This window comes from Psychromarinibacter sediminicola (genome assembly GCF_029168335.1).
GTDB classification, from domain to species: domain Bacteria; phylum Pseudomonadota; class Alphaproteobacteria; order Rhodobacterales; family Rhodobacteraceae; genus Psychromarinibacter; species Psychromarinibacter sediminicola.
On the sequence record NZ_JARGYC010000006.1, the window covers coordinates 56,783 to 105,812 of the forward strand.

49 protein-coding genes and 1 other RNA gene (1 of these 50 only partly in view) are annotated in these 49,030 nt (G+C 68.9%); 28 read left to right on the forward strand and 22 right to left on the reverse strand.

Features of this window, described 5'->3' with window-relative positions:
• The 8 genes from tolB to P1J78_RS03795 all read left to right on the forward strand — a co-directional run.
• A protein-coding gene (tolB, locus tag P1J78_RS03760) for a Tol-Pal system beta propeller repeat protein TolB (RefSeq protein ID WP_374213156.1) crosses the window boundary here: on the forward strand, positions 1–150 show its final stretch. 1,185 nt of this gene lie to the left of the window's left edge; the window shows 150 of its 1,335 coding nt (coding positions 1,186–1,335); the start codon falls outside the window, past its left edge; its stop codon occupies positions 148–150.
• 76 nt (positions 151–226) lie between these two features.
• Positions 227–757 (forward strand): peptidoglycan-associated lipoprotein Pal, encoded by a 531-nt coding sequence (pal, locus tag P1J78_RS03765; protein ID WP_275565987.1) that lies wholly within the window; start codon positions 227–229, stop codon positions 755–757.
• 7 nt (positions 758–764) lie between these two features.
• Positions 765–1,622, forward strand: coding sequence for a tol-pal system protein YbgF (ybgF, locus tag P1J78_RS03770; protein WP_275565988.1), 858 nt, complete (start codon positions 765–767; stop codon positions 1,620–1,622).
• Positions 1,619–2,872 carry a tRNA lysidine(34) synthetase TilS gene (gene tilS, locus P1J78_RS03775; protein WP_275565989.1) on the forward strand — a complete coding sequence of 418 codons (1,254 nt, stop codon included), beginning with the start codon at positions 1,619–1,621 and terminating at the stop codon, positions 2,870–2,872. Before ybgF ends, tilS begins: the two co-directional genes overlap by 4 nt.
• Positions 2,873–2,954: 82 nt before the next feature.
• Entirely contained in the window at positions 2,955–4,874 is a 1,920-nt protein-coding gene (ftsH, locus tag P1J78_RS03780; protein WP_275565990.1) for an ATP-dependent zinc metalloprotease FtsH, read from the forward strand.
• 203 nt (positions 4,875–5,077) lie between these two features.
• Positions 5,078–5,662: an MOSC domain-containing protein gene (locus P1J78_RS03785; RefSeq protein ID WP_275565991.1), complete on the forward strand. Its 585-nt coding sequence runs from the start codon at positions 5,078–5,080 to the stop codon at positions 5,660–5,662.
• 71 nt (positions 5,663–5,733) lie between these two features.
• Positions 5,734–6,843, forward strand: coding sequence for a Hint domain-containing protein (locus P1J78_RS03790; protein WP_275565992.1), 1,110 nt, complete (start codon positions 5,734–5,736; stop codon positions 6,841–6,843).
• Between the two features lie 161 nt (positions 6,844–7,004).
• Positions 7,005–9,227 (forward strand): NADP-dependent isocitrate dehydrogenase, encoded by a 2,223-nt coding sequence (locus tag P1J78_RS03795; RefSeq protein ID WP_275565993.1) that lies wholly within the window; start codon positions 7,005–7,007, stop codon positions 9,225–9,227.
• An 88-nt stretch (positions 9,228–9,315) separates the two neighbouring features.
• Here the strand turns inward: P1J78_RS03795 and P1J78_RS03800 are convergent, their stop codons facing one another.
• The 14 genes from P1J78_RS03800 to P1J78_RS03865 form a co-directional block, all read right to left on the reverse strand.
• Positions 9,316–9,486, reverse strand: coding sequence for a hypothetical protein (locus tag P1J78_RS03800; RefSeq protein ID WP_275565994.1), 171 nt, complete (start codon positions 9,484–9,486; stop codon positions 9,316–9,318).
• A gap of 290 nt (positions 9,487–9,776) precedes the next feature.
• The gene (gene ileS / locus P1J78_RS03805; protein WP_275565995.1) at positions 9,777–12,746 is read right to left on the reverse strand and encodes an isoleucine--tRNA ligase; all 2,970 of its coding nucleotides are present in this window, start codon (positions 12,744–12,746) and stop codon (positions 9,777–9,779) included.
• A 186-nt stretch (positions 12,747–12,932) separates the two neighbouring features.
• On the reverse strand, positions 12,933–14,255 hold the full coding sequence (locus P1J78_RS03810; RefSeq protein WP_275565996.1) for a TrkH family potassium uptake protein: 1,323 nt from the start codon (positions 14,253–14,255) through the stop codon (positions 12,933–12,935).
• Between the two features lie 23 nt (positions 14,256–14,278).
• Positions 14,279–14,938: a potassium channel family protein gene (locus P1J78_RS03815; protein ID WP_275565997.1), complete on the reverse strand. Its 660-nt coding sequence runs from the start codon at positions 14,936–14,938 to the stop codon at positions 14,279–14,281.
• Positions 14,939–15,052: 114 nt separating this feature from the next.
• Positions 15,053–16,054 carry a YcjF family protein gene (locus P1J78_RS03820; protein WP_275565998.1) on the reverse strand — a complete coding sequence of 334 codons (1,002 nt, stop codon included), beginning with the start codon at positions 16,052–16,054 and terminating at the stop codon, positions 15,053–15,055.
• A complete protein-coding gene (locus P1J78_RS03825) occupies positions 16,051–16,497 on the reverse strand; it encodes a GNAT family N-acetyltransferase (RefSeq protein WP_275565999.1) in 447 nt (148 codons plus the stop codon). Before P1J78_RS03825 ends, P1J78_RS03820 begins: the two co-directional genes overlap by 4 nt.
• A complete protein-coding gene (locus P1J78_RS03830) occupies positions 16,494–17,909 on the reverse strand; it encodes a YcjX family GTP-binding protein (RefSeq protein ID WP_275566000.1) in 1,416 nt (471 codons plus the stop codon). Before P1J78_RS03830 ends, P1J78_RS03825 begins: the two co-directional genes overlap by 4 nt.
• A 212-nt stretch (positions 17,910–18,121) precedes the next feature.
• Complete coding sequence (locus P1J78_RS03835) at positions 18,122–19,033, reverse strand: DMT family transporter (protein WP_275566001.1); 912 nt, start codon at positions 19,031–19,033, stop codon at positions 18,122–18,124.
• Positions 19,034–19,097: 64 nt separating this feature from the next.
• Positions 19,098–19,703 carry a LysE/ArgO family amino acid transporter gene (locus P1J78_RS03840; RefSeq protein ID WP_275566002.1) on the reverse strand — a complete coding sequence of 202 codons (606 nt, stop codon included), beginning with the start codon at positions 19,701–19,703 and terminating at the stop codon, positions 19,098–19,100.
• Between the two features lie 7 nt (positions 19,704–19,710).
• Positions 19,711–20,154 carry a hypothetical protein gene (locus tag P1J78_RS03845; RefSeq protein WP_275566003.1) on the reverse strand — a complete coding sequence of 148 codons (444 nt, stop codon included), beginning with the start codon at positions 20,152–20,154 and terminating at the stop codon, positions 19,711–19,713.
• A 92-nt stretch (positions 20,155–20,246) separates the two neighbouring features.
• Entirely contained in the window at positions 20,247–21,356 is a 1,110-nt protein-coding gene (locus P1J78_RS03850; RefSeq protein WP_275566004.1) for a hypothetical protein, read from the reverse strand.
• 263 nt (positions 21,357–21,619) lie between these two features.
• Positions 21,620–22,078, reverse strand: coding sequence for a hypothetical protein (locus tag P1J78_RS03855; RefSeq protein ID WP_275566005.1), 459 nt, complete (start codon positions 22,076–22,078; stop codon positions 21,620–21,622).
• A 679-nt stretch (positions 22,079–22,757) separates the two neighbouring features.
• A complete protein-coding gene (locus tag P1J78_RS03860) occupies positions 22,758–23,507 on the reverse strand; it encodes a YebC/PmpR family DNA-binding transcriptional regulator (protein ID WP_275566006.1) in 750 nt (249 codons plus the stop codon).
• A gap of 154 nt (positions 23,508–23,661) precedes the next feature.
• Positions 23,662–24,354: a metal-dependent hydrolase gene (locus tag P1J78_RS03865; protein WP_275566007.1), complete on the reverse strand. Its 693-nt coding sequence runs from the start codon at positions 24,352–24,354 to the stop codon at positions 23,662–23,664.
• Positions 24,355–24,423: 69 nt separating this feature from the next.
• Between P1J78_RS03865 and P1J78_RS03870 the strand changes: the two genes are divergently transcribed.
• The 8 genes from P1J78_RS03870 to P1J78_RS03905 all read left to right on the forward strand — a co-directional run bounded on the left by P1J78_RS03870 (position 24,424) and on the right by P1J78_RS03905 (position 29,634).
• Positions 24,424–25,077, forward strand: a complete 654-nt coding sequence (locus P1J78_RS03870; RefSeq protein ID WP_309568090.1) for a hypothetical protein — start codon at positions 24,424–24,426, stop codon at positions 25,075–25,077.
• Between the two features lie 82 nt (positions 25,078–25,159).
• Positions 25,160–25,447 (forward strand): Asp-tRNA(Asn)/Glu-tRNA(Gln) amidotransferase subunit GatC, encoded by a 288-nt coding sequence (gatC, locus tag P1J78_RS03875; protein WP_275566009.1) that lies wholly within the window; start codon positions 25,160–25,162, stop codon positions 25,445–25,447.
• Positions 25,404–26,951 (forward strand): Asp-tRNA(Asn)/Glu-tRNA(Gln) amidotransferase subunit GatA, encoded by a 1,548-nt coding sequence (gatA, locus tag P1J78_RS03880; RefSeq protein WP_275566010.1) that lies wholly within the window; start codon positions 25,404–25,406, stop codon positions 26,949–26,951. Before gatC ends, gatA begins: the two co-directional genes overlap by 44 nt.
• Positions 26,952–26,989: 38 nt before the next feature.
• Complete coding sequence (locus P1J78_RS03885) at positions 26,990–27,622, forward strand: hypothetical protein (RefSeq protein WP_275566011.1); 633 nt, start codon at positions 26,990–26,992, stop codon at positions 27,620–27,622.
• 53 nt (positions 27,623–27,675) lie between these two features.
• Positions 27,676–28,323 carry an N-acetylmuramoyl-L-alanine amidase gene (locus P1J78_RS03890; protein WP_275566038.1) on the forward strand — a complete coding sequence of 216 codons (648 nt, stop codon included), beginning with the start codon at positions 27,676–27,678 and terminating at the stop codon, positions 28,321–28,323.
• 12 nt (positions 28,324–28,335) lie between these two features.
• Positions 28,336–28,729: RNase P RNA component class A (gene rnpB / locus P1J78_RS03895), an RNA gene on the forward strand.
• A gap of 176 nt (positions 28,730–28,905) precedes the next feature.
• Complete coding sequence (gene rpmG, locus P1J78_RS03900; protein WP_057816833.1) at positions 28,906–29,073, forward strand: 50S ribosomal protein L33; 168 nt, start codon at positions 28,906–28,908, stop codon at positions 29,071–29,073.
• A 72-nt stretch (positions 29,074–29,145) separates the two neighbouring features.
• Positions 29,146–29,634: a GNAT family N-acetyltransferase gene (locus P1J78_RS03905; protein WP_275566012.1), complete on the forward strand. Its 489-nt coding sequence runs from the start codon at positions 29,146–29,148 to the stop codon at positions 29,632–29,634.
• Between the two features lie 75 nt (positions 29,635–29,709).
• Here the strand turns inward: P1J78_RS03905 and P1J78_RS03910 are convergent, their stop codons facing one another.
• Both P1J78_RS03910 and P1J78_RS03915 read right to left on the reverse strand, forming a co-directional pair.
• The gene (locus tag P1J78_RS03910; RefSeq protein ID WP_275566013.1) at positions 29,710–30,447 is read right to left on the reverse strand and encodes a Bax inhibitor-1/YccA family protein; all 738 of its coding nucleotides are present in this window, start codon (positions 30,445–30,447) and stop codon (positions 29,710–29,712) included.
• A gap of 121 nt (positions 30,448–30,568) precedes the next feature.
• A complete protein-coding gene (locus P1J78_RS03915; RefSeq protein ID WP_275566014.1) occupies positions 30,569–30,793 on the reverse strand; it encodes a DUF1127 domain-containing protein in 225 nt (74 codons plus the stop codon).
• A 123-nt stretch (positions 30,794–30,916) separates the two neighbouring features.
• Between P1J78_RS03915 and P1J78_RS03920 the strand changes: the two genes are divergently transcribed.
• Complete coding sequence (locus P1J78_RS03920) at positions 30,917–31,768, forward strand: LysR family transcriptional regulator (protein WP_275566015.1); 852 nt, start codon at positions 30,917–30,919, stop codon at positions 31,766–31,768.
• A gap of 132 nt (positions 31,769–31,900) precedes the next feature.
• Here the strand turns inward: P1J78_RS03920 and P1J78_RS03925 are convergent, their stop codons facing one another.
• Positions 31,901–32,863, reverse strand: coding sequence for an NADPH:quinone oxidoreductase family protein (locus P1J78_RS03925; protein WP_275566016.1), 963 nt, complete (start codon positions 32,861–32,863; stop codon positions 31,901–31,903).
• A gap of 314 nt (positions 32,864–33,177) precedes the next feature.
• Here P1J78_RS03925 and P1J78_RS03930 point away from each other — a divergent pair, with 314 nt between their 5' ends.
• From P1J78_RS03930 to P1J78_RS03940, 3 genes are all read left to right on the forward strand, one after another.
• Positions 33,178–33,552, forward strand: coding sequence for a helix-turn-helix domain-containing protein (locus P1J78_RS03930; protein WP_275566017.1), 375 nt, complete (start codon positions 33,178–33,180; stop codon positions 33,550–33,552).
• Positions 33,553–33,643: 91 nt separating this feature from the next.
• On the forward strand, positions 33,644–34,444 hold the full coding sequence (locus P1J78_RS03935; RefSeq protein ID WP_275566018.1) for an inositol monophosphatase family protein: 801 nt from the start codon (positions 33,644–33,646) through the stop codon (positions 34,442–34,444).
• A 52-nt stretch (positions 34,445–34,496) separates the two neighbouring features.
• Complete coding sequence (locus tag P1J78_RS03940; protein ID WP_275566019.1) at positions 34,497–35,831, forward strand: 8-oxoguanine deaminase; 1,335 nt, start codon at positions 34,497–34,499, stop codon at positions 35,829–35,831.
• Between the two features lie 63 nt (positions 35,832–35,894).
• Here the strand turns inward: P1J78_RS03940 and guaD are convergent, their stop codons facing one another.
• Complete coding sequence (gene guaD / locus P1J78_RS03945) at positions 35,895–37,193, reverse strand: guanine deaminase (RefSeq protein ID WP_275566020.1); 1,299 nt, start codon at positions 37,191–37,193, stop codon at positions 35,895–35,897.
• 125 nt (positions 37,194–37,318) lie between these two features.
• On the opposite strand from guaD, the gene mgtE reads away from it, so the two are divergent.
• The 5 genes from mgtE to prpE all read left to right on the forward strand — a co-directional run bounded on the left by mgtE (position 37,319) and on the right by prpE (position 44,700).
• Positions 37,319–38,704 (forward strand): magnesium transporter, encoded by a 1,386-nt coding sequence (gene mgtE, locus P1J78_RS03950; RefSeq protein WP_275566021.1) that lies wholly within the window; start codon positions 37,319–37,321, stop codon positions 38,702–38,704.
• Positions 38,701–39,273 carry a 5-formyltetrahydrofolate cyclo-ligase gene (locus P1J78_RS03955; RefSeq protein WP_275566022.1) on the forward strand — a complete coding sequence of 191 codons (573 nt, stop codon included), beginning with the start codon at positions 38,701–38,703 and terminating at the stop codon, positions 39,271–39,273. Before mgtE ends, P1J78_RS03955 begins: the two co-directional genes overlap by 4 nt.
• Before the next feature lie 87 nt (positions 39,274–39,360).
• The gene (locus P1J78_RS03960; protein WP_275566023.1) at positions 39,361–40,173 is read left to right on the forward strand and encodes a TIGR00282 family metallophosphoesterase; all 813 of its coding nucleotides are present in this window, start codon (positions 39,361–39,363) and stop codon (positions 40,171–40,173) included.
• 294 nt (positions 40,174–40,467) lie between these two features.
• Positions 40,468–42,249 (forward strand): SLC13 family permease, encoded by a 1,782-nt coding sequence (locus P1J78_RS03965; RefSeq protein ID WP_275566024.1) that lies wholly within the window; start codon positions 40,468–40,470, stop codon positions 42,247–42,249.
• A gap of 549 nt (positions 42,250–42,798) precedes the next feature.
• Positions 42,799–44,700 (forward strand): propionate-CoA ligase PrpE, encoded by a 1,902-nt coding sequence (gene prpE, locus P1J78_RS03970; protein ID WP_275566025.1) that lies wholly within the window; start codon positions 42,799–42,801, stop codon positions 44,698–44,700.
• Positions 44,701–45,190: 490 nt separating this feature from the next.
• Here prpE and P1J78_RS03975 read toward each other — a convergent pair whose 3' ends face one another.
• Entirely contained in the window at positions 45,191–45,754 is a 564-nt protein-coding gene (locus tag P1J78_RS03975; protein WP_275566026.1) for a lysozyme inhibitor LprI family protein, read from the reverse strand.
• An 89-nt stretch (positions 45,755–45,843) separates the two neighbouring features.
• Positions 45,844–46,536 carry a DUF4396 domain-containing protein gene (locus P1J78_RS03980; protein ID WP_275566027.1) on the reverse strand — a complete coding sequence of 231 codons (693 nt, stop codon included), beginning with the start codon at positions 46,534–46,536 and terminating at the stop codon, positions 45,844–45,846.
• Between the two features lie 116 nt (positions 46,537–46,652).
• On the opposite strand from P1J78_RS03980, the gene P1J78_RS03985 reads away from it, so the two are divergent.
• Positions 46,653–46,973 (forward strand): DUF4342 domain-containing protein, encoded by a 321-nt coding sequence (locus tag P1J78_RS03985; RefSeq protein WP_275566028.1) that lies wholly within the window; start codon positions 46,653–46,655, stop codon positions 46,971–46,973.
• A 118-nt stretch (positions 46,974–47,091) separates the two neighbouring features.
• On the opposite strand, the gene P1J78_RS03990 is transcribed toward P1J78_RS03985, so the two are convergent.
• Positions 47,092–47,292: a hypothetical protein gene (locus tag P1J78_RS03990; protein ID WP_275566029.1), complete on the reverse strand. Its 201-nt coding sequence runs from the start codon at positions 47,290–47,292 to the stop codon at positions 47,092–47,094.
• A gap of 185 nt (positions 47,293–47,477) precedes the next feature.
• On the opposite strand from P1J78_RS03990, the gene P1J78_RS03995 reads away from it, so the two are divergent.
• Together P1J78_RS03995 and P1J78_RS04000 are read left to right on the forward strand one after the other, a co-directional pair.
• Entirely contained in the window at positions 47,478–47,858 is a 381-nt protein-coding gene (locus P1J78_RS03995; RefSeq protein ID WP_275566030.1) for a hypothetical protein, read from the forward strand.
• A 2-nt stretch (positions 47,859–47,860) separates the two neighbouring features.
• Positions 47,861–48,685 carry a M15 family metallopeptidase gene (locus tag P1J78_RS04000; RefSeq protein WP_275566031.1) on the forward strand — a complete coding sequence of 275 codons (825 nt, stop codon included), beginning with the start codon at positions 47,861–47,863 and terminating at the stop codon, positions 48,683–48,685.
• A gap of 33 nt (positions 48,686–48,718) precedes the next feature.
• Here the strand turns inward: P1J78_RS04000 and P1J78_RS04005 are convergent, their stop codons facing one another.
• A complete protein-coding gene (locus P1J78_RS04005) occupies positions 48,719–48,895 on the reverse strand; it encodes a hypothetical protein (protein WP_275566032.1) in 177 nt (58 codons plus the stop codon).
• Positions 48,896–49,030: the final 135 nt, after the last annotated feature.

The following is a 49,030-nucleotide window of genomic DNA, read 5'->3' on the forward strand; positions in this document are numbered from 1 at the left end:
AACGGCCGCGTGATCATGTTCACCCGCGAGAGCCAGGGCGCCTCGGGGCAGCCGTCGCTCTATTCCGTCGACATCACCGGGCGCAACCTGCGCCGCGTCCCGCTGGAGACGGCGGCCTCCGATCCGACGTGGTCGCCGCTGCTGCAATGACGCTTCGTTCCCAAACCGCCGCGATGGTGCTAGACTGCCGGCATCGAGCGACAATGACCCAAAGAGGCATGACCAGATGACCCCCTTCCGCATTGCCATCGGCGCGCTGGCCCTGATCGCGCTCGGCGCCTGTTCCAACCCCGACCGCTTCGGCGGCGACGGGGCCGGCCCGAACGGCGGGATCACCGACCCCGACGCCTATGACAGCACCGGCGGGCTGAACGACCCGTCGAACCCCGCCTCGCCCGCCTATTTCAGCGAGGCGATCGGCGACCGCGTTCTGTTCGAGGTGGACCAGAGCAGCCTGACCCCCGCGGCGCAGGGCGTGCTGGACCGCCAGGCGACCTGGCTGATCGACAACCCCGAATACAACGCCAAGATCGAGGGCCACGCCGACGAGCAGGGCACGCGGGTCTACAACTTCAACCTCGGCGAGCGGCGGGCGAACGCGGTGCGGGAATACCTGATCTCGCGCGGGGTGTCGGCGAACCGGATCACCACGATCAGCTACGGCAAGGAGCGGCCCATCGAGATCTGTTCCGAGGAAGCGTGCTATCAGAAGAACCGGCGCGCGGTGACGGTGGTCACCGCCGGCGGCGTGAGCTGAGGCGGCGATGCGCGGTGGTGTGAAGGCCCTGGTCCTGGCCGTGGCGCTGGCGGCGCCGGCGGGGCCCGTCGCGGCGCAGTCGGGGCAGGAGCAGACCCTGGCCGACATCCGCCAGGAGCTGTCGGTGCTGTATGTGGAATTGCAGCGGCTGAAGCGGCAGCTGTCGACCACCGGTGCGCCAGAGGTGGCCGTCGGCGGTGCGACCGCGCTGGAGCGGATGGACCGGATCGAGGCCGAGCTGCAACGCCTGACCGCCGAGGCCGAGGCGATGGAGCTGCGGGTCAACCGCATCGTCGAGGACGGCACCAACCGCGTCGGCGACCTGGAGTTCCGGCTGTGCGAGCTGGAGGCCGACTGCGACATCGCCGATCTGGGCGAGACGCCGACGCTGGGCGGCGACGTGGCCGAGGAAGAGATCGCGCCGATCGAGGTTCTGCCGCCGGCCGGGGACGACACCGGCACGGGCGACGGGGCCGAGATGGCGATGGGCGAGCAGGCGGATTTCGACCGCGCCAAGGCCGCCTACGACGCCGGCGAGTACGGCCAGGCCGCGCAGATGTTCCGCGCCTTCACCGAGACCTATCCCGGCGGCCCGCTGAACGCCGAGGCGCATTTCCTGCGCGGCGAGGCGCTGTCGCAGTCCGGCCAGACCGCGCCGGCGGCCCGCGCCTATCTCGACGCCTTTTCCGGCCGCCCCGAGGGGCCGCGGGCGCCGCAGGCCCTGCTGAAGCTGGGGCTGGCGCTGAATTCGCTGGGCCAGGCGGAGGAGGGCTGCGTGATGCTGCGCCAGGTCGGCGCGCGTTTCCCCGGCACACCGCAGGCGGCAGAGGCGGCGACCCAGGCGCAGACGCTGGGCTGTCAGTGAGCCACGAGCCGCCGCTCGCCGAGCGGCTGCGGGGTCGGGTCGCCGGCCGCATCGCCCCGAACGCTCCGTCGCGGCTGGGCGTCGCCGTCTCCGGCGGCGGCGACTCGCTGGCGCTTCTGGATCTGCTGATGACTGTGACGGGGCCGGGCGTGCCGCTGGAGGCGGTGACGGTGGACCACGGTCTGCGGCCCGAGGCGCGCGACGAGGCCGCGCATGTGGCCGCGCTCTGTGCCCGCTGGGGCGTGCCGCACGAGACCCTGCGCTGGGACGGCGGCGGCGAGCGCGGCAACCTGATGGCCAACGCGCGGGCGGCGCGATACCGGCTGATCGCGGATTGGGCCGGGCGCCGGGGGATCGGCGCGGTCGCGCTGGGCCATACCGCCGACGACGTGGCGGAGACCTTCCTGATGCGGCTGGCGCGGGCGTCGGGCATCGACGGGCTGGCCACGATGCGGGCGCGCTTCGAGCTGCACGGCCTGTCCTGGCTGCGCCCGCTTCTGGACATCCGCCGCACCGACCTGCGCGCCTATCTGAAAAGTCGGGGCATCGCGTGGTGCGACGACCCGACGAATGCGGACCTTCGCTATGACCGGGCGCGGACCCGGCAGATCGTCGAGGTTCTGACTCCGCTGGGGATCGACGCCGGCACGCTGGGCCGGGTGGCCGACAACATGGCGGCGGCGCGCGACGCGCTGCAGCACTATGCCCGGATCGAGGCGCCGCGATGCGTCCGGGTCGACCGCGGCGACGTGCTGCTCGACCGCGCGCCGGACCCGCCGGTGCCGGCCGAGATCGACCGGCGCCTGCTGGTCGCGGCTTTGATCTTCGTGTCGGGCGCGGACTATCCCCCGCGCGAATCGAGCCTGACGAACCTGCGCGCGGCGCTGGCGCGGCAGGAGAGCCATACGATCTGCGGCTGCCATGTCTCGCACGCGCCCGACGGCCGCTTGCGGATCACCCGGGAATGGAACGCCGTGAAGGATCTCGCCGGCCCCGCCGACGCGCTGTGGGACGGGCGCTGGCGGCTGACCGGGCCGCACGCGCCGGAGCTGGAGGTCCGCGCCCTGGGCGAGGCCGTGTCACAATGTCCCAACCGCCGTACGACCGGCCTGCCGCGGCCGACGCTTCTCGCCTCGCCCTCCGTGTGGCGCGGAAACGCGCTGATTTCCGCCCCATTGGCGGGCATGCCGGCCGGCTGGACGGCGGAACTGGACGAAACCCGCTGCGAATTCGTCGCATCGGTGTTATAGCGTTGAAGATCCCGCCCCGTTCCCTATTTTAAGCAGGCAGGCCCGCGGGGCGCCGCGAGAGCCAGACTTGGAGGAGTTTTCCTTGGGCAACGCCAGAAATATCGCGTTTTGGGTCGTACTATTCCTGCTGATCCTTGCGCTGTTCAACCTGTTCTCGGGCGGTCAGTCGACCATGACCACCCGGTCGATCAGCTATTCCGACTTCGTGCAGCGGGTCGAGAACGACAATGTCGCCTCGGTCACCATCGACGGCGAACGCATCCTGTTCCGCGGCGCCGACGGCCAGGACTACAGCACGATCCGGCCCGATGACGCCGATGTGACCGGCATGCTGATCGAGAACGACGTGACCGTCACCGCGAAGCCGCAGGAGCAGTCGGGCTTCCAGACGATCCTGATGACCTTCCTGCCCTTCCTGCTGCTGATCGGCGTCTGGATCTATTTCATGAACCGGATGCAGGGCGGCGGCCGCGGCGGCGCGATGGGCTTCGGCAAGTCCAAGGCCAAGCTGCTGACCGAAAAGCAGGGCCGCGTGACCTTCGACGACGTCGCCGGCATCGACGAGGCGAAGGACGACCTCGAAGAGATCGTGGAATTCCTGCGCAACCCGCAGAAATTCTCGCGTCTGGGCGGCAAGATCCCGAAAGGCGCGCTGCTGGTCGGCCCGCCGGGTACCGGTAAGACCCTGCTGGCCCGCGCCGTGGCCGGCGAGGCGGGCGTGCCGTTCTTCACCATCTCGGGCTCCGACTTTGTCGAGATGTTCGTGGGCGTGGGTGCGTCCCGCGTGCGCGACATGTTCGAGCAGGCGAAGAAGAACGCCCCCTGCATCGTGTTCATCGACGAGATCGACGCCGTCGGCCGCTCGCGCGGCGTGGGCTATGGCGGCGGCAACGACGAGCGCGAGCAGACGCTGAACCAGCTTCTGGTCGAGATGGACGGCTTCGAGTCGAACGAAGGCATCATCATCGTCGCGGCGACGAACCGCCCCGACGTGCTGGACCCCGCGCTGCTGCGCCCCGGCCGGTTCGACCGGCAGGTGCAGGTGCCCAACCCCGACGTGCGCGGCCGCGACAAGATCCTGGGCGTCCATGCCCGCAAGGTGCCGCTGGGCCCCGATGTGGATCTGCGCATCATCGCGCGCGGCACGCCGGGCTTCTCGGGCGCGGATCTGGCGAACCTGGTGAACGAGGCGGCGCTGATGGCCGCCCGCGTGGGCCGGCGGTTCGTCACGATGGAGGACTTCGAGAACGCCAAGGACAAGGTCATGATGGGCTCGGAGCGCCGCTCCATGGTCATGACCGACGACGAGAAGAAGCTGACCGCCTATCACGAGGCGGGCCACGCCATCGTCGGCCTGAACGTGCCGCAGCACGACCCGATCCACAAGGCGACGATCATCCCGCGCGGCCGGGCACTGGGCCTGGTCCTGGCGCTGCCCGAGCGCGACCAGCTGTCGGTGACGCTGACCAAGTACAAGTCCAAGATCGCCATGGCGATGGGCGGGCGCGTCGCCGAGGAGCTGATCTTCGGCAAGGAGAACGTGACCTCCGGCGCGGCCTCGGACATCCAGCAGGTGTCGAAGATCGCGCGCGCGATGGTGACGCAGTTCGGCTTCGCCGAAGAGCTGGGCTACGTGGATTATGCCAACGAGCAGCAATCCTACCTGGGCCCCTACGGCGCCGGCACCAATCACTCCGACGACATGCAGCAGCGCATCGACGCCAAGGTGAAGGAATTCATCGACGAGGGCTACGACACGGCCAAGCGCATCCTCACCGAGAAGAACGAGGATCTGCACCGGCTGGCCCAGGGGCTGCTGGAATACGAGACGCTGACCGGCGACGAGATCACCAAGGTGATCGCGGGCGAGCCGCTGAACCGCGGCGACGACGAGGACGACCACACGACCGGCGGCACCGCCTCGGTCACGGCGATCCCCAAGACCAAGCCCAAGCCGCGGCCCTCGGGCGACAGCGGCGGGATGGAGCCGGAACCCACCTGACAGGAAGAGCCCCCGCGCCCCGGCGCGGGGGTTTTTCCTTGACCGGCACCGTTTTCTTGGAAAGAAAACGGATCGGATTGTTTGCAACAATCCGGGCCGGAGTTTTACAAAAACTCCGATAACGGGCGCCCCGTCCGATTGATTGCCTTCCCCCGAAACGGTCGCCATTCTGCACGCGCAATCCGACCCGGAGGTTTTCGCCCATGCCCGCGCTCGTCCGCACCGACCATTCCGCCCGCATCACCTGGCTCGGCCGGGTGAAGGACCGCGACGACAGCCTCTTGGCCGACCCGGTGGAACGCATCGAGGCCATGTTCGACGGGTTCGCGGGCGAATGCCACGGCGGCGCGACGCGGCCCGCCTGTTCGCGTTTCACCATGCTGCACCCGAAGGGCACCGAGATCCGCAACACGCGGCAGATCTCGATCCTCTCGGCGGAGGAACTGGCCGAGATCGCCGCCGCCATCGGGCTGGAGACGCTGGACCCGGCGCTTCTCGGCGCCTCGATGGTCGTCGAGGGCATTCCCGATTTCAGCCACGTGCCGCCGGGCGCGCGGCTGCAGGCGCCCTCCGGCGCGACGCTGACCGTCGACCTGGAGAACGGCCCCTGCCAGTTCCCCGCGAAGGAGATCGAGCGCGTGCATCCCGGCCACGGCAAGGGGTTCAAGCCCGCCGCCGAGAGCCGCCGCGGCGTCACCGCCTGGGTGGAACGGCCCGGCGCGCTGGCCGTGGGCGACACGCTGGGGCTGTTCGTGCCGACGCAGCCGGCCTGGCGTGGCGGGTCCTGACGGCGAAGCGCGCCGCCCGCCCGCCGGCGTAAGCCGTTTCTTAACCCGGGTCGCCTAGACCGGCCCGGGCCATGACCCTGATACCCGACCTCATCGAGCTGTCCTCGATCGGCAGCGACCGGACCTACACCCCCGGCCCGGACGGGGGCGGGGAGATCCTGGGCGTCGTGGACGACGCCGTCTATTCCGGCGACGGCGACAACCCGCCGGGCGAGATCGTCGAGCTGAACGAGACCGCCTCGGGTGGCGGCGTTCTGACGATCGGCGACACGGCCTACAGCATCGAACTCGTGGTACCCGGCACCGGCGGAGTCGACCTGGCCTTCGCCGACGGAACTTCGCTCACCCTCACCGGCGACGGCGGAGCCACGGAGGTGGTGTTCATCGTCGCCACGCCGACGAACGGCGGCGCGGTGCGATATTTCATGGCCGTCGACGACACCGCGGCCGGGGGCGACCTTCCGCCGATCACCTCGATCACCACCCATGCGCTCGACTGGGACCCGGCCGGCGACGATGTCAGGATCAACCTCGATGTGGACAACGCCATCTCGGCGGTCTGCTTCGCCGCCGGCACGCGGATAGCAGTCCCGGGCGGGACGCGGCCGGTGGAGCGGCTGCCGCCCGGGCAGGTCGTGCAGACGATGGATCGCGGCGCGCAGCCGGTGCGCTGGACCGGGCGGGCGGTGCTGACGGCGCGGGATCTTCGGGCGCATCCGCATCTGGCGCCGGTCCGCTTTGCGCCCGGCGCGCTGGCCGCCGGCCGCCCGCACCGCGCCCTGACTGTCTCGCCGCAGCACCGGATCCTTCTGTCCTCGCCCATCGCGGCGCGAATGTTCGGCTGCCGCGAGGTGCTCGTGCCCGCCGTCAAGCTCACGGGGCTTGCAGGGGTCGAGCAGCTGACAGGGGCCGGCGGCGTGACCTACCACCACCTTCTGCTCGACCGGCACGAGATCATACTGGCCGAGGGCGCGGCCACCGAATCCATGCTGCGCGGACGAGAGGCGCTGCGCGCGCTGCCGCCGGAGGCCCGCGACGAGATCGCCCGGCTTTTCCCCGACGCCCCGGTCGAGCGCCCGTCCGAGGCCGCCCGTCCGATCCAGGCGGGGCGCGGCCGGCTTGCCCGGCTGATCCTGCGCCACCGCAAGAACGGCAAGCCGCTGTTTCCTGCCCCGCCCTGACGGGCCTCCGACCAGCGGACGCTGCGGCAATTCACGCCGCTTTGTCCGGTTGATTACCGCCCCCGCATCGTCTAGGCGAAACTCGACCCGCGCTGCGGGCACGCCGGGCCGTTTCCGCGCCCGCCCGAGGATTCAACCGGACAGAGAGGGGCACCGACAAGATGGCCGACGCAAAGCAACCCGACATTGTGTATACCACGGTAGACGAAGCGCCGGAGCTGGCCAGCGCCTCCTTCCTGCCGATCATCCGGTTCTTTGCCGAGGCCGCCGAAGTCGACGTTCAGACCCGCGACATCTCGCTGGCCGGGCGCATCCTGGCGGCCTTCCCCGACCACCTGACCGAGGATCAGAAGCAGTCCGACGACCTCGCCTGGCTGGGCGAATGGGTGAAGACGCCCGAGGCGAACGTCATCAAGCTGCCGAACATCTCGGCCTCGGAGCCGCAGCTGACCGCCGCGATCAAGGAACTGCAGGGCCAGGGATACGCCCTGCCCGACTACCCCTACGAGCCGTCCACCGACGAGGAAAAGCAGATCCGCGCGCGCTATGACGCGATCAAGGGCTCGGCCGTGAACCCGGTGCTGCGCGAGGGCAACTCCGACCGCCGCGCCGCGCAGGCGGTGAAGAACTACGCCCAGGCGAACCCGCATTCGATGGGCGAATGGAGCGCGGACAGCAAGACGCACGTCTCCTCGATGTCGGCCAACGACTTCTACTCCAACGAGAAGTCCGTGACGCTGGACGAGGCGCAGGCCGGCAAGGCCAGGATCGTCCACACCGCCGCCGACGGCACCCAGACCGTGCTGAAGGAGGGCGTCGACCTGCCCGCCGGCACCGTGGTGGACGCGACCTTCATGTCGGCCACCGCGCTCGACGGCTTCCTGGCCGAGCAGATCGCGCTGACCAAGCAGGCGGGCATCCTGTTTTCGCTGCACATGAAGGCGACGATGATGAAGGTCTCCGACCCGATCATCTTCGGCCACGCGGTGAAGGAGTTCCTCAAGCCCGTCTTCGAAAAGTACGGCGACAAGCTGAAGGCCGCGGGCGTCAGCCCCAATGCCGGCATCGGCGACATGATGGCCCGCGTCGCCGAGATGCCCGAGCGGGCGGAGATCGAAAAGGCGGTCGAAGCGTGCATGGCCGAGCGGCCGCCGATGTACATGGTGAATTCCGACAAGGGGATCACCAACCTGCACGTCCCCTCGGACGTGATCATCGACGCCTCGATGCCTGCGGTCATCCGCGCCGGCGGCAAGGGCTGGGGCCCGGACAACAAGCAGCACGACGTGAACTGCGTGATCCCCGACAGCTCTTACGCGCCGGTCTATGACGAGACGATCAAGTACTTCAAGGAAACCGGCGCACTGGACCCGGCCACCTGCGGCACGGTGCAGAACGTCGGTCTGATGGCGCAGAAGGCCGAGGAATACGGCAGCCACCCCACCACCTTCGAGATCCCCGCGGCGGGCACGGTGCGGATGATCGCGGCCAACGGCGATGTCCTGCACGAGCATCACGTGGAAGAGCGCGACATCTGGCGGTCGTCCTCGGCCCGCAAGGCGCCGATCGAGGACTGGGTGAAGCTGGCGATCGAGCGGCAGAAGGCGATGGGCTGCGAGGCGATCTTCTGGCTGGACGCGAACCGCGCGCACGACGCGCGGCTGATCGAGTACGTGAAGCCGATCCTGGAGCGGGAAGGCGTGGCCGACAAGTTCAAGATCATGGCCCCGCGCGAGGCGACGCGGGCGTCGCTGGAGACGATCCGCAAGGGCGAGAACTCCATCGCGATCACCGGCAACGTGCTGCGCGACTACCTGACCGACCTGTTCCCGATCCTGGAGCTGGGGACCTCGGCCAAGATGCTGTCGATCGTCAAGCTGATGAATGGCGGCGGGCTGTTCGAGACTGGCGCCGGCGGCTCGGCGCCCAAGCACGTGCAGCAGCTGGTGGAGGAAAACCACCTGCGCTGGGACTCGCTGGGCGAGTTCTGCGCGCTGGCCGAGAGCTTGGCGTTCCTGGGCGAGACCAAGGACAACCGCACCGCGCGCATCCTGGGCAAGGCCGCCGACGCGGCGACGCAGGGCATCCTGGACAACGACCGCTCGCCCAGCCGCAAGGTGGGCGAGCCGGACAACCGCGACAGCCACTTCTGGTTCGCGCTTTACTGGGCGAAGGCGCTGGCCGGACAGACCGACGACCCCGACCTCGCCGGCCGGTTCAAGCCCTATGCCGAGCAGCTGGAGGCGAACGCCGACACGATCGTGTCCGAGCTTGCGGCGGCGCAGGGCAAGGCGGTTGACCTGGGCGGCTACTATCACCCGGACGACGCGAAGACCTCGGCCGTGATGCGGCCGTCTGAGACGCTGAACAAGATCATCGGCTGAGCCGGGTCGTCGACGAGAAAAGGGCCGTCCCGCAGCGGGCGGCCCTTTTTCTTTGGCGTCGATGGTTTTGCGCGGGTGGAAGGCCCGCTCAGACGGCCCGGCGGTCCACGATCACCTCGGGCAGCGTCATCAGCTCGATCAGCGTCTGGCAGAGGCCGCGGCAATCGGTACAGCCGACGCAGGGCTGAGTCAGGGCGGCGACTCCGCGGCCCAGATCCTGGGTGCGCGGGGCGTGCGCGATATGGCGCTGAATATCCATCGGCGGCTCCTGGGGCCATTGCATTTGCATCGACAAGGAAGGATAGCACATTCCGGGGCGTCGTGCAGCTTTTCGGCGCCGCGAATGCGGGACAAATTGTCCGCGTCCCCGCGGCAATGCGGTCGGCCGCCCTCCGCGGAGGTGGATCGACGTGCGTTCGATGCGGTGTTTCGGGCAATGCGGCACGGCACAGGATAACGGCCGTGCGCTTCGGCCAACCGTACGGCGAAAAAGGGGCGGGCAACTGTGCCCGCCCCGCCCGTTTTCTGAAGACGTGCCCGGCCCGCGGCTCAGCCCAGCGCGTCGTCGCAGCGGCTGCAGACGCCGGGATGCGACTGGCTGCCCACCTCCGGCAGGATCTTCCAGCAGCGCTGGCACTTCTCGCCCTCGGCCGTCTCGAAGACGACGCCGACGCCTTCCACCTCGGGCAGGCGGAACGCCTCGGACGGCATCGGATCGCCGGTCAGCCAGATGGCCGAGGTGATGCAGATATCCTCGAAATGCACCGATCTCGCGGCCTTCAGCACCTCGGCGTCGCGGATATGGACCACCGGCGCCGCCTCCAGCGAGGCGCCGATCACCTTGTCGCGCCGCTGGATTTCCAGCGCCGCCGTCACCACCCGGCGCACCCGCCGGATACCGGCCCATTTCGCCGCCAGCGCGTCGTCCAGCCACTCCGCCGGCGTCTCGGGGATATCCACCAGATGCACCGAGGACTCGTCGCCGGGGAACCGCTCCAGCCATACCTCTTCCATGGTGAAGACCAGGATCGGCGCCAGCCAGGTGGTCAGCCGGTGGAACAGCAGGTCCAGCACCGTCCGCGCCGCCCGCCGCCGCAGGGAATCGTCGGCGTCGCAGTAGAACGCGTCCTTGCGGATGTCGAAATAGAAGGACGACAGGTCGCCGGTCGCGAAGTCGAACAGCGCCCGGAACACGCCCTGGAAGTCGTAGGCGTCATATCCCGCGCGCACCCGCGCATCCAGCTCCGCCATCCGGTGCAGCACCCAGCGCTCCAGCTCCGGCATGTCCTGGGCGGCGACGCGCTCGCCCTCGGAGAACCCGGCGAGGTTGCCCAGCAGGAAGCGCATCGTGTTGCGCAGGCGGCGGTAGCTGTCCGCCACGCCCTTCAGGATTTCCGGCCCGATCCGCTGGTCGCCGGTATAGTCCGTCTGCGCCACCCAGAGCCGCAGGATGTCGGCGCCGTACTGCTTCACCACCTCCTCGGGGACGATGGTGTTGCCCAGCGACTTGGACATCTTGTTGCCCTTCTCGTCCAGCGTGAACCCGTGGGTCAGCACGCCGCGATAGGGCGCCCGGCCCTTGGTGCCGCAGGCCTGCAGCATGGACGAGTGGAACCAGCCCCGGTGCTGGTCGGTGCCTTCGAGGTAGAGGTCGGCGATGCCGTCCTCCGCCCCGTCCGCGCGGTCGCGCAGCACGAAGGCATGGGTCGAGCCGCTGTCGAACCAGACATCGAGAATGTCGAAAACCTGCTCGTACTCGTCGGGGTTCACGACGCCGTCCAGGAACCGCTCCTTGGCGCCCGGCTTGTACCAGGCGTCGGCGCCCTCTTGTTCGAAAGCATCAAGGATCCGCTGGTTGACCGTAAAATCGCGCAGCAGAAAGTCCGGATCGTCCGGTTTTGCGCCCGTCTTCACGAAGCAGGTCAGCGGCACGCCCCAGGCCCGCTGGCGCGACAGCACCCAGTCCGGCCGCGCCTCGATCATCGAATGAATGCGATTGCGCCCGGTCCGCGGCGTCCATGTCACCAGCTCGTCGATCGAGGTCAGCGCCCGCTGCCGGATCGTCTTGCCATAGGTGTCCTGCCCGTCGCCGACCTCGCGGTCGATGGCGGCGAACCATTGCGGCGTGTTGCGGAAGATCACCGGCGCCTTCGACCGCCAGGAATGCGGATAGGAATGCTTCAGCCGCCCGCGCGCCAGCAGCGCGCCGACCTCCACGAGCTTGTCGATCACCCGCTTGTTGGCGTCCTTCTCCTTGCCCTTGTGATCGAAGATCAGCGCCCCGCCGAAGAACGGCAGGTCGGCGCGGAAGCTCGAATCCTCCAACACGTTGTAGGTCATCGGCAGGCCGTACTTGCGCCCGATCTCGTAGTCGTCCGCCCCGTGGCTGGGCGCGGTGTGGACAAAGCCGGTGCCCGCCTCCTCGGTCACGTGATCGCCCGGCAGCAGCGGCACGTCGTAGTCCCACTCGCCCTCCGCGCCTTCGGCGCCCTGCAGCGGATGCGCGCAGGTCAGCCGCGACAGTTCCTCGGCCGAGACATCGCGCAGCCGGCGGTACATGCTGTCGTCCAGCCGCGCCTGGCTCATCGTCTGCTCGGCCAGCGAATCCGCCATGATGTAGCGCTCGCCGATCCGCGCCCAGCATTCCTCGGGCCGGCCGGTCACCTCGTAGAGGCCATAGGAGATCTCCGGCCCGAAGCAGATCGCGCGGTTCTGCGGGATGGTCCAGGGCGTGGTCGTCCAGATCACGACATAGGCGCCCTGCAACTGCGAGGCCAGCAGCGCCTGGTTCGGCCCGTCATAGTCGCCGCCCTCGTCGCCCAGGTCGAAATCGGCGTCGCCGCCCTTCACGGCGCGGAACTTCACCCAGATCGTGTGGCTCTGGTGGTCGTGGTATTCCACCTCGGCCTCGGCCAGCGCGGTCTTTTCCACCGGCGACCACATCACCGGCTTGGACCCCTGGTAGAGCGTGCCGTTCATCAGGAAGGTCTGGAACTCCTCGGCGATCACCCGCTCGGCGTGGAAGTCCATCGTCAGGTACGGCGCGTCCCACTTGCCGGTCACGCCCAGCCGCTTGAACTCGTCGCGCTGGACGTCGATCCAGCCCTCGGCGAACTCGCGGCATTCCCGGCGGAACTCGACGACGTCGACCTTGTCCTTGTCGAGCCCCTTCTCGCGGTAGCTCTGCTCGATCTTCCACTCGATCGGCAGGCCGTGGCAGTCCCAGCCGGGCACGTAGCGGCTGTCGCGGCCCATCATCTGCTGCGACCGGACCACCATGTCTTTCAGGATCTTGTTCAGCGCGTGGCCGATATGCAGGTGGCCGTTCGCATAGGGCGGGCCATCGTGCAGGATGAAGGGCGGGCGGTTGCCCGCGCCCGCGCGCAGGCGGTCGTAGACGCCGATCTTTTCCCACCGCTCCAGCCAGCCGGGCTCGCGCTTGGGCAGGCCGGCGCGCATCGGAAAGTCGGTTTCGGGCAGGTTCAGCGTGTCTTTGTAGTCAGGCGTGTCGGCACACATGATCTGTGTCCTCGGGTCGGTCCGTGAATTCGGGTGAGGGTCGGCGCGCGGGCGCATACGCCTTGTCCCGGCGTCTCATGGATCAGAGCGCCGGGCCGGTAATTCGCAGGATGATCGCCAGCCGGTCCGTCATGGGGCGGCTTATAGGGAAGCGAAAAGGCGGGGACAAGCGGGATGGGGCCAGGCTCACCCCAGATAGACCTGCCCGGCCGGATAGGCGACCCGCGGCCGCGTCTTGGTCGCCAGGAAGAAGCCCAGCGACAGCGGCCCGATCCGCCCGAAGAACATCATCGCCATGATCACGCAGCGCCCCAGCGTGTCCAGCTCGCCCGTCGCCCCGCGCGACAGGCCGACGGTGCCGAAGGCCGAGGCGACCTCGAACGCCAGGTCCAGGAAAGCGCCGTCATGCGACAGCGAACACAGGAAGATCCCCAGCATCACCAGCGCCACCGACACGGTGGTCAGCGCCATGACCTTCATCACCTCCTCCATCCCCAGCGACCGGCCGAAGGCGTGAAGCGAAGAGCGCCGGCGGAAATAGGCGATGGTGGCCAGCACCAGCACGATGGCCGTCGTCACCTTCACCCCGCCGGCGGTGGAGGCGGAGCCGCCCCCGATCATCATCAGCAGGATCAGCATCAGCGTCGTGGAATCGTGCGTGGCCCCGATTTCCACCGTGTTGAACCCGGCCGTGCGCGGCGTCAGCCCCTGGAAGACCGAGGCCGCCACCTTGCCCCAGCCCGACAGCGGCCCCAGCGTGCCCGGGTTGCTCCATTCCAGCGCCGCGAAGGTGACGATGCCCCAGGCGGACAGGATCAGCGTGCCTGCCAGCATCAGCTTGGAATGCAGCGACAGCTTGCGGAACGCCCGCCTCCGCGCGATGTCGTCCAGCACGACGAAGCCCAGCCCGCCCAGCAGGAACATCGCCGGGACGCCCAGCGCGATCACTGGATGCCCGGCCCAGCGGCTCAGCGAGTCGGGCCACAGCGCGAAGCCCGCGTTGTTGAATGCCGAGACCGAGTGGAACACGGCCGCCCACAGCCCCGGCCCCCAGCCGAGGTCCGGCACGAAGACCACCGTCAGCAGCACCGCGCCCGCCGCCTCCGCCGCCAGCGCCACGCCGAAGACCATCTTCACCATCCGCGCCAGCCCGACCATCGAGGTCTGGTTCAGGTCCTCGCGCAGCACCGCGTTGCCGCCCGGCCCGATGGCGATGCCCAGCGCCTCCATCACCAGCGCTGCGAAGGCCACCAGCCCGAGCCCGCCAAGCTGGATCAGCACCGCGATCACGATCTGCCCGAACAGCGTGAAGTCCTGCCCGGTCTGCAACAGCACCAACCCCGTGACGGTCACCGCGCTGGTGGAGGTGAACAGCGCCTCCATCGCCGTCACCGGCCCCGTGGCAGCCATGGGCAGCTTCAGCAGCCCCGCGCCCGCCAGGATGAACCCCAGATAGGCCAGCCCCAGCACCGCCGGCGGCGGCAGCCGCACCGGTCGCGACAGCCGCATCCGCCACGCCCGCCGCGTTCGGCTCAAAGCGTCGCCCCGAACGCCTGCAGGTTCTCCCGCGTGCCCAGAAGCAGCAGGCGGTCGTCCTCCGCCAGCTCGCAGTCCATGTGCCGATCGCCGACGAACTTCGACCCGCGCATGACCCCGACGCAGCGCAGCTCGTGGCCCTCCAGCAACTCCAGCTCCGCCAGCCGCTTGCCCTGCAGCGCCTCGGGGACGAAGAAATTCACCACGTGATAGCCATTGCCGACGCTCACGTAGTCCCGGACCAGCGGGTTGTGCATGACCTGCGCGATGTGCAGGCCCATCTCCTCCTCGGGATGCACCACGCGGTCGGCGCCCAGCTTGGACAGGATGCGGTGGTGCATCTTGCTGTCCGCCTTGGCCAGGATGCGCGGCACGCCCAGGAGCTTGGCGTTCATCAGCGCCAGCACGCTGGCCTCCATCGGCTCGCCCACCGCGACGATCACCACGTCGCATTCGCCGATCCCCGCCTCGCGCAGCGCCTCCGCGTCGCGCCCGTCGCCGATCAGCGCGCGGGTCAGCGTCTCCACCATCGCGTCGACCGCCTTGCCGTCGACGTCGACGCCGATCACGTCATCGCCGAACCGCGCCAGCTCGCCCGCCACGGCGCGGCCGAAATTGCCCAGCCCGATGATCCCGAAGGTCCGCCGCTTCGCCATCCGCGCATCCTTTCAGAAGGTGTCACGCATTCGAACTACGCGCCGCGCGCGGAATCAAGACCACCGGCGTGAAGAGGGTCCGGAACGGGACCGATGAACGCCCGCTGGTCCGGCCTACCCCGACAACCCCGAAAACAGCCCCGTCAGCGCCCGCTGCACCAGCCGCGCGACCGACGGTTTCCGCGCCGCGCGGAACGGCATCGGCCGGCAGACCTCCATCGCCGCCACGCCGACCCGCGCCGTCAGCGCGCCGTTCACGATCCCCTCGCCGAACCGCCGCGAGATCTTCGACAGCACGTGCCCCCCGGTCACCGAGCCGATCAGGTCGTCGCCCACCGCGACGGCGCCGGTCGCCACCAGATGCGTCATCACCGACCGCGTCAGCCGCCAGCTGCCCAGCGTCCCCGCGCGGCCGCCATAGACTTCCGCCACCCGCCGGATCATCCGCAGGTTCGCCGTCAGCGCCGTGATCACGTCCGCCAGCGCCAGCGGCACGATGGCCGTCACCGTCGCCACCTGCCGCGCCGCCGCCTCGACCTCCTGCCGGGCCATGTCATCCAGCGGCTGCAGCAGCTCCATCTCCGCCAGCGCCAACAGCCCGTCGGCATCGAACACGTCGCCCTTGCGCTCGGCCAGCCGCGTGCGGCCCCACTCCAGTTCCGGCCGCTGCGCATAAAGGTCCGACAGCCGCGCCGTCACGTCCCGCGCCTTGGCCAGATCCGCCTCGACGATCGCCGCGTCGGAGGCGCGGTGCAGCGCGTCCAGCCGCCCCAGCCGCGCATAGGCGGCCCATTCCTTCACCGCGATGGCCAGCAGCACCAGCACGAACAGCACCACCAGCACCACCGCGATCAGCCCCAGCACCGGATTGCGGTCCAGAAGCCCCATCACGAAGTCCCAGGCCGCCACCGACACCACGAAGCCCACCAGCGCCAGCAGCAGCCGCCAGAACCAGCGCGCCAGCGGCGAGGGCCGCCGCGCCGCCAGCGCCGCCACCTTCTGCATCGCCGCCGCGTCGGGCAGTTCGGGCGCGTCCACCACCGGCGGCGCCTCCGCCGGAGAGACGCCCGAGGGCTCGTCCATCTCGATCAGCACCGGTCCGCGCTTGTCGTTCATCTTCCGCCCTCCGGCCGCTCCCACACCAGCCGCACGTCCGGCAGCTTCTCGTCGTTCTCGGCGCCGTCGGTGAATTCTACCTCGGCAAAGCCGTGCCGCGCATAAAACCGCCGCGCGTCCAGGTTCGCCTGAAAGCACCAAAGCTCCAGCCGTCCCGTCCGCGCCTTGGCCGCCTCCAGCAGCCGCGCGCCGACGCCCTGCCCCCGCGCCCGCGGCGCGACATAGAGCGAATGCACCCAGCCCCCGTCGCGCGCCAGAAAGCCCTGCGCGCCGCGCCAGTCCCGCGCCGCCGTCACCTCGAACCGGTCGATCAGCATCGCCACATGCGCCCGGTCCTCCTCGGCGTCGTGCAGTTTCGGCATCCACACCGTCTCCTGCACCCAGCCGCCCAGGATGCCCGCCAGCCGCGGCACGTCGCGGCGTCGTGCCGGCCGCAGCCTCACAGCCGGTCCCCGATCAGGAACTGCGCCGCCTTGTCGAGCCGGATATGCGGCGGCCCCTCGCCCGGCTTCAGCCGCAGCCTGGCCGGCGCGAAGCGCATCACCTGATAATCGTCGTCGAGCCATGCCTCGGCCCCCTGCCGCGCCGGGCCCAAAAGGCGCTGCGGATCCTCCGGCAGCTCGCCCGGGTAGAACGCCGCCTGCCGGCCGCCGTCCAGCAGCGTGCCCCGCACGCAGTCCAGCTCGCGCCCGCCATGGCTCAGCGTCTCCTCCACCGTCGCCCGCAGCGCCGCGACCGCCATCGCCTCGGTGCGCGCGCCCGCGAAATCCGCCCGGTTCCGCGCCTCGCGCAGCATCGCCTCCATGATCGCCGTCAGCCGCCCGTGCTGGCGGTGGTGCAGGTGGTCGGCCTTGGTCGCCGCGAACAGGATCTTCTCCACCCGCCGCCCGAGGAACAGCCGAGACAGGAAGGCATTCCGCCCCGGCCGGAAGGCGCCCAGGATATCCGCCATCGCCCGCCGCAGATCCTCCATCGCCGGCGGCCCGGAATGGATCGCCCCCAGCGCATCGACCAGCACGATCTGCCGGTCGATCCGGCTGAAATGGTCGCGGAAGAACGGCTTGACCACGCGGGCCTTGTACGCCTCGTAGCGCCGCTCCATCTCGCGCCACAGGCTGCCGCGCCCGGTCCGCTCCGGCTCGGGGATCGGCGCGAAGGTCAGCACCGGGCTGCCCTCCATCTCGCCGGGCAGCAGGAAGCGACCCGGCGTGCAGTCCGAATACCCCGCCTCCCGCGCGTCCCGCAGATAGGCCGCGAACTCCCGCGACAGCCCCCGTGCGGTGCCCTCGTCGAACCTGGCCGCCCCGTCCACCGCCTCCAGCGCCGCGCGGTAGCCGTCCGCCTCCGCGCGCCCCTCCAGCCGCGCGAAGACCTTCGCGACCCATTCGGCATAGGACAGGTCCAGAAGCTCCAGATCCAGAAGCCACTCGCCCGGGTAATCCACGATATCCAGATGCACCGTCCGGGGCCCCTGCAGCCCGGCCAGCAGCCCCGCCGGCCGCACCCGCAAGGACAGCCGCAGCTGGCTCACCGCCCGCGTCGATTCCGGCCAGTGCGGCGCGTCCGAGGTCAGCGCCGCCAGATGCGTCTCGTAATCGAAGCGCGGCACCGTGTCGTCCGGCTGCGGCTGAAGGTACGCGGTCAGGATGCGCCCCTCGGCGGCGGCGGCCAGCTGCGGCATCCGCCCCCGGTCCAACAGGTTCGCGACGAGCGACGTGATGAACACGGTCTTGCCCGCCCGGCTCAGCCCGGTCACGCCCAGCCGGATCACCGGCTCGAAGAACGCCCCGCTGACCGCGCCGCCGACATTCTCCACGCTGCGGCTCAGCCCGTCTGCGATGTCACCCAGTCCCAATGGCTGCTCCCTGCCTCGCCCGGGCCCAAGATAGGCTGCGCCGCCGCGCCCCGCCAGTGGGCCCCGTCACGCCGCGGCCCGAACCGGTCCGCCCACAGGCACGACGTCCAACAAAAGCGACGCGCCGACACAAGCGGACTCCCCCGCAGGCGAAGCCGAGGAGGAGAGGAAAACAGTGCCGAGGCGCAGCCGAGGCCCCGCTTGCCGGCGTCTCAGACCTTCGTCGCCACCGAGGGCGGCGTCACCGCCCGCCGCTTCAGAACGGCCTCGCGCCAGGTGATGAAGCTCACCGCCCCCACCACCAGCGTGCCGCCCAGCAAGACCCAGCCGTCCACCGGCTCGGAAAACACCAGCGCGCCGAGCAGCACCGACCACACCAGCTGCAGGAAGGTCACCGGCTGGGTCACCGCCAGCGGCGCGGCGCGGAAGGCCAGCGTCATCGTAAAATGCCCGCCCGTCGCGAAGGCCGCCACCAGGAACAGCCAGCCCAGCTGTGACCAGGTGGGCCAGACCCAGACGGCGATGGCGAAGGGCGCCAGCACGATGGTCACCACCAGCGACAGCCAGGCCACCACCACCCCCGGCGCCACCCGGTCCGCCATGATCTTCGCGATCAGGTAGGAGCCCGAGAAGACCACCGCGTTCGCCAGCATCGCGACATGCCCCGGCGACAGCTCGCGCACCCCCGGCCGCAGGATGATCAGCGCCCCGATCAGCGCCACGACCACCGCCGCGATCCGCCGCGCCGCCAGCCGCTCGCCCAGGAAGACCACCGCGCCGATGGTCACGAAGACCGGGTTGATGTAGCCCAGCGAGGTGACCTCGGCGATCGGGATCTGCGTCATCGCGTAGAACCACAGCATCACCCCGAAGGCGTGCAGCGTGCCCCGCAGCCCGAACAGGCCCAGCGCCTTGCGGTCCAGCCCGGCCCGCATCATCGCCGGGAAAATCGGGATCAGAAAGACCAGCCCCATCGCATAGCGCAGGAATGCCGTCTCCGGCGCCGGCAGCGCCGCGCCCACGTATTTCACCAGCGCCGTGACGGCGATGAACTGCGCGCCGGTCAGCAGCATCCAGAGGACGCCGGCCAGCGGCCGGGCGGTGGGGGTCAGGGGCGAATCCATGCTGCGGGCATGTATTTCGGAAACGCGGCCGGACCACAAGGGACCACAAGGAACCGCATTGGGATCAGGGGAAGACCACGAGCTTTGCCGCGATGGCCCACATCGTCGCGCCGACCACGGCCTCCAGCACCCGCCAGGCGGCCGGCCGGGCGAAGAGCGGCCGCAACAGCCGCGCGCCGTAGCCCAGCGCGAAGAAGAACACGAAGGACGCCGTCACGGCCCCAAGCCCGAAGACCGGCCGCGCCTCGGCATACTGGGTCGAGACCGAGCCCAGCAGCACCACGGTGTCCAGGTAGACATGCGGGTTCAGCCAGGTCAGCGCCAGGCAGGTCGCCAGCGCCGCCGCCAGCGACGCCGCGCCCGCGCGCGCCGGCTCCAGCGCCTCGGCCGGCCCCGCCGCGCGGCGGAACGACAACGCCCCGTAGGCCAAGAGGAACGCCGCCCCGCCCCAGCGCATCGCCGGCGCGATCCCCGGCAGCGCCGCCTCGACCGCCGCGAAGGCGGCCACGCCGAGGGTGATCAGCACCGCATCCGACAGCGCGCAGGCCAGGCAGACCGCGAAGACATGCGCCCCGCGCAGCCCCTGCCGCAGGACAAAGGCGTTCTGCGCCCCGATCGCCAGGATCAGCGAAAAGCCGAGCGCGAAGCCGTCGAGAAAGGCCGCGACCACCGCGCGCTCAGGACAGTTCGATCACGTCGGTGCCATAGCTCATCTCCACGACGACGCGATCGTCGTACCACTGCCAGTCCGCCGGCTCGCAATCCTCCGAATAGACCGGCATGCCCAGCGTCTCGCCCGTCCGCAGGTCGACGACGGCGTTGCGCACGATGGTCACGAGGTAGGAGGTCCCCGGATCGCCCGAGAAATACTGCAGCACCCCCACGCGCCCGCCGTAGCGGGGCGGAGTCGCGAAATCCAGCACCCGCGGCGTCACCGGCGCGTCCAGGTCCAGCCGCACGCGCAGCCCGGGATATTCGGGGCTCGACGCATAGTAGTCGTAGTCCGGGGTCTGGAAGACCTCCCAGTTGCCCGCCTCCCAGCTCGGTGCGGGCAGGTCGCACTGCGCCCACGCGGCGCCGGCCGCCGCCACCAGCCCGGCCATCACCGGAAGGACCGTCATCCTCATCGAAAAGCCTTTCCCTGAAAAAGAACGCCCCGGCCACTGCCGGGACGTCCACCCTAGGCCGGCGCGCTCGGCCGGGGCAAGAGGCGCTACTTCGCGTTGAACGGGATCGACCAGATGAAATCCATCGAGGCGTAGCCGTCCAGCATATGCGGCACCAGCTTGCCCGTGCCGATCTGCGCCTGGAAGCCGAAGAACTCCTTGTCCTCGGGCTGGAACGCGGCCGTGGCATGGCAGCTGTGGCAGGACGAGTTCCACCCGGTCCAGTCCGACGCCGGCAGCGGCGACAGCTTGCCCGGTTGCAGCGGCAGGCCCGCGAAATCCTCCATCTTGGTGTTGCCCAGCACGATATGCGGGTTATCGGCATCCGAGAACCGGATCTGCGTGCCGACCGAGCGGTAATTGCCCCAGACCGAGCCGCCCAGACCGGCCTGTTGCAGCAGCGCGTCGATCTCCGCCGCGCTCAGCGCATCCGGGTAGGTGACGAAGCCGATCGCGTTGTCCAGCCCCTCGTTGCCCTGGAACTCGAAGGTGGTCCAGAACCAGCTCGGCTCCTCCGAGGTGAACGGGTCCTCCGGCGTCGGCGCCATCTTGGCCATGATGTGCAGGCCCAGCAGGCTGAAGGTCTGGCCCGAGGACCCGTCGGTCCACTGATACGCGCCGTCGGTCGCGCCCGCGCCCCAGTCCGCCTTGATCTCGACCGACCCGATGGGCACGTCCACGCTGTTGCCCGCCGACAGATAGGCCGCGATCCCGTCCTTGGTGATCAGCCCGTTGTCGCGGATATAGTCGTAGGACAGCATGTTGCGCGTGCGCTCCTCGCCGGCCTTCTCCGGGAAGGTGTCGAACGGGTCCGCCGCCTGCTCGGCCTTGGTCACGTCCAGGTCCGGGATCGCCCGCACCTTGTCCTCCGTCCGGAACGCCGGCGCATTCGGGTCGAACGTGTCGTCGTTCGACGGCCAGAGTTCCCAGGTCGAGGCGGTCTTGTCCGCGTAGGGCACCGGCTGGTTGACGCGGGCAAAGAGCATCCAGGCGACTTCGGATTGGCCGGGGATGTCGTCGGCAAAGGCCATCGCCTCGTATTCCGCTGCGAAATCGGCGTCGGACAGGGTCCACCAGTCCTGCGCGGCGGCGGAAAGCGGCAGCGCGGTCAGGCAGGCGGCGAGACTCAGCTCAAAGAGCGGCAATCGGGTGGACATCGGGCGAACTCCTTTCACGAATAGCGCGAATCATCCCATCGGCTTCAACCGATAGTTGAATGCTAGAAGCGCCGAAGACCACCCGTCAACGACAGCCGCGACGGCAGCGACGCAGCCGGGTGGGCGGCCCGGGCCGGCCCGCGCGCTTGTGTCGTGTCGTGCGGAGACCACGCGACGGAGCCAGAATATCTTCGTGAAATCAGATTTTTAGACGATTCTCCGGCTCACACCGTCAGTGACGTGTCGCACGGAACAGACGCAAGTCATTGGGAAGGAACGGGACTCCCGGCATCGCGTCGATCCCCGTCGCGCGGCGACGGGCCGGGATCGCATGGACGATCAAACCAGCTGCGGTTTCCGAGGGCTTCGTTGTCGAGGTTGCGCGAGGCGCAACGGGGCAGAAACGGCGCGGCCTTGGCTTCATACAAGAGACCGGGCCCGATCCAGTCGGTGTAGTAGCCGTTGCATCCATTTCCGTCGCTCAGCCCGCTGATCGCCATGGCGTGCGCGTAGTCCATCCGAACTCGGCTGTCGGTCTCGGCATCATAGAGCCCCGTTAATTCACGGTCTTTCGAGTGAACGAACACATAGCGGTCGTTGAAGCAGACGAACGCGACATCGCGCGACAGCGGGGTCCGGCCGGTCGTCGCGAACAGATCCCAGCGGGCGTAGCGGGTCCAGTCGAACTGTCGGCCCAACTGCATCCCGCTCGGCAAGGTCACGGAGTCTTAGAAGCTCATCGCCCACCGAGTACCAGCAATCAACGCCCAGAGGAGGAACAACACGGTCAGACCCAGCAGAGTGTATCGGGCAAGCGACCCCGCAAGAGATCGCGCGCTCGATGTCATCGCCCATTCCGGGTGCGCCAGACATACTGATCCGTGATCCCTGCCTGTTTCAGCGACAGGCGGATCGGTGTTCCCCCTGCGGAGATATTCGACGACGGCCGTCCGATAGCCTCGGTACAGGTGACGGTCATGAAAGATGGCCTCTGCGGTTGGCCGCAAGATCATCGACGATCAAACTAAAGATCACGTCAACCGACCTCCCGGCCCGCTCACGCCGAGGCGATCTGCGCCGCCCCCGCCCGCTCCGTCGCAACGGGGCTGGGATTGACGGTCCACGCGCCGATCATCCCGACGACGAGCAGGCACAGCGTCTCTAGCCGGCTCCCGCCGAGCGCCACATGCGGCGATAGCTGTTGCCGGAGGCCAGTGAGTGCGGCCTGAGACATCCGACGGACCCTGTTTGCAGACAGGAATCCGCCATCAGATCACCCTTCGCCGCCCTCAGCCTGGGTTTGCGTCGTGCCGCATGGACGTCCATGGACGTGTTACCGCTATCTGTAACGATTTCAGAGAGTTGACCCCCCCCCCCCGTCCAACCTCGGACACCCCGAAATCAGGCCGCGCCCAGCTGCTCCATCACATCGTCGGAGACCTCGAAATTCGACGTCACCCGCTGGATGTCGTCGTCATCCTCCAGCGCATCTATCAGCCGCATCAGCTTCTGCGCGCCCTCCAGGTCCAGCTCGGTCGTGGTCGTCGGCTTCCAGATCAGCTTGGTCTCCTCGGACTCGCCCAGCTCCGCCTCCAGCGCCGTCGCCACGTCGTTCAGGTCGGTATCGGCGCAGTAGATGATATGCCCGTCCTCCGAGCTCTCCACGTCCTCCGCGCCGGCCTCGATCGCCGCCATCATCACCGTGTCGGCGTCGCCCGCCTCGGCCGGGTAGCTCACCATGCCCTTGCGCTCGAACATGAACCCGACCGACCCGGTCTCGCCCATGTTTCCGCCGTGCTTGCCGAAGGTCGACCGCACCGTCGAGGCCGTCCGGTTCCGGTTGTCGGTCATCGCCTCCACGATCAGCGCCACGCCGCCCGGGCCGTAGCCCTCGTAGCGGACCTCCTCATAGCCCTCGCCCTCGCCGGACGTGGCCTTCTTGATCGCCCGGTCGATGTTGTCGTTCGGCATCGACTGCGCCTTGGCCTGCTTCACGGCCAGCCGCAACCGCGGGTTCTTGTCGGGGTCGGGGTCGCCCATCTTGGCGGCGACGGTGATCTCCTTCGACAGCTTGGAAAACAGCTTCGACCGCGCGGCGTCCTGACGGCCCTTGCGGTGCTGAATATTCGCCCATTTGGAATGGCCGGCCATGGTTCTTTCTCCGAAGTCACGGGTGCTGGCGCAGGCTTCTATAGGTGCGCGCGGCCCCTTTCAAGCCTGACCGCGCCCGGCGCCAGCCCCTCCCTGGCCCTCCCCCTGGCCAGGGGGCGGGCCAGGGAGGGGAGCGGCCCCGAAGACCCGCCGCTCAGAACGTCACCGACTCCATCACCTCCATCTGCTTCACGTCGACACCCGGCAGCGCCGCCGCCAGCGCCTCGGCCGACTGCTCCAGAAGCGGGAAGGTCCGGTAGTGGCAGGGGATCACGGTCTTGAAGTCGAAATACTTCTTCGCCGCATAAGCCGCCCGCCGCATGTCCATCGTGAAGTGCCCGCCGGCGCAGAGGATGCCGATATCCGGTTTGTGCAGGTCGTGGATCACCTCCATGTCCGCCATCACGTCGGTGTCGCCCGAGAAATAGATCGAATGCCCCTCGCCCTCGATCACGAAGCCCGACTCGTGGCCGGCATAGATCGGCCCGTCCGGCCCCTCGACCGAGGAGGAATGGCTGGCGTTGACCATCGTCACCTTCACGTCGCCCAGCTCCACGGTGCCGCCCTTGTTGAAGCCCACAGTCTGGATGTCGTGCCGCTTCTCCCAGAACGACATCAGGTCGAAGATGCCCACGACGGGGATGCCCATCTCCGAGGCCAGCGGCACCGCGTCGGCGGAATGGTCGCCGTGCCCGTGGCTGAGCAGGATATGCGTGGCCCCCACGGTCGCCTCTTCCTTCTTGTCCTCCGGAAAGACCGGGTTGCCCGAGAACCACGGGTCCACCAGCAGGATCTGGTTGCCGATCTCGATGCGGAATCCGGAATGGCCGAGCCAGGTGATCTTCATGAGACAGCTCCTATCTGTATGGTTTCCCGGCAAGGATAGCAGCGACGGCGGGCCTGTCACGTGAACTGGATGCAACAGATCGACGCCTATTGCGAGCGCACCGACGCCGCGCTGTGGTCCGAGCCGCTGAACGCGCTGACCAACGCGGCCTTCCTGCTGGCGGCGCTGGTCATGGCCTGGCGCCTGCGCGGCCGGCCCCTGCCGCTGGCCTGGGTCATGGTCGTGGTGCTGGCGCTCGTCGGGCTAGCCTCAGGGGCCTGGCACATGTGGGCCGTGGCCTGGACCGGCGCGGCCGACAGCGGGTCCATCGCCGTGTTCATCCTGATCTACCTCTACGCCGCGAACCGGCACTTCCTGGACCTGCGCCCGCTGCCCGCGCTGAGCCTTACGGCGCTGATCCTGCCGGCGCTCGCCGCGGCGGGCTGGGTCGCGGGCCGGCTGCCCTTCTTCGAGGTCTCGGCGGTCTACTGGCCCGTGGCGCTGTTGATCGCCGCCTATGCCGCGGGCCTGTGGCGCCGCGCGCCGGCGACGGCGCGGCGGCTGGCGCTCGGCGCTGCGCTTCTCGCGGTGTCGATCACCGCCCGCAGCCTCGACGCCCCGCTCTGCGACACGGTTCCGATTGGCACGCATTTCCTGTGGCACCTGCTGAACGCGCTGATGCTGGGCTGGATGATCGAGACCTACGCCCGCCACCGCGCCGGTCAGCACACGAGGGCGACATAGACCGGGATCGCCCCCACCCCGCTTGCAGCCCCCCGGCAGCGGCGCTAAACGCGGGGCCGGAACGGACCGACCGGAGAGGCCCATGTCGATCGACAAGGCACAAGCGGCCCACGTGGCCAAGCTCGCCCGCATCAAGGTGGAAGACGACGCGCTGCCGGCGCTGGCAGAGGAGTTCAACACGATCCTCGGCTTTATCGAGCAGCTGAACGAGGTGGATATCGAGGGCGTCGAGCCGATGGTCTCGGTCACGCCGATGCGCCTGAAGCGCCGCGAGGACGTGGTGACCGACGGGCAGATGCCCGACAAGGTGCTGTCTAACGCGCCGGATGCCCGCGAGGGCTTTTTCGCCGTGCCGAAGGTGGTCGAGTGAGGAACCCAGAGTGACGAACGACCTGACGAAACTCACCATCGCCGAGGCCCGCGACCGACTGCGCGCCGGCGACGTCACCTCGGTCGAGCTGACCGAGGCGTGCCTGTCCGCCATCGACGCGGCCGACGCGCTGAACGCCTTCGTCCACAAGACGCCCGAGATCGCGCTGGACCGGGCCAGGGCGGCTGACGAACGCCTGCAAGGGCGTGAGGAAGCCCCGGCCATGTGCGGCATCCCCATCGGCATCAAGGATCTGTTCTGCACCGAGGGCGTGCCCAGCCAGGCCGCCAGCCGCATTCTGGACGGCTTCCGGCCGGAATACGAATCCACCGTCAGCCGACAGCTCAAGGACGCCGGCGCGGTCATGCTGGGCAAGCTCAACATGGACGAGTTCGCCATGGGCTCGTCGAACGAGACCAGCGTCTACGGCGATGCCGTGAACCCCTGGCGGCGGGAGGGCGACGCGACCAGGCTGACGCCCGGCGGCTCGTCCGGCGGCTCGGCCAGCGCGGTCGCGGCCGACCTGTGCCTGGGCGCCACCGGCACCGATACCGGCGGCTCGATCCGGCAACCGGCCGCCTTCACCGGCATCACCGGGATCAAGCCCACCTACGGCCGCTGCTCGCGCTGGGGCATCGTCGCCTTCGCCTCCTCGCTCGACCAGGCCGGGCCGATGACCCGCGACGTGCGCGACGCGGCCATCATGCTGCAGGCCATGTGCGGCCACGACATGAAGGACTCGACCTCCGCCGACCTGGCCGTCCCCGATTTCGAGGCGGCGCTGACCGGCGACATTAAGGGCAGAAAGATCGGCCTGCCGCGGGAATACCGCATGGAGGGGATGCCCGCCGAGATTGAGAAGCTCTGGGCCGACGGCGCCGAGATGCTGCGCGACGCCGGTGCCGAGGTGGTCGACATCTCGCTGCCCCACACGAAATACGCGCTGCCGGCCTATTACGTGATCGCGCCGGCCGAGGCGTCGTCGAACCTCGCCCGCTACGACGGCGTGCGCTACGGCCGCCGCGCCAAGCTCGCCCAGGGCGACGGCGTGGTCGAGATGTACGAGAAGACCCGCGCCGAGGGCTTCGGCCACGAGGTGCAGCGCCGCGTCATGGTCGGCACCTACGTGCTGTCGGCGGGCTTCTACGACGCCTATTACAACCGCGCCCGCAAGGTCCGCACGCTGATCAAGCGCGACTTCGAACAGGTCTTCGCCGACGGCGTGGACGCGATCCTGACGCCGGCGACCCCGTCGGCAGCCTTCGGGCTGGGCGAGATGTCGGAAAGCGATCCGGTGCAGATGTATCTCAACGACGTGTTCACCGTCACCGTCAACCTCGCCGGGCTGCCCGGCATCTCGGTGCCGGCCGGGCTCGACACGCAGGGGCTGCCGCTGGGGCTGCAGCTGATCGGCCGGCCCTGGGAAGAGGCCGCGTTGCTGAATGGCGCCTATGCGCTGGAACGTGCCGCCGGCTTTGTTTCCAAACCGGCGAAATGGTGGTAGAAGGCGCGGCAAGAAACGATCCGGGCAGGACACGCAGAATGAACAAGACGGTACTGACGCTGGCCGCGGTCGCGCTCGCCGCCTGCGCACCGGAGATCCCCGATTCGAACCCCGAGTCGCGCGGGGTCGGGTTCGGCGACTACAACGAATACCGGCGCGCGCGGGACGCCGAGCTGACGCGCGAGGAGGCCCCGCCGTCGACCACGCCCGCCCCCACGGCGACGACGCCGCCGGCGACTGCCGCGCCGGAAACCGCCGCCGCGCCGCCGCCCGACTCCACGGCCGGTATCTCGAACGAGCAGGATTTCGCGGCCGTCTCCGAGCGCGAGACGATCGAGAGCGATGCCGCCCGCCTGCACGAGCAGGCGCAGGACTACGAGATGGCCGAGCCGGAGCCGGTGCCCACCCGCACCGGCAACGAGGGCCCGAATATCGTCGAATACGCGCTGTCGACGAACCACGCCGTGGGGACCGAGATCTACAGCCGCAACACCCTGTTCGCCGAGAAGAAGTTCGAGCGGAACTGTGCGCAATACGCCTCTCCCGACCTGGCGCAGCAGGCGTTCCTGAAGGCCGGCGGCCCGGATCGCGACCGGCTGGGGCTCGACCCGGACGGCGACGGCTATGCCTGCGACTGGGATCCGACGCCGTTCCGCTCGATCAGCGGGTGATCCGGCATCCCTCGCCCAATCACGGCCCCCGCCGCGGCGGGGCCCTGCCCGACATGGTGGTGCTGCATTTCACGGCGATGCGCGACTGCGCCGCGGCGCTGGAGCGGCTGTGCGACCGGCAGGCCCAGGTCTCGGCGCATTACCTGATCGCCGGCGACGGCCGCGCCTATCACCTCGTGGACGAGGACGCCCGCGCCTGGCACGCGGGGGCGGGGCAGTGGGGCGAGGTCTCGGACGTGAACTCGCGCTCGATCGGCATCGAGCTGGACAATCCGGGCGACTGCCCGTTCGCGGAGCCGCAGGTCGCGGCGCTGGAGCGGCTTCTGGCCGGCATCTGCGCGCGCTGGCGGATCCCGCCCGAGCGCGTCATCGGCCATTCCGACATGGCGCCGACCCGCAAGACCGACCCCGGGCCGCGCTTCGACTGGCGGCGCCTGGCATTGCAGGGGCTGTCGGTCTGGCCGGCGGCGCCTTTGTCGGGCGCGGCCGCGCCCTTCTCAGGCGCCGCCGATCCGCGCGCCTTCGCCGCGGCCGCCACCCGCTTCGGCTATGCGCCCGAACTCGACCATGACACGATGCTCGCCGCCTTCCGCCTGCGCTTCCGCCCCTGGGCCGAGGGGCCGCTGGCTCCGGTGGATTGCGCCGCCGCCGCCGACCTTGCCCGCCGCTTCCCGGTTGACCGCGCGGCCGCCAATGCCTAACTGCCGTAGCGCGCGGATGGCCGGATGGCCGCGGGAGCGATCCCGAGGAAAGTCCGGACTCCACAAGGCGACGGTGCCGGGTAACCCCCGGCCGGGGTCGGCGGGGCAACCCGCCGTGAACCCGAGGGAAAGCGCCACAGAAAACAGACCGCCCGCGCAAGCGGGTCAGGGTGAAACGGTGGGGTAAGAGCCCACCGCGGGCCGGGCAACCGGGCCGGCACGGCAAGCCCCACCGGGAGCAATGCCGAATAGGGATCCCGCGCCCCCGTGCGGGGACAGGGCGCCTTGCCCCAGGGATCCGGGTAGGCAGCTTGAGGTGCCGGGCAACCGGCATCCGAGAGGAATGGCCATCTCCGGCGGGTCCGCCCACCGACGACAGAATCCGGCTTACAGGCCGTCCGCGCATATTTCCCCCGCCACGCCGGCGTCGAGGCCGGGACGCCTCCGGCGGGCGTATTTGACACGAGAAGAAGTCCGGGGACGGCGCGACGAACCGGTTGACTCGCGCGCGGCAGGCAGTAAAAGGCGGGCTTCAAGGTTTTTCTCGGGCGCCGCGCCGCCCGCGTGACGGAGCAAGACGACATGGCGAAGCCCACCACCATCAAGATCCGGCTGAACTCCACCGCCGGGACCGGCCACTTCTATGTGACCAAGAAGAACGCGCGCACGATGACCGAAAAGATGTCGATCCGGAAATACGACCCGGTGGCGCGCAAGCATGTGGAATACAAGGAAGGCAAGATCAAATAGGTCTCGCCCCCTTTCACGTTTCGAAAGGCCGCGCCCCCGATGCGCGGCTTTTTCGTTTCAGGATCCGGTGACATGCCCGACACACTGACGATCCGCGTGGCCGAGCCGTCCGACCTGTTGGCGCTGGACGCGCTGTTCGGCCGGGCCTACCCGCGGCTTCTGAAGGCGGATTACCCGCCCTCGGTGCTTGTCACCGCGCTGCCGCTGATCTCCAAGGCGCAGCCGCAGCTTTTGCGCAGCGGCACGTTCTATGTCGCCGAGACCGGCACGGGCTGGCTTGTCGGCGCCGGGGGCTGGACGCCGCGGCGCGGCGGCGGCATCGGCGACATCCGCCATGTGGTCACCGACGACCGGCAGACGCGGCGCGGCGTCGGCCGCGCGATCCTGACACGGGTGATTGCCGACGCCACGGCGGCCGGGCTTCGCCTGCTGGACTGCAAGGCGACGCGCACGGCCGTCCCCTTCTACCGCGCCATGGGGTTCGCCGAGGATGGCGAGATCACGGTCTCGCTCCGCCCCGGCATCGACTTTCCGGCCATCCACATGACGCGGCCGCTCTGACCGCGCCGCCGGCCGGTCGCGCAAAAGAAAAGGGCCGGCGCAATGGCCGGCCCCCGGTTCGGAATGTCCCGCAGCTCACTCGCGGCTGCCGAGGAACTGCAGCAGGAACATGAACAGGTTGATGAAGTCGAGATAGAGGTTCAGCGCCCCCATGATCGCCGACTTGCCCAGCCATTCCTTGTCCATCGCCTGGGCGTGCTGGATATAGTCGTTCTTGATCTTCTGCGTGTCATAGGCGGTCAGTCCCGCGAAGATCAGCACGCCGAGGATCGAGACCGCGAAGTGGATCGCCGGCGACTGCAGGAAGATGTTCACGATCGAGGCGACGATCAGGCCGATCACGCCCATGATCAGGAACGACCCCCAGCCCGAGATGTCCTTCTTCGTCGTGTAGCCCCACAGCGACAGGCCGGCGAAGGAGATCGACGTGACCAGGAAGGTCTGCGCGATCGAGATGCCGGTGAAGGCCGCGAAGATCCACGAGATCGACAGGCCCATCGCCGCTGCGAACACGTAGAAGAACAGCTGTGCGCCGGCCGCCGACAGGCGGTTGATCATGGCGCCGAAGGCGAAGACCATGATCAGCGGCAGGAACATGGCGATCCAGCCCAGGATATTCGGCTGCAATGTCGCGGGATCGCGGAAGATCGACAGCAGCGCGTCGCTGGAGCCCACGGCCCAGGCCACGCCGGCGGTGACGAGCAGGCCCACGGACATGGTGCCGTAGACCTTGTTCATATGGGCGCGCAGGCCCTCGTCGATCTGTGCAGTGCGAACGCCCGCCGTATTGCGCGCCGTCCGGATATCAGCCATTCATGCCTCCTCGAAAACTCTGCGACGGCCCGCGGCCGCCTTCGCCTTTGAATATCGGCAAGGTCGCGGGGGATTTCAAGATTTTCCGGCGCCGGGCGTTCACGTTTCGGACAGCGTTGCCTCAGTCCGTCCAATGCGCCGGCGCATCCCAGATCGGCCGCTGCGATTCGCGCAGCGCCGCGTCGCGGGTCACGCCGATATCCTGCAGCAGGTGGTCGTCGAGCTGCGCGAGGGTCCGCCGCTGCCGCCGGAGCGCGGCCAGCGCCATCAGGCGGCCGAAGAGCGTGCCCCGGCGACGCCGCGGGGCGGACCGGACCAGAACGTGCGGGCGGGCGGACAGGGGCATGGCGCATTCCTTTCGTTTTCGTGACACGAACGTCGCGTCTCATTTGCCGGCTTGATATATGCGCGGCGTAACGGCATATTGAAAACGAATGTTCTTGAAGACTGTCATCAGGGAGCGTGATGGATGCGCAACCTCGACATTTCCGTGCTCCGCTCCTTCGTGGCCGTGGCGCAGGCCGGCGGCGTCACCCGGGCCGCGGGCTTTCTGAATCTCACGCAGTCGGCCGTGTCGATGCAGCTGAAGCGGCTGGAAGAGACCATGGGGCTGGACCTGCTGGACCGCTCGAACCGGCGCATCGCGCTGACGGCGGCGGGAGAGCAGCTTCTGGGTTATGCCCGCCGCATGGTCGAGATGAACGACGAGATGTTCTCGCGCCTCACCGACCAGGCCTTCGAGGGCGAGGTCACGCTGGGTGTGCCGCATGACATCGTCTACCCGGTGGTCCCGCAGGTGCTGCAGCGGTTCAACGCGGAGTATCCGCGGGTGAAGGTGCGGCTGACCTCGCTCTACACCTCCGGGCTGAAGCGGATGTTCGACCGCGGCGAATGCGACCTGATCCTGACGACCGAGCCCGAGGTGGGCGAAGGCGGCGAGACGCTGAAGGAACTGCCCCTGCGCTGGATCGGCGCGCCGGGCGGGCAGGCCTGGAAACAGCGCCCGCTGCCGCTGGCGAATTGCCTGGTCTGCTCGTTCCGTATAACCGCGATGGACCGGCTGACCGAGGCGGAGATCGCCTGGGAACAGGCCGTGGAATCGGAATCCGACCGCACGGTGGAGGCGACGGTGGCCGCGGACCTGGCCATCACCGTCATGCTCGAAGGCACCCACGCGGCGCAACTCGAACAGATCTGCCCCGGCCCCGCCCTGCCCGATCTGGGCACGCAGAAGATCAACCTCTACGGCGGCACCTCCGCCAATGGCGGCTTCGTCGGGCATCTGAAGGAGATGATCCGGCAAGGCTACCGCGCGATGTGACGCCCTGGCTTCTTCTCGTTTGAAATACGCAGATCCCGGCCGCGCCACAGGCGCCACGCCCGGCTGACGGCGGCCCCGCTCCTCCGGCGGCGGGGCGGGCGGGTGGGCGCCGGCGGAGGAGCGGGGGCGACGTCAGCCGATCTCGACGACGACCTTGCCCACGGCCTTCCGGTTCCGCAGCAGCTCCAGCCCCTCGGCCGCCTTTTCGAAGGGCAGCCGATGCCCGATCGTCGGGTGCAGCCGTCCCCCGGCATACCAGCCGAACAGCACCTCCAGGCTGCGGCGCAGCGCGTCCGGGTCGAAGGCCAGATAGCCGCCCCAGTTCAGCCCGATGGCGCTGACATTCTTCACCATCAGATGGTTCGCGGGAATCTGCGGCACGTCACCGCTGGCAAAGCCGATCAGCAGCATCCGGGCGCCCGGGTTGACCGCCCGGAACGCCGCGCGGAAGGCATCGCCGCCCACCGGGTCATAGACCACGTCCGCCCGCCCCAGCGCGATCACCGCCTCGCGCAGATCCTCGGTCTCGCTGTCGATCAGGTGATCCGCCCCGGCCGCCCGGGCGACCGCCAGCCGCTCCGCGCCCCGCGCCACGGCGATCACCCGCGCGCCCATGGCCTTGCCGATTTCCACGGCCGTAAGCCCGACGCCGCCCGCCGCTCCCAGGACCAGCAGCGTTTCGCCCGCCCGCAGGCCGGCCCGGTCAGCCAGCGCGACATGGCTGGTGCCATAGGCGATCTGGAACCCCGCGGCCACGTCGAACGGCATCGCGTCCGGCAGCGGCACGCAGCGCGCCGCCTCGAAACAGCCCGCCTCGGCCAGCCCGCCCTGCCCGGTATAGACGGCCACGCGGGTGCCCGGCGCCGGAGCCGCCACGCCGGGGCCCAGCGCCTCGACCGTCCCGGCCAGCTCCTTGCCCAGGGTCAGCGGCAGCTCGGGACGCTCCTGATAGGTCCCCTCGATCGTCAGCAGGTCCGCGAAGTTCAACCCACAGGCCGCGATCCGCACCCGCACCTCGCCCGGCCCGGGATCCGGGCAGGGAACGGTCGCGAAGGCCGGGCTTTCGCCATAGGAGCCCAGTCGGAATGCGCGCATTGCTTTTCCCTCTTCGACCACGCCGGCATAGCCAAATACGCGCCCGCACGCGAGGGCCGTCGCCGGGACTCGCCGGCAGGTTACCCTGGGTCACTCTACCCCCGGTGGCTTAACGGCCGAAGATTCTGACAGGACGAATCAACCGAAAGATGTATCTTGAGGCCGGCAAGAGCCCTTTACCCTAACGTCAATAGAGTCCAGATAACCCTTGTTTCACACGCCCTTTGCCGGAAACTACCTAAAAAGACAGGTTGTCCAATTCCCGCGCGACGTGATCACTGGCCCTACCGTTTTGAGTTGTAAGGAATCCCTCAATGAAGCATCCGGTGGATGTTCACGTTGGCAAGCGCGTCCGGCATCGCCGCTGGATGGTGGGCATGACCCAGCAGCAGTTGGCGAACAAGGTCGGCATTAAGTTCCAACAGATCCAGAAATACGAAACCGGCATGAACCGGATCAGCGCATCGCGGCTGTGGGACATCGCCGAAGCCTTGAATGTCGATGTGCGCTTCTTTTTCGAAGGCATCGACGAAGAGGTCGACGCCGGTGCCGCCGGGGCCGACGGCGTGCCGGGCGACATCCTGGCCGACAAGGAGGCGCTGGAACTGGTCCGCTCCTACTATGCGATGCCGGAAAACCAGCGCCGCCGCCTGTTCGAGCTCGCCCGCGTGATGAGCGACGTCGCCTGAGGCGTCGGCTCCTCATCCGGGCCGGCTTGACGCCCGGCACCTTTTGCGACTACCGCGCCCGGAACGGCACATTCCGGCGCGGGGTTCTTGCATGCGACAGATCGACGACGCCCTGCGCGAGGCATTGATCGCCACGGCGGAAGCGATGGCCGATGCCGCGCGTGCGGCGATCCTGCCGCATTTCCGCGCCGACGGGCTGAGCGCCGACAACAAGGCCGGCCATGGCTTCGACCCGGTCACCGTCGCCGACCGCGACTCCGAGCAGGCGATGCGCGCCGTGCTGGCCGACCGGCGGCCCGAGGACGGCATCCTGGGCGAGGAATACGGCGACGTCGCCGGCACGACCGGCCTCACCTGGGTCATCGACCCGATCGACGGCACCCGGGCGTTCATGTCGGGCACGCCCACCTGGGGCGTCCTGATCGCGGTCTCGGACGCGCGCGGCCCGGTTCTCGGCCTGATCGACCAGCCCTATATCGGCGAACGCTTCCTCGGCGGGCTGGGCGAGGCGCGGCTCGACGGGCCGGCGGGGCGGCGGGTACTGAAGACCCGCGCGCCCCGGCCGCTGCCGGAAGCGATCCTGTTCACCACCTTCCCCGAGGTCGGCACGCCCGAGGACGGCGCCGCCTTTCGCCGAGTGGCCGACCGCGCCCGGCTGACCCGCTACGGCATGGACTGCTACGCCTATGCCCTGCTGGCCGCGGGCCAGATCGACCTGGTGATCGAGGCCGGCCTGCACGCCTACGACATCCAGGGGCCGATGGCGGTGATCGAGGCCGCGGGCGGCCTGGTGACGGACTGGCGCGGCGCACCCTGCCCGATGGGCGGCCGGGTGCTCGCCGCCGCGAACCCCGAGATCCACGCCGAGGCGCTGGCGCTGTTGCAGGCTTGAGCCCCGGGGCCGGCCCGCTACCCTCTACCGGACCGCACCGGAGAGCTTCGCCATGCCCGAGACCCTGATCAGGAACGCCCGCACCGTCGTGACGATGGACGATCACGGCAGCGAGTACGTGGATTGCGACATCCGCCTCCGCGACGGCGAGATCGTGGAGATCGGCGGCGGGCTGACCACAACGGGCGAGACGCAGGACGCGACCGGCTGCATCGTCACCCCCGGCCTGGTGAACACGCATCACCACCTGTTCCAGACGCTGACCCGCGCCGTGCCGGCGGCGCAGGACGCGCTGCTCTTCGGCTGGCTGAAGACGCTCTATCCGATCTGGGCGCGGTTCGGGCCGGAGCACATGCATGTCTCCGCCCTGACCGGCCTGGCGGAGCTGGCGCTGTCGGGCTGCACGCTGACCTCCGACCACCTCTACCTGTTCCCGAACGGCGCGCGGCTGGACGACACGATCGCCGCCGCTGAGGAGATCGGACTGCGCTTTCACCCGACCCGCGGCGCCATGTCCATCGGCGAGCGCCTGGGCGGCCTGCCCCCGGAGTCGCTGGTCGAGATGGAGCCCAATATCCTGGCCGACATGATCCGCGTGGTCGATGCCTTCCACGACCCGGCCCCCGGCGCCATGGTCCGCGTCGGGCTCGCGCCCTGCTCGCCCTTCTCGGTCAGCCGCGAGCTGATGCGGGATACGGCGCTGCTGGCCCGCGACAAGCATGTGATGCTGCACACGCATCTGGCCGAGAACGACGAGGACGTGGCCTACAGCGAGGAGACGTTCGGCTGCCGGCCGGGCCAGTACGCGGAGGAACTGGGCTGGACCGGGCACGACGTGTGGCACGCGCATTGCGTGAAGCTGGACGCCCACGAGATCGACCTCTTCGCCCGCACGAAGACCGGCGTCGCGCATTGCCCCTGTTCCAACTGCCGCCTCGGCTCGGGCATCGCGCCGGTCCGCGCCATGCGCGAGGCGGGGGTGCGGGTCGGGCTGGGCGTGGACGGGTCCGCCTCGAACGACAGCGGCAACCTTGTAGCGGAGGCACGGACGGCGATGCTTCTGCAGCGCGTGGCGAGCGGCGCCGACGCGATGAGCGCGCGGGAGGCGCTGCGCCTGGCCACGCGCGGCGGCGCCGAGGTGCTGGGCCGGGACGACACCGGCCGGATCGAGGAAGGCTACCGCGCCGACCTGGCCGTCTGGGACGTGGGCGGCGTCGAGAGTGCGGGATCGTGGGATCCCGCGGCGCTGCTGCTCGCCGGGCCCACCCGCGTGCGCGACCTGTTCGTCGAGGGACGGCAGATCGTGCGGGGCGGCGAGATCGTCACCATCGACCTGCCGACGGTTCTGGAACGTCAAAACGCCCTGGCATCCGGCCTCGCCGGGTAGCGCCGATTATTCGATCCGTGACTCCTGGCGCGGCAACACGCGCAAAATTCGCCGGCAAATGACTCATCCGTCCGGTATTGCGACAGGCTCTCCGCCCACCCACACCGCCTGCACCGCGCGGTCGTCGCCCATCATGATGGTAGGAAAGATCGCCTCCCAGAGGTCCTCTGCCCGGGCGGCACGCTGGGCGATGGCCGGCGTGGAGGCGAGGTCCAGCACGACGAGGTCCGCCTCCATCCCCGCGGCCAGGTTGCCGATCCGGTCCTCCATCCGCAGCGCCCGCGCAGAGCCCTGCGTGGCCAGCCACAAAAGCTCGGCCGGATGCAGCGCCGCGCCGTTCAGCTGCCCGATCTCGTAGGCCGCCGCCATCGTCCGCAGCATCGAGAAGGACGACCCGCCCCCGGTATCCGTGGCCAGCCCGATGCGCGGCCCGCCGCGGACCAGCCCGGCCATGTCGAACAGCCCCGAGCCGATGAAGGTGTTCGAGGTCGGGCAATGCACCACCGCCGCGCCCACCTCGGTCAGCCGCGCCCGCTCGCGCGCGGTCAGGTGGATCGCGTGGCCGTACATCCCGCCCGGCCGCAGCAGGCCGAAGCGCTCGTAGGTGTCCAGATAGTCGCGGGCGTCCGGGAACAGCTCTGCCACCCAGGCGACCTCGTCCACCTGCTCGCTGAGATGCGTCTGCATCGGGCAATCCGGATGCTCGGCCCAGAGCGCGCCCAGCGCCTCCAGCTGCTCCGGCGTGGACGTCGGCGAGAAGCGCGGCGTGATCGCGTAGCTCAGCCGATCCACCCCGTGCCATTCCTCAAGCAGTGCCCTGCTTTCGTCATAGGCGCGGGTGGCCGTGTCGCGCAGCCCCTCGGGGGCGTTGCGGTCCATACAGGTCTTGCCCGCCACCGCCCGCACGCCCCGCACCTGCGCCTCGGCAAAGAACGCCTCCACGCTCTCGGGATGGATCGTGCAGAAGGAACAGGCGGTCGTCGTCCCGTTCGACAGCGTCAGGTCGAAGTAGCGCGCCGCGATCTCGGCGACATAGGCGGGATCGCCGAATTTCATCTCTTCGGGGAAGGTGTAGCTGTTCAGCCAGTCGATCAGCCGCTTGCCCCAGCTGGCGATCATCGCCGTCTGCGGGTAATGCGCATGCGCATCCACGAAGCCCGCGCAGATCAGCGCCTCGCCGTACTCCACGGCCGCCACGCCGGGATGCGCCGCGCGCAGGTCGTCGGCCGGCCCCACCGCCGCGATCCTCCCGTCGCGCACCAGCACCGCCCCGCGCCGCTCGTGACGGGCCGCGCCCGGCCCCTCGGCAAAGGGATCGCCCGCAAAGCCCAGCACCTGCCCGAAGATCAACCGCTCGCTCATGCCTGTCCCCTGCGCCGCACCCGGCAGACGATAGGCGGGCCTGAGCGCGGCGAAAAGTCCTCTCTCCCCCTGTCATCCGAAACCGCCTTTCCCTAAAAGGGTCGAAACCGGATGAGAGGCAGGCGATGGCGGACGAAACCACCACCGAAGAGCCCCGCGAGGACGGCCGCTACGAGCTGGATCAGGAGCGCGTGCACGAGATCGTCGACGCCGCGCATGCCGGCGAGGCCGAGCTTGTCGCCGAGCTGCTGGAGCCTTTGCACCCGGCCGACATCGCCGACCTCCTGGAGCAGGTCGAATACCAGGACCGCGTGGCGATCCTGAAGGTGTACGAACCGGAAATCGACGGCGAGATCCTCTCCGAGATCGACGATTCGATCCGCGAGGAGGTGATCGGCCTGCTGTCGCCCGGCGTCCTGACCGACGCCATGCGCGCGCTGGAATCGGACGACGTGGTCGACATCCTCGAAGACCTCGAGGAACCGCAGCAGCAGGCGATTCTGAAGACGCTGGAAGACAGCGATCGGCTGGCCGTGCAGCAGGCGCTGAACTGGCCGGAATACTCCGCCGGCCGCCTGATGCAGCGCGAGGTCGTGGCGGGGCCCGAACACTGGACCGTGGGCGAGGCCATCGACTATCTGCGCTCGCGCGACGACCTGCCGGCGGATTTCTACCACATGACGCTGGTGGACCCGCGCCACCGGCCGGTCGCCAACGTGACGCTGGGCAAGATCCTCGGCCACCCGCGCGACGTGAAGCTGCAGGACATCGCCGAGGAGACGTTCCGCACCATCGAGGCGACCGAGGACGAGGGCGACGTCGCCTATGCCTTCAACCAGTACCACCTGATCTCGGCGCCGGTGGTGGACCCGGACGGCCGGCTGGTCGGTGTCATCACCATCGACGACGCGATGATCGTGCTGGACCAGGAGCACGAGGAGGACATCCTGCGCCTCGCCGGCGTCAGCGACGAATCGAGCCTTGCCGACAAGGTGATCGCGACGACCAAGCGGCGGTTCCCGTGGCTTGCGGTGAACCTGGTCACCGCGATCCTCGCCTCGCTGGTCATCGCGATGTTCGAGGATACCATCGCGCAGTTCGTGGCGCTGGCCGTGCTGATGCCCATCGTGGCGTCGATGGGCGGCAACGCCGGCACGCAGTCGCTGACCGTCGCCGTGCGCGCCATCGCGACCAAGGACCTGACCGGGTCAAACGTGCTGCGGGTGATCCGGCGCGAGGTGCTGGTGGGGCTGGTGAACGGGGTGCTCTTCGCCATCATGATGGGGGCGGTGGGCGTCATCTGGTTCGGCACGCCGATGCTTGGCGTGGTGATTGCGCTGGCCATGGTCATCAACCTCGTGGTGGCGGGACTGGCGGGCACAGTCATCCCGATCATCCTGGACAAGCTGAAGATCGACCCGGCGCTCGCCTCCGGCGCCTTCGTGACGACGGTGACCGACGTCGTGGGCTTCTTCGCCTTTCTCGGCCTCGCCGCCGCGATGCTGCTGTGACCGGGGCCGACGAGCTCGCCGCCGCGAAGGCCGCCACCCGCAAGGCCGCCTTCGCCCGCCGGCAGGAGGCGTACGACACCGGCGACCGCGCCGCCGGCGCCGCGCGCCTGCAGGAGGTGCTGCAGGACCACCGGGGCGCCCCGCTGGCCGGCTACATGCCGATGCGGACGGAGATCGACCCGCTGCCGGCCATGGCGGCCCACGCCACCGACGCCCCCGTCGGCGTTCCGGTCATGCAGGGCAAGGGCCGGCCGCTGGTCTTTCACCTGTGGCAGCCGGAGGCGGAGATGCAGGAGGGCCCGTTCGGCGCGCGCATCCCCGTGTCGGCGGCGGAGATGACCCCGGCCGTGCTGATCGTGCCGCTGGTGGCCTTCGACCGGGCCGGCAACCGGCTGGGCTATGGCGGCGGCTTCTACGACCGCACGCTCGAGCGGCTGCGCGCCGCGGCCCCCACCCGCGCCATCGGCTTCGCCTGGGCGGCGCAGGAGGCCGAGGCGCTGCCGCTGGAGCCCACCGACCAGCCGCTCGACGCCATCGTGACCGAGCGCGAGACCCTGCTGTTCGGCTGACCGGCCGCGCGCGCCGCGAAAGCGCATGGCGCGGCAAAACGACTTCCGGCTTGCCGGGCCTGCGCTGCCGCCCTACCCATTCGGGTCATGCGTATTCTGTTTCTCGGCGATGTGATGGGCCGCGCCGGCCGCGAGGCGATCAAAGCCCGCCTGCCCGGTCTGCGCAAGAACTGGCAGCTCGATTTCGTGGTGGTCAACGGCGAGAACGCCACCAACGGTGCCGGTCTCTCGGCCGCGCACGCGCAGCTTCTGCTGGAGGCGGGCGCCGACTGTCTGACGCTGGGCGACCACGCCTTCGACCAGCGCGACATGCTTCAGTTCATCGAGACCGAGCCGCGCATCCTCCGGCCGCTGAACTTCGCCAAGTCCGCCCCCGGCCGCGGCGCCAGGCTGTTCGAGGCGACCCGCGGCCGCAAGGTGCTGGTGACGCAGGTGCTGGGCCAGGTCTTCATGAAGCGGCCCTTCGAGGACCCGTTCTCCCACGCCGAGCGCACGCTCAAGGCGCATCCGCTGGGCGGCCAGGCGCAGGCGGTCCTCGTCGACATGCATTGCGAGGCGACGTCGGAGAAGATGGCGATGGGACACTGGTGCGACGGCCGCGCCTCGATCATGGTGGGCACGCATACGCATGTGCCGACGGCGGACGCGATGATTCTGTCGGGCGGCACGGCCTATCAGACGGATGCAGGCATGTGCGGCGACTACGATTCCGTGATCGGGATGGACAAGGCAGAGCCGCTGCGCCGCTTCATCACCGGAATGCCCGGCGGCCGCTTCACGCCGGCGGAGTCCGAGGCGACGCTGTCCGGCCTTTACGTCGAGACCGACGACAGGACCGGCAAGGCGACCCGGGTCCGGATGATCCGGGAGGGCGGCCGCCTCTCGCCGGCGGCGCCGTGAGCGCGGCGCCATGGGCGCACCGCCCGCCCCGGCAGCCCGCCCCCTGCCACCCGCGCCTCCCCTCCCCCTGACAGGGGGAGGGTCAGGGAGGGGGTCGACCCCGCCTCCGAACCGACCAAGGCATACGGCATGGGCCCGCGCCCGAACCTTGCGGCACGCCGGCGCCTCGACGCCGCTGCCGCAGAATTCGCCCGCACCGGCGGCTCGGGGCTTGCCGCGCGGCAACGCATCGCTTGTGTGCCCCGTCACCTCTGGTAAGGATGCCCCCCGGGGGTTTCACGGGCGCCGCCTTACATGATCGACCCATTCCTGTCGCCCACGGGCGAGGCCATCTTCACGCTCGGCGTGGTCGCGCTGATGTTCGCGCTCTTCGTGCGCGAGGTCTTCCCGACCGAGGTCGTCGCCATCGCCGGCACCGCGATCCTGCTGGTCTCGGGCGTCCTGCCCTACGAAGCCGCGCTGGAGGTGCTGTCGAACTCCGCCCCCTGGACCATCGCCGCGATGTTCATCGTCATGGGCGCGCTGGTCCGGACCGGGGCGCTGGAATGGTTCACCCAGTCGGCCCAGCGCAGCGTCGACGCGCGCCCGACCGCGACCATCGCCACGCTGATGGCCTTCGTCATCGTCGCCTCGGCAGTGGTGAACAACACGCCGGTGGTCGTGGTCATGATCCCGGTCTTCGTGCAGCTCGCCTCCAAGCTCGGCGTGCCGGCCTCCAAGCTGCTGATCCCGCTGTCCTATGTCGCGATCCTGGGCGGCACGCTGACACTGATCGGCACCTCCACCAACCTGCTGGTCGACGGCGTGGCGCGCACCCACGGGCTGGAGCCGTTCACGATCTTCGAGGTCACCCCGCTGGGCATCGTGCTGGTGGCCTGGGGCGCCGTCTATCTGAGGTTCGTCGCCAGTCCGCTGCTGCCCGCCCGCGACAGCATGGCGGACCTTCTCTCCTCCGGTCGCTCGCGGATGAAGTTCTTCACCGAAGCGGTGATCCCGCCCGACAGCAACCTGATCGGCCGCGAGGTGACGGGGGTGCAGCTGTTCAAGCGCGAGGGGGTGCGGCTGGTGGACGTGATCCGCGGTGACGAATCGCTGCGCCGCAACCTCGACGGCGTCACGCTGCAGGTCGGCGACCGCGTGGTGCTGCGCACCCAGATGACCGAACTGCTCTCGCTTCAGCGCAACAAGTCGCTGCGCCGGGTCGACCAGATCTCCTCGGTCGAGACCCAGACGGTCGAGGTGCTGATCTCTCCGGGCTGCCGGATGGTCGGCCGGCGGCTGGGCGATCTGCGCCTGCGCCGCCGCTACGGGGTCTACCCGCTGGCCGTCCACCGGCGGAACCAGAATATCGGCCGCCAGCTCGACGACCTGATCGTGCGCGTCGGCGACACCCTGCTGCTGGAGGGCGCGGCCGAGGACATCCAGCGGCTGGCGCAGGACATGCGGCTGGTCGACGTGGCGCGCCCCTCCGCCCGGGCCTTCCGCCGCAGCCACGCGCCGCTGGCCGTCGGCGCGCTGCTGGGCATCGTCGCGCTGGCCGCGCTCGGCGTGGCGCCGATTTTGCTATTGGCGGTCGTCGCGGTGGCCGTCGTGCTGGTGTCGCGCTGCATCGACGCCGAAGAGGCGTTCAATTTCGTGGAAGGCCGCCTGCTGGCCCTGATCTTCTCGATGCTGGCCGTGGGCGCGGCGCTGGAGCATTCCGGCGCCGTCGAACTGATCGTCCGCCGCATCGCGCCGCTGCTGACCGATCTGTCGCCCTTCTTCATCGTCTGGGCCATCTACCTGCTGACCTCGGTGCTGACCGAACTGGTATCCAACAACGCGGTCGCCGTCGTCGTCACACCGATCGCCATCGGTCTGGCCGGCGCCATGGGGATCGACGCGCGCCCGCTGGTGGTGGCGGTCATGGTGGCCGCGTCGGCCAGCTTCGCCACGCCCATCGGCTATCAGACCAACATGCTGGTCTACGGCCCCGGCGGCTATCGCTTCACCGACTTCCTGAAGGTGGGCATTCCCCTGAACTTCAGCGTGGGCCTGCTCGCCTCGGCGCTGATTCCGTTGATCTGGCCGCTATAGAGCTCGCGGCACGCTCTGACGGAAACGGCCCCGTCGGGGAACGGGGCCTTGAGTGCTGAAATCGTCTCGGCCGGTCCTTCGGCCACTCTCCGGGGACGGGTCCCGAAACGGAAACCGCGTCGCCGCAGGCCATGCGACGACGCGGTCCCGCACCTTCTTCTTACTTGGGTTTCGGCTCCGAACCGGACTTCTTCGGAGCAGGTTTCCGTTCGCCCATGGGCGTTCATCCTGAAAAGCTGGCCGGCGGGATTACCGGGCCATGGCAGAAATCTCAGCGCCGGTTTTGCGAGTCGCGCAATTCACATTCGCACTGTTACAAGCGATGTGATCCGGAGCCTGCAGGACCCCGCGCCGAGGCCGGGCCGCCAGGGAAAGCCGCCCGCCGCCGCGTGAAGAGGGACCGCCGCGCCGGGCGCGCGCGGGACCGATGAACGCACCGGAGGGGCGACGTCGTTACCGCCAACAGTGACCGGATACCGCAGGACGCCCCGCTTGCCCGACTCTCTGCCGCCGGGTAAATGCGGGCCGACGGAGCGAGGAGGGCATACAATGGCATACGCAGACGTCTACACGTCCTGGCAGAACGACCCCGAAGCCTTCTGGCTGAAACAGGCCGAGGCGATCGATTGGGTCGAGCCGCCGAAACAGGCCCTGTTCGAGCGGGGCGATCACATCTACGAATGGTTCGCCGACGCCAGGGTCAACACCTGCTGGAACGCCGTCGACCGCCATTGCGAAAACGGCCGCGGCCACCAGACCGCGATCATCTGGGACAGCCCCGTCACCCACACCAAGCGCGAGATCAGCTATTTCGAGCTGCGCAACCGCGTCGCCAACCTCGCCGGCGCCCTGCGCGCCAAGGGCGTGGAAAAGGGCGACCGCGTCATCATCTACATGCCGATGATCCCCGAGGCGCTGGAGGCGATGCTCGCCTGCGCCCGGCTCGGCGCGATCCACTCGGTCGTCTTCGGCGGCTTCGCGGCGCATGAACTGGCCGTGCGCGTCGACGACGCCAAGCCCAAATGCATCATCGCCGCCTCCTGCGGGATCGAGTCGGGGCGCATCGTCCACTACAAGCCGCTGCTCGACGGCGCGCTGGAACAGTCGACGCATCAGCCGGACTTCTGCGTGATCTTCCAGCGCGAACAGGAGGTCGCGCATCTGGAGGAAGGCCGCGACGTCAACTGGCACGGCTTCCAGTTCGGCACCGAACCGGCCGATTGCGTGCCGGTCGAGGGCAACCACCCCGCCTACATCCTCTACACCTCGGGCACCACCGGCCAGCCCAAGGGCGTCGTGCGGCCCACCGCCGGCCATCTCGTGGCGCTGAACTGGACGATGAAGAACATCTACAACGTCGATCCGGGCGACGTGTTCTGGGCCGCCTCCGACGTCGGCTGGGTCGTGGGGCACAGCTACATCTGCTACGCGCCGCTGATCCACGGCAACACCACCATCGTGTTCGAGGGCAAGCCCGTCGGCACCCCCGACGCCGGCACCTTCTGGCGCGTGATCTCCGAGCACAAGGTGAAGTCCTTCTTCACCGCCCCCACCGCCTTCCGCGCGGTGAAGCGCGAAGACCCCAAGGGCGAGTTCATCGAGAAATACGACCTCTCCAACCTCAACGCCATCTACCTCGCCGGCGAACGCGCCGACCCCGACACCATCGAGTGGACCAAGAAGATGACCGGCAAGCCGGTCTACGACCACTGGTGGCAGACCGAGACGGGATGGACCATCGCCGGCAACCCGGTGGGGATCGAGCCGCTGCCGGTCAAGATCGGCTCGCCCACCGTCGCGATGCCGGGCTACGACATCCGCATCCTCGACGAGGAGGGCCACGAGGTCCCCGCCGGCACGCTGGGGGCCATCGCGGTGAAACTGCCGCTGCCCCCGGGGACGCTGCCGACCCTGTGGAACGCGCCCGAGCGGTTCGAGAAATCCTACCTCGCCCATTTCCCCGGCTATTACGAGACGGGCGACGCGGGCATGAAGGACGAGGACGGCTACCTCTGGATCATGGCCCGCACCGACGACGTCATCAACGTCGCCGGCCACCGCCTGTCCACCGGCGGGATGGAGGAGGTGCTCGCCTCGCACCCCGATGTCGCCGAATGTGCCGTCATCGGCGTCGCGGACGAGCTGAAGGGGCAGCTGCCGATGGGCTTCGTCTGCCTGACCAAGGGCGTGAACCGCCCGCATGACGAGATCGCGACCGAATGCGTCAAGCTGGTGCGCGACCAGATCGGCCCCGTCGCGGCGTTCAAGCTGGTCACCGTTGTCGACCGCCTGCCCAAGACCCGCTCCGGCAAGATCCTTCGCGCGAGCATGGTCAAGATCGCCGACGGGCAGGAGTTCAAGACGCCGGCCACCATCGACGACCCGGCGATTCTCGACGAAATCCGCGAGGCGGTCGGCACGCTGGGCTATCCGCTAAAAAAGGCGGGCTGAGCGCGCGCGGCCCTGCCGAAAAAAATGATGCGCCCGGGCCGGTCCGCGTGACCGCCCGGGCGTTCTTTTGTCCTGTCAGGTGTTCAGAGCCTGAAAATCGCGGCCAGCGCCAGCCCCGTCAGCAGCGCGAGGCCCAGAAAAGGCAACGATATTCCGAGAAAGACACTCATACCTTCAAACTCGTTTCCGCGTCGCCGCACCGTCCCCCCAGGGCACCGGGCGCGCGATGCAAGAGGCTTAAAATCCGATTGCCACCATGAAGATCACTGTGGCCGCAAAAAGCAGATCCACAACGGGAAGGGTGACTCCGTGTCCTTGAACCAGTCGGCGCATCTTGCGCATCTCCGCATGTTGTTATCAGGCCCCCACCTGCGCGGCTTTGTTAACGCCTCAAGCGAAACCGGATAAGATGCCTTTTTAGATAGGTATCGTAGGGTCACCCGCGGCCTCGCCTCGCCGGCGCCGGACTCGCCCGCGGCGAAGCGCCGTGTCAGAGCCCGTATTTCGCCAGTCGCTCGCGCAGGACGGATATCCGGCCCCGATACGCATATTCGATGCAGCTGACCGATCCGCCGCAGGCATCCCGCCCCTGCCTAAGCCAGGTTGCCTGCCCATACGCCTCGCCCCGGGCCGCCGCGAGGTCGTGGACATATTGCAGCTCGGCATCCAGATCCCGCAGCATTGCGTTGCCGCACACCGTCCGCTCGGTCAGGTTCAGCCGCCCGGCATTGCACCAGGGCCGCGGGTTGAACACCTTGGCCGAGTCGGCCAGCCCGCGCAGATGCGAGATTCGCGACAGGTAGGCGCTCTCGATACAGGCATAGCCCGTGCCACAGGCATTCCGAGCCCGCAGCCAGTCGCCCTGACCGGACACATGCGTCACCAGCTTCGCCTCGTCGTACAGCCGCACCATCGTCGCATCCAGGTCGCGCAGGTACTGGCTGCCGCAAATGGTCAGCTCGGTGGGATTCAGCCCGGACTTGCCGCACCAAGGCCGCGCCTCGGCCGTGGCGGAGGCCAGCAGGACCGCACCCAGCATGCCGATGAGTCGCATGGCACCCTCCTCTTGGTGATGCGGAAAGCATCCCCCGCCGCCCCGCACCGGTCAAGCCGGAAGGTCCGGGGAGTACCCGGCGGCATGCCTCAGGTCGCCTGCGCGGGCTCCTCGGCCCGGCCCTCGCCGTGATCGGTCATCCGCGGGTCCATCATGCCCTCCTTCACGCCGTAGTGCAGAAGCGCCACGTTCACCGGATAGGCCGCCACCAGCCCAAGGGTCAGCGACACGATGAGCGAGGACCAGAACCGCACGTCGCCGAGCCCCGCCTCGCCGGCGAGCCACAGGTCGGCGCCGATGGCCACCGCCTCCATCACCGCGATCGACGGCGTCTCGGACAGGATCGCGTCCCACATCGCCCGGCGGAACCCGACGCCGTCCTGCATCAACGGCCCGACGGTCAGCGCGACACCCGCGACATAGGCCAATGCGAAGGTGAGGCTCGCGGTCACCACGTTTCCGGCCTGCAACAGGCCCACCGCGATGATCAGGCCGGTGATCTCGCCCATCCCGCAGCCCGAATAGCAATGCGCCACCGACCGGAAGGCGCGGCGCCACAGGTGGTCGTCGGGAATCTCCTTGCGCCCGCAGCGCCAGTAGACCAGCAGGCCAACCGGCCCGGAATAGAGCACGGTCAGCGCCCAGACGAGCTTCATCAGGCTCATCAGGTGGCTGTTGCGGGTCGCCAGGTCGCGCAGCAGAACAATCAGGCTGGGCACCGTCAGCACCGCCCAGCCGACAAGGAACCCGGGGCTTGAGATCACGGAAATGATGGCGTTCATGGCCTTGAAACGTTGCGCTCCGGGCATGGTTCCCTTGCGATCCCCGTTTGATGCGCGTCATGGCGGCGTCGCGCCGGCGGCGTAGACTTCGCGCATCCCAGAAGGAGAAAGCCGCGATGACCGACGACAGAAAAGACACCGAAGACCGCACCTGGACGGAAGAGATCGAGGTCTCGTCCGACCGGCTGATGGACAAGATCAAGGAACTGGCCAACGAAGCCTCGGTGCGGCGCGTCCGCATCAAGGAACCCGACGGCGACATCGCGGTGGATCTGCCGCTGACCGTCGGCGCCCTGGCCGGGGGCGCTCTGGTGCTCGCCGCGCCGATGCTCGCCCTGATCGGGGCGCTCGTCGCCTTCTTCACCAAGGTGAAGCTGGAGGTCGTGCGGGACGCGACCGAAGAGGCGCAAGAGCCCGAGACGACCGAGGTCGATTGACCCGGTGGCCGGGGCGGCGGGGTTTTCCGGCGCCCCGTAGCTTATCCCAGAAGGCTCACCGCAAGCAGGCCGGCGGTGAAGAAGCCGAAAGCGAAGATCGTCAGATGCTTCATGGCCGTCACTCCGCCCGCGCCGGGCCCTGCGCCAGAAACGGCGGCGCGACGGGGAAGTCGGCGGCCTTGTCGGCCGGCCCCAGGCCGAACGTGTGCGCATCGCCCGGCAGCGGCGCATAGGCGAGCGCCGGGGCGGTGGCGAGGTTCAGGACGGCCAGCGCAACGGCGAGACCGAGGCGAAAGCGGAACGGGCGGGCAGCGGGCATGGCGACTATCCTCTTGCATGAAAACCGATGCCCGGACCCTCGCCGCGCCCCGCCGCGACAGGCAATGTCGGACGGCCGCTATCGGATAACCGCCCGGGTCTTTCCGTCGGGCATTGACCGGGCGCAAGGAACGCGCCTTTGATTGGCTTTAGAGTCCTTTCATCGCATTCGACCCGGAGGTTCCCATGAAACTCGCCGCCCTCGCGCTTGCCGCGCTGCTCGCCCTGCCGGGCGCGGTCCAGGCACAGCAGCTCCTGGAAAGCTACACCGCCTATCTCAGCGCGCATGACCACTACAATTCCCGCGGGGTCCGCCTGACGGCCTACTGGCAGGTGATCCGGCAGGACCGCGCCAATTTCCACCGCTTCGGCACCGGCGATCCGCAGGACGAATGGGACAGGTTCTTCGGCAGCATGCAGAACCGCGCGGTGATGGAGCAGATGATCCTGAACGGCACGGTCGAGCCCGGCGTCGCCAGCTACATCGTCAACAACGAGGTGATGGTGCAAGTCGACGTCTACGGCTACGGCAACCAGATCAGCTATGTCAACGTGACGGCCTATTGAGGATGCGCCGCCTCGCGCTTGCGCTGCTCGTCGCGCTGGCCGCCCCCGCGGCCGGCGCGCAGACCTGCACCGCCACCGACTGGATGGCCGTGCCGCTGCCCGGCGGCGGCGACCTGATGGAAACGGCGCTGGAGACGGCCTATCCCGGCACCGATCTCGACCGGCCGGCCGGCACCTTCGTCACGGACGACGGCCGGACCGTGCCCTATCGCGGCGACCGCGACGTGTCTCCCGCCGACCGGCTGGACGACGCCACGATCGGGGACATGTTCGTCTATCCCTACCCGCTGGCCTTCGACCTGTCCGCGCGGCGCACGCCCTGGTTCGACCCCGGCCGCGTCCGCAACGACGCGCTGATGCGCGCGCTCTGGTTCGACGATGCGGCCGCCGCCCGCGCCTCGCTCGCTGTCGCGCGCTACCAGGGGTATTCCACAAGCGCCGATTTCGCCGTGACCTCGAAACGCTGTGTCCACGCCCAGCTTCAGGCCGCGCTGGACCAGATCGCGACCCACGGCGCCGGGATGGACAAGTTCCTGGTGCCCAACGGCGGCACGTTCAACTGGCGCACCATCTCGGGTACCGACCGCCTATCCGCGCACAGCTTCGGCATCGCGGTGGATTTCAACACCGAGCTCGGCGGCTACTGGCGCTGGTCCGGCGCCCAGCCCGGCAACGCGGCGGCCTACGACAACCGCTACCCGCCGGACCTGGTGCAGGCGATGGAGCGCTACGGCTTCATCTGGGGCGGCAAATGGCACCACTTCGACGGGATGCACTTCGAGTATCGGCCGGAACTGATCCTGTTCGCCCGGCTTCTGCGCGGCTGACCCGGCGCAAAGGACGCACGGGACGACGCCGATTCACTCCTGCCCGGTCGACCTGACCTCCTGCGACAGCGACTCGACATGCGCCCGGGTCTCGTCCAGCCGGTCATGCAAAACGGTGAGCCGTTCCGCCAACTCGCCCCGCATATTGCGCATCTCTTCCTGCAAATCCCGCAGCAAGAGCAGAACACGCGCTTCCGGTGTCTCGAACATCATTCACCCAATATTTACTCAATCACGTCCCACGCGGCGATCTAACAGGCTGCTGAAAAACTCTGCCTCGACAGGGGTTTGAGAACGTGATTCACCCTTTGCACGGCATGCTGGGGGTGATGATGCGCGGGACGG

Bases quoted from the DNA above. Each gene is read 5' to 3' on its own strand.
- pal (WP_275565987.1), top strand. From the start codon at position 227: ATGACCCCCTTCCGCATTGCCATCGGCGCGCTGGCCCTGATCGCGCTC.
- ybgF (WP_275565988.1), top strand. From the start codon at position 765: ATGCGCGGTGGTGTGAAGGCCCTGGTCCTGGCCGTGGCGCTGGCGGCG.
- P1J78_RS03785 (WP_275565991.1), top strand. From the start codon at position 5,078: ATGCCCGCGCTCGTCCGCACCGACCATTCCGCCCGCATCACCTGGCTC.
- P1J78_RS03790 (WP_275565992.1), top strand. From the start codon at position 5,734: ATGACCCTGATACCCGACCTCATCGAGCTGTCCTCGATCGGCAGCGAC.
- P1J78_RS03795 (WP_275565993.1), top strand. From the start codon at position 7,005: ATGGCCGACGCAAAGCAACCCGACATTGTGTATACCACGGTAGACGAA.
- P1J78_RS03800 (WP_275565994.1), bottom strand. From the start codon at position 9,486: ATGGATATTCAGCGCCATATCGCGCACGCCCCGCGCACCCAGGATCTG.
- ileS (WP_275565995.1), bottom strand. From the start codon at position 12,746: ATGTGTGCCGACACGCCTGACTACAAAGACACGCTGAACCTGCCCGAA.
- P1J78_RS03810 (WP_275565996.1), bottom strand. From the start codon at position 14,255: ATGCGGCTGTCGCGACCGGTGCGGCTGCCGCCGCCGGCGGTGCTGGGG.
- P1J78_RS03815 (WP_275565997.1), bottom strand. From the start codon at position 14,938: ATGGCGAAGCGGCGGACCTTCGGGATCATCGGGCTGGGCAATTTCGGC.
- P1J78_RS03820 (WP_275565998.1), bottom strand. From the start codon at position 16,054: ATGAACGACAAGCGCGGACCGGTGCTGATCGAGATGGACGAGCCCTCG.
- P1J78_RS03835 (WP_275566001.1), bottom strand. From the start codon at position 19,033: ATGGATTCGCCCCTGACCCCCACCGCCCGGCCGCTGGCCGGCGTCCTC.
- P1J78_RS03845 (WP_275566003.1), bottom strand. From the start codon at position 20,154: ATGACGGTCCTTCCGGTGATGGCCGGGCTGGTGGCGGCGGCCGGCGCC.
- P1J78_RS03850 (WP_275566004.1), bottom strand. From the start codon at position 21,356: ATGTCCACCCGATTGCCGCTCTTTGAGCTGAGTCTCGCCGCCTGCCTG.
- P1J78_RS03860 (WP_275566006.1), bottom strand. From the start codon at position 23,507: ATGGCCGGCCATTCCAAATGGGCGAATATTCAGCACCGCAAGGGCCGT.
- P1J78_RS03865 (WP_275566007.1), bottom strand. From the start codon at position 24,354: ATGAAGATCACCTGGCTCGGCCATTCCGGATTCCGCATCGAGATCGGC.
- P1J78_RS03870 (WP_309568090.1), top strand. From the start codon at position 24,424: ATGCAACAGATCGACGCCTATTGCGAGCGCACCGACGCCGCGCTGTGG.
- gatC (WP_275566009.1), top strand. From the start codon at position 25,160: ATGTCGATCGACAAGGCACAAGCGGCCCACGTGGCCAAGCTCGCCCGC.
- gatA (WP_275566010.1), top strand. From the start codon at position 25,404: ATGCCCGCGAGGGCTTTTTCGCCGTGCCGAAGGTGGTCGAGTGAGGAA.
- P1J78_RS03885 (WP_275566011.1), top strand. From the start codon at position 26,990: ATGAACAAGACGGTACTGACGCTGGCCGCGGTCGCGCTCGCCGCCTGC.
- P1J78_RS03890 (WP_275566038.1), top strand. From the start codon at position 27,676: ATGGTGGTGCTGCATTTCACGGCGATGCGCGACTGCGCCGCGGCGCTG.
- rpmG (WP_057816833.1), top strand. From the start codon at position 28,906: ATGGCGAAGCCCACCACCATCAAGATCCGGCTGAACTCCACCGCCGGG.
- P1J78_RS03905 (WP_275566012.1), top strand. From the start codon at position 29,146: ATGCCCGACACACTGACGATCCGCGTGGCCGAGCCGTCCGACCTGTTG.
- P1J78_RS03910 (WP_275566013.1), bottom strand. From the start codon at position 30,447: ATGGCTGATATCCGGACGGCGCGCAATACGGCGGGCGTTCGCACTGCA.
- P1J78_RS03915 (WP_275566014.1), bottom strand. From the start codon at position 30,793: ATGCCCCTGTCCGCCCGCCCGCACGTTCTGGTCCGGTCCGCCCCGCGG.
- P1J78_RS03920 (WP_275566015.1), top strand. From the start codon at position 30,917: ATGCGCAACCTCGACATTTCCGTGCTCCGCTCCTTCGTGGCCGTGGCG.
- P1J78_RS03925 (WP_275566016.1), bottom strand. From the start codon at position 32,863: ATGCGCGCATTCCGACTGGGCTCCTATGGCGAAAGCCCGGCCTTCGCG.
- P1J78_RS03930 (WP_275566017.1), top strand. From the start codon at position 33,178: ATGAAGCATCCGGTGGATGTTCACGTTGGCAAGCGCGTCCGGCATCGC.
- P1J78_RS03935 (WP_275566018.1), top strand. From the start codon at position 33,644: ATGCGACAGATCGACGACGCCCTGCGCGAGGCATTGATCGCCACGGCG.
- P1J78_RS03940 (WP_275566019.1), top strand. From the start codon at position 34,497: ATGCCCGAGACCCTGATCAGGAACGCCCGCACCGTCGTGACGATGGAC.
- guaD (WP_275566020.1), bottom strand. From the start codon at position 37,193: ATGAGCGAGCGGTTGATCTTCGGGCAGGTGCTGGGCTTTGCGGGCGAT.
- mgtE (WP_275566021.1), top strand. From the start codon at position 37,319: ATGGCGGACGAAACCACCACCGAAGAGCCCCGCGAGGACGGCCGCTAC.
- P1J78_RS03960 (WP_275566023.1), top strand. From the start codon at position 39,361: ATGCGTATTCTGTTTCTCGGCGATGTGATGGGCCGCGCCGGCCGCGAG.
- P1J78_RS03965 (WP_275566024.1), top strand. From the start codon at position 40,468: ATGATCGACCCATTCCTGTCGCCCACGGGCGAGGCCATCTTCACGCTC.
- prpE (WP_275566025.1), top strand. From the start codon at position 42,799: ATGGCATACGCAGACGTCTACACGTCCTGGCAGAACGACCCCGAAGCC.
- P1J78_RS03975 (WP_275566026.1), bottom strand. From the start codon at position 45,754: ATGCGACTCATCGGCATGCTGGGTGCGGTCCTGCTGGCCTCCGCCACG.
- P1J78_RS03980 (WP_275566027.1), bottom strand. From the start codon at position 46,536: ATGAACGCCATCATTTCCGTGATCTCAAGCCCCGGGTTCCTTGTCGGC.
- P1J78_RS03985 (WP_275566028.1), top strand. From the start codon at position 46,653: ATGACCGACGACAGAAAAGACACCGAAGACCGCACCTGGACGGAAGAG.
- P1J78_RS03990 (WP_275566029.1), bottom strand. From the start codon at position 47,292: ATGCCCGCTGCCCGCCCGTTCCGCTTTCGCCTCGGTCTCGCCGTTGCG.
- P1J78_RS03995 (WP_275566030.1), top strand. From the start codon at position 47,478: ATGAAACTCGCCGCCCTCGCGCTTGCCGCGCTGCTCGCCCTGCCGGGC.
- P1J78_RS04000 (WP_275566031.1), top strand. From the start codon at position 47,861: ATGCGCCGCCTCGCGCTTGCGCTGCTCGTCGCGCTGGCCGCCCCCGCG.
- P1J78_RS04005 (WP_275566032.1), bottom strand. From the start codon at position 48,895: ATGTTCGAGACACCGGAAGCGCGTGTTCTGCTCTTGCTGCGGGATTTG.